General features: G+C 40.4%; 54 protein-coding genes (2 of these 54 only partly in view). 28 read left to right on the top strand and 26 right to left on the bottom strand.

All coding sequences use genetic code 11. The features are described from left to right. Positions 1 to 1,534 carry the 5' portion of an acyl-CoA carboxylase subunit beta gene (locus tag GGR21_RS10380; RefSeq protein ID WP_183307148.1) on the bottom strand. It extends 17 nt beyond the left edge of the window, so only the first 1,534 of its 1,551 coding nucleotides appear in the window; its start codon is at positions 1,532 to 1,534; the stop codon falls past the left edge of the window. A 96-nt stretch (positions 1,535 to 1,630) separates the two neighbouring features. Then, a complete protein-coding gene (gene mce, locus GGR21_RS10375) occupies positions 1,631 to 2,044 on the bottom strand; it encodes a methylmalonyl-CoA epimerase (RefSeq protein ID WP_183307147.1) in 414 nt (137 codons plus the stop codon). Between the two features lie 356 nt (positions 2,045 to 2,400). On the opposite strand from mce, the gene GGR21_RS10370 reads away from it, so the two are divergent. Further along, on the top strand, positions 2,401 to 2,667 hold the full coding sequence (locus tag GGR21_RS10370) for a hypothetical protein (protein WP_183307146.1): 267 nt from the start codon (positions 2,401 to 2,403) through the stop codon (positions 2,665 to 2,667). A gap of 100 nt (positions 2,668 to 2,767) precedes the next feature. On the opposite strand, the gene GGR21_RS10365 is transcribed toward GGR21_RS10370, so the two are convergent. The 6 genes from GGR21_RS10365 to GGR21_RS10340 form a co-directional block, all read right to left on the bottom strand. Further along, positions 2,768 to 3,490: a head GIN domain-containing protein gene (locus GGR21_RS10365; protein ID WP_183307145.1), complete on the bottom strand. Its 723-nt coding sequence runs from the start codon at positions 3,488 to 3,490 to the stop codon at positions 2,768 to 2,770. A gap of 81 nt (positions 3,491 to 3,571) precedes the next feature. Next, positions 3,572 to 3,961 (bottom strand): DUF423 domain-containing protein, encoded by a 390-nt coding sequence (locus tag GGR21_RS10360; protein WP_183307144.1) that lies wholly within the window; start codon positions 3,959 to 3,961, stop codon positions 3,572 to 3,574. After that, complete coding sequence (locus GGR21_RS10355; RefSeq protein WP_183307143.1) at positions 3,958 to 5,319, bottom strand: citrate synthase; 1,362 nt, start codon at positions 5,317 to 5,319, stop codon at positions 3,958 to 3,960. The genes GGR21_RS10360 and GGR21_RS10355 overlap by 4 nt, the downstream gene beginning before the upstream one ends. 7 nt (positions 5,320 to 5,326) lie before the next feature. Then, a complete protein-coding gene (locus tag GGR21_RS10350) occupies positions 5,327 to 5,779 on the bottom strand; it encodes a GNAT family N-acetyltransferase (RefSeq protein ID WP_183307142.1) in 453 nt (150 codons plus the stop codon). A gap of 5 nt (positions 5,780 to 5,784) precedes the next feature. Continuing rightward, positions 5,785 to 6,354, bottom strand: coding sequence for a DJ-1/PfpI family protein (locus tag GGR21_RS10345; protein ID WP_183307141.1), 570 nt, complete (start codon positions 6,352 to 6,354; stop codon positions 5,785 to 5,787). A 9-nt stretch (positions 6,355 to 6,363) separates the two neighbouring features. Continuing rightward, on the bottom strand, positions 6,364 to 8,631 hold the full coding sequence (locus GGR21_RS10340) for an aconitate hydratase (protein WP_183307140.1): 2,268 nt from the start codon (positions 8,629 to 8,631) through the stop codon (positions 6,364 to 6,366). Positions 8,632 to 8,879: 248 nt separating this feature from the next. Here GGR21_RS10340 and GGR21_RS20970 point away from each other — a divergent pair, with 248 nt between their 5' ends. The 24 genes from GGR21_RS20970 to porN all read left to right on the top strand — a co-directional run bounded on the left by GGR21_RS20970 (position 8,880) and on the right by porN (position 36,115). After that, positions 8,880 to 9,002: a hypothetical protein gene (locus GGR21_RS20970; protein ID WP_262890053.1), complete on the top strand. Its 123-nt coding sequence runs from the start codon at positions 8,880 to 8,882 to the stop codon at positions 9,000 to 9,002. 212 nt (positions 9,003 to 9,214) lie between these two features. Further along, complete coding sequence (locus tag GGR21_RS10335) at positions 9,215 to 10,678, top strand: hypothetical protein (protein ID WP_183307139.1); 1,464 nt, start codon at positions 9,215 to 9,217, stop codon at positions 10,676 to 10,678. A 193-nt stretch (positions 10,679 to 10,871) separates the two neighbouring features. Next, positions 10,872 to 11,903 carry a tetratricopeptide repeat protein gene (locus GGR21_RS10330; protein ID WP_183307138.1) on the top strand — a complete coding sequence of 344 codons (1,032 nt, stop codon included), beginning with the start codon at positions 10,872 to 10,874 and terminating at the stop codon, positions 11,901 to 11,903. Between the two features lie 31 nt (positions 11,904 to 11,934). Then, the gene (locus GGR21_RS10325; RefSeq protein WP_183307137.1) at positions 11,935 to 12,486 is read left to right on the top strand and encodes an RNA polymerase sigma factor; all 552 of its coding nucleotides are present in this window, start codon (positions 11,935 to 11,937) and stop codon (positions 12,484 to 12,486) included. 54 nt (positions 12,487 to 12,540) lie between these two features. Further along, positions 12,541 to 12,897, top strand: a complete 357-nt coding sequence (locus GGR21_RS10320; protein WP_183307136.1) for a hypothetical protein — start codon at positions 12,541 to 12,543, stop codon at positions 12,895 to 12,897. Positions 12,898 to 12,990: 93 nt separating this feature from the next. After that, the gene (locus GGR21_RS10315; RefSeq protein ID WP_183307135.1) at positions 12,991 to 13,467 is read left to right on the top strand and encodes a hypothetical protein; all 477 of its coding nucleotides are present in this window, start codon (positions 12,991 to 12,993) and stop codon (positions 13,465 to 13,467) included. Between the two features lie 695 nt (positions 13,468 to 14,162). After that, positions 14,163 to 15,017, top strand: coding sequence for an ATP phosphoribosyltransferase (gene hisG, locus GGR21_RS10310; RefSeq protein WP_183307134.1), 855 nt, complete (start codon positions 14,163 to 14,165; stop codon positions 15,015 to 15,017). Further along, a complete protein-coding gene (locus GGR21_RS10305) occupies positions 15,014 to 15,541 on the top strand; it encodes a GNAT family N-acetyltransferase (RefSeq protein ID WP_183307133.1) in 528 nt (175 codons plus the stop codon). Before hisG ends, GGR21_RS10305 begins: the two co-directional genes overlap by 4 nt. A 4-nt stretch (positions 15,542 to 15,545) precedes the next feature. After that, a complete protein-coding gene (gene hisD / locus GGR21_RS10300; protein WP_183307132.1) occupies positions 15,546 to 16,820 on the top strand; it encodes a histidinol dehydrogenase in 1,275 nt (424 codons plus the stop codon). Further along, positions 16,820 to 17,254 (top strand): GNAT family N-acetyltransferase, encoded by a 435-nt coding sequence (locus GGR21_RS10295; protein WP_183307131.1) that lies wholly within the window; start codon positions 16,820 to 16,822, stop codon positions 17,252 to 17,254. Before hisD ends, GGR21_RS10295 begins: the two co-directional genes overlap by 1 nt. 12 nt (positions 17,255 to 17,266) lie before the next feature. Next, positions 17,267 to 18,010, top strand: a complete 744-nt coding sequence (locus tag GGR21_RS10290) for a hypothetical protein (protein WP_183307130.1) — start codon at positions 17,267 to 17,269, stop codon at positions 18,008 to 18,010. A gap of 9 nt (positions 18,011 to 18,019) precedes the next feature. After that, positions 18,020 to 18,466, top strand: a complete 447-nt coding sequence (locus tag GGR21_RS10285; RefSeq protein WP_183307129.1) for a cupin domain-containing protein — start codon at positions 18,020 to 18,022, stop codon at positions 18,464 to 18,466. Between the two features lie 106 nt (positions 18,467 to 18,572). Next, positions 18,573 to 19,157: a DJ-1/PfpI family protein gene (locus GGR21_RS10280; protein ID WP_183307128.1), complete on the top strand. Its 585-nt coding sequence runs from the start codon at positions 18,573 to 18,575 to the stop codon at positions 19,155 to 19,157. A gap of 142 nt (positions 19,158 to 19,299) precedes the next feature. After that, positions 19,300 to 20,328 (top strand): histidinol-phosphate transaminase, encoded by a 1,029-nt coding sequence (gene hisC / locus GGR21_RS10275; RefSeq protein ID WP_183307127.1) that lies wholly within the window; start codon positions 19,300 to 19,302, stop codon positions 20,326 to 20,328. Next, positions 20,329 to 21,060, top strand: coding sequence for a hypothetical protein (locus GGR21_RS10270; protein ID WP_183307126.1), 732 nt, complete (start codon positions 20,329 to 20,331; stop codon positions 21,058 to 21,060). Positions 21,061 to 21,063: 3 nt separating this feature from the next. Continuing rightward, on the top strand, positions 21,064 to 22,179 hold the full coding sequence (gene hisB, locus GGR21_RS10265) for a bifunctional histidinol-phosphatase/imidazoleglycerol-phosphate dehydratase HisB (RefSeq protein WP_183307125.1): 1,116 nt from the start codon (positions 21,064 to 21,066) through the stop codon (positions 22,177 to 22,179). Between the two features lie 95 nt (positions 22,180 to 22,274). Further along, positions 22,275 to 24,380, top strand: a complete 2,106-nt coding sequence (locus GGR21_RS10260) for a putative porin (RefSeq protein ID WP_183307124.1) — start codon at positions 22,275 to 22,277, stop codon at positions 24,378 to 24,380. Between the two features lie 6 nt (positions 24,381 to 24,386). Continuing rightward, a complete protein-coding gene (locus tag GGR21_RS10255) occupies positions 24,387 to 25,199 on the top strand; it encodes a transporter substrate-binding domain-containing protein (protein ID WP_183307123.1) in 813 nt (270 codons plus the stop codon). A 186-nt stretch (positions 25,200 to 25,385) separates the two neighbouring features. Beyond that, the gene (locus GGR21_RS10250; protein WP_183307122.1) at positions 25,386 to 26,576 is read left to right on the top strand and encodes an AAA family ATPase; all 1,191 of its coding nucleotides are present in this window, start codon (positions 25,386 to 25,388) and stop codon (positions 26,574 to 26,576) included. 82 nt (positions 26,577 to 26,658) lie between these two features. Then, positions 26,659 to 30,231, top strand: a complete 3,573-nt coding sequence (gene nifJ, locus GGR21_RS10245) for a pyruvate:ferredoxin (flavodoxin) oxidoreductase (RefSeq protein WP_183307121.1) — start codon at positions 26,659 to 26,661, stop codon at positions 30,229 to 30,231. Positions 30,232 to 30,436: 205 nt separating this feature from the next. Continuing rightward, complete coding sequence (gene porK / locus GGR21_RS10240; protein ID WP_183307120.1) at positions 30,437 to 32,602, top strand: T9SS ring complex lipoprotein PorK/GldK; 2,166 nt, start codon at positions 30,437 to 30,439, stop codon at positions 32,600 to 32,602. Positions 32,603 to 32,663: 61 nt separating this feature from the next. Continuing rightward, positions 32,664 to 33,617: a type IX secretion system motor protein PorL/GldL gene (porL, locus tag GGR21_RS10235; protein WP_183307119.1), complete on the top strand. Its 954-nt coding sequence runs from the start codon at positions 32,664 to 32,666 to the stop codon at positions 33,615 to 33,617. Between the two features lie 39 nt (positions 33,618 to 33,656). Beyond that, positions 33,657 to 35,225 (top strand): type IX secretion system motor protein PorM/GldM, encoded by a 1,569-nt coding sequence (gene porM / locus GGR21_RS10230; RefSeq protein WP_183307118.1) that lies wholly within the window; start codon positions 33,657 to 33,659, stop codon positions 35,223 to 35,225. A 23-nt stretch (positions 35,226 to 35,248) separates the two neighbouring features. Further along, positions 35,249 to 36,115, top strand: a complete 867-nt coding sequence (gene porN, locus GGR21_RS10225) for a type IX secretion system ring subunit PorN/GldN (protein WP_183307117.1) — start codon at positions 35,249 to 35,251, stop codon at positions 36,113 to 36,115. Positions 36,116 to 36,196: 81 nt separating this feature from the next. Here the strand turns inward: porN and GGR21_RS10220 are convergent, their stop codons facing one another. The 5 genes from GGR21_RS10220 to ybaK all read right to left on the bottom strand — a co-directional run bounded on the left by GGR21_RS10220 (position 36,197) and on the right by ybaK (position 39,621). Further along, a complete protein-coding gene (locus tag GGR21_RS10220; RefSeq protein WP_183307116.1) occupies positions 36,197 to 36,751 on the bottom strand; it encodes a 2-oxoacid:acceptor oxidoreductase family protein in 555 nt (184 codons plus the stop codon). 30 nt (positions 36,752 to 36,781) lie between these two features. Next, a complete protein-coding gene (locus GGR21_RS10215) occupies positions 36,782 to 37,540 on the bottom strand; it encodes a thiamine pyrophosphate-dependent enzyme (RefSeq protein ID WP_183307115.1) in 759 nt (252 codons plus the stop codon). A 36-nt stretch (positions 37,541 to 37,576) separates the two neighbouring features. Beyond that, a complete protein-coding gene (locus tag GGR21_RS10210) occupies positions 37,577 to 38,659 on the bottom strand; it encodes a 3-methyl-2-oxobutanoate dehydrogenase subunit VorB (protein WP_183307114.1) in 1,083 nt (360 codons plus the stop codon). A gap of 62 nt (positions 38,660 to 38,721) precedes the next feature. Next, a complete protein-coding gene (locus GGR21_RS10205) occupies positions 38,722 to 38,952 on the bottom strand; it encodes a 4Fe-4S binding protein (protein ID WP_183307113.1) in 231 nt (76 codons plus the stop codon). Between the two features lie 189 nt (positions 38,953 to 39,141). After that, positions 39,142 to 39,621, bottom strand: coding sequence for a Cys-tRNA(Pro) deacylase (gene ybaK, locus GGR21_RS10200; RefSeq protein ID WP_183307112.1), 480 nt, complete (start codon positions 39,619 to 39,621; stop codon positions 39,142 to 39,144). A gap of 106 nt (positions 39,622 to 39,727) precedes the next feature. Here ybaK and GGR21_RS10195 point away from each other — a divergent pair, with 106 nt between their 5' ends. Next, a complete protein-coding gene (locus tag GGR21_RS10195; RefSeq protein ID WP_183307111.1) occupies positions 39,728 to 40,747 on the top strand; it encodes a DUF4349 domain-containing protein in 1,020 nt (339 codons plus the stop codon). Positions 40,748 to 40,812: 65 nt separating this feature from the next. Here the strand turns inward: GGR21_RS10195 and GGR21_RS10190 are convergent, their stop codons facing one another. From GGR21_RS10190 to rfbB, 5 genes are all read right to left on the bottom strand, one after another. Further along, complete coding sequence (locus tag GGR21_RS10190) at positions 40,813 to 41,454, bottom strand: DUF6891 domain-containing protein (RefSeq protein WP_183307110.1); 642 nt, start codon at positions 41,452 to 41,454, stop codon at positions 40,813 to 40,815. A 48-nt stretch (positions 41,455 to 41,502) separates the two neighbouring features. Continuing rightward, positions 41,503 to 42,807, bottom strand: a complete 1,305-nt coding sequence (murA, locus tag GGR21_RS10185) for a UDP-N-acetylglucosamine 1-carboxyvinyltransferase (RefSeq protein ID WP_183307109.1) — start codon at positions 42,805 to 42,807, stop codon at positions 41,503 to 41,505. Positions 42,808 to 42,897: 90 nt separating this feature from the next. After that, positions 42,898 to 43,905, bottom strand: a complete 1,008-nt coding sequence (gene murB, locus GGR21_RS10180; protein ID WP_183307108.1) for a UDP-N-acetylmuramate dehydrogenase — start codon at positions 43,903 to 43,905, stop codon at positions 42,898 to 42,900. A 33-nt stretch (positions 43,906 to 43,938) separates the two neighbouring features. Further along, positions 43,939 to 44,769 carry a phage holin family protein gene (locus GGR21_RS10175; protein WP_183307107.1) on the bottom strand — a complete coding sequence of 277 codons (831 nt, stop codon included), beginning with the start codon at positions 44,767 to 44,769 and terminating at the stop codon, positions 43,939 to 43,941. A gap of 20 nt (positions 44,770 to 44,789) precedes the next feature. Beyond that, the gene (rfbB, locus tag GGR21_RS10170) at positions 44,790 to 45,926 is read right to left on the bottom strand and encodes a dTDP-glucose 4,6-dehydratase (RefSeq protein WP_183307106.1); all 1,137 of its coding nucleotides are present in this window, start codon (positions 45,924 to 45,926) and stop codon (positions 44,790 to 44,792) included. A 207-nt stretch (positions 45,927 to 46,133) separates the two neighbouring features. Here rfbB and GGR21_RS10165 point away from each other — a divergent pair, with 207 nt between their 5' ends. Both GGR21_RS10165 and GGR21_RS10160 read left to right on the top strand, forming a co-directional pair. Further along, positions 46,134 to 47,468 carry an NADP-specific glutamate dehydrogenase gene (locus GGR21_RS10165; protein ID WP_183307105.1) on the top strand — a complete coding sequence of 445 codons (1,335 nt, stop codon included), beginning with the start codon at positions 46,134 to 46,136 and terminating at the stop codon, positions 47,466 to 47,468. 157 nt (positions 47,469 to 47,625) lie between these two features. Beyond that, positions 47,626 to 48,198, top strand: coding sequence for a hypothetical protein (locus tag GGR21_RS10160; protein WP_183307104.1), 573 nt, complete (start codon positions 47,626 to 47,628; stop codon positions 48,196 to 48,198). Between the two features lie 50 nt (positions 48,199 to 48,248). Here GGR21_RS10160 and GGR21_RS10155 read toward each other — a convergent pair whose 3' ends face one another. The 8 genes from GGR21_RS10155 to GGR21_RS10125 form a co-directional block, all read right to left on the bottom strand. Beyond that, the gene (locus GGR21_RS10155) at positions 48,249 to 48,845 is read right to left on the bottom strand and encodes an IMPACT family protein (protein WP_183307166.1); all 597 of its coding nucleotides are present in this window, start codon (positions 48,843 to 48,845) and stop codon (positions 48,249 to 48,251) included. Between the two features lie 101 nt (positions 48,846 to 48,946). Next, a complete protein-coding gene (locus tag GGR21_RS10150; RefSeq protein ID WP_183307165.1) occupies positions 48,947 to 50,905 on the bottom strand; it encodes an NAD(P)(+) transhydrogenase (Re/Si-specific) subunit beta in 1,959 nt (652 codons plus the stop codon). Further along, complete coding sequence (locus GGR21_RS10145; RefSeq protein ID WP_183307103.1) at positions 50,905 to 51,213, bottom strand: NAD(P) transhydrogenase subunit alpha; 309 nt, start codon at positions 51,211 to 51,213, stop codon at positions 50,905 to 50,907. Before GGR21_RS10145 ends, GGR21_RS10150 begins: the two co-directional genes overlap by 1 nt. Positions 51,214 to 51,225: 12 nt before the next feature. Continuing rightward, positions 51,226 to 52,383, bottom strand: a complete 1,158-nt coding sequence (locus GGR21_RS10140) for an NAD(P) transhydrogenase subunit alpha (protein ID WP_183307102.1) — start codon at positions 52,381 to 52,383, stop codon at positions 51,226 to 51,228. Between the two features lie 364 nt (positions 52,384 to 52,747). Continuing rightward, on the bottom strand, positions 52,748 to 53,809 hold the full coding sequence (locus tag GGR21_RS10135; protein WP_183307101.1) for a winged helix DNA-binding domain-containing protein: 1,062 nt from the start codon (positions 53,807 to 53,809) through the stop codon (positions 52,748 to 52,750). Positions 53,810 to 53,945: 136 nt separating this feature from the next. Then, positions 53,946 to 54,332: a hypothetical protein gene (locus GGR21_RS20910; RefSeq protein ID WP_246348050.1), complete on the bottom strand. Its 387-nt coding sequence runs from the start codon at positions 54,330 to 54,332 to the stop codon at positions 53,946 to 53,948. A gap of 39 nt (positions 54,333 to 54,371) precedes the next feature. Continuing rightward, positions 54,372 to 56,597: a SusC/RagA family TonB-linked outer membrane protein gene (locus tag GGR21_RS10130; protein ID WP_246348049.1), complete on the bottom strand. Its 2,226-nt coding sequence runs from the start codon at positions 56,595 to 56,597 to the stop codon at positions 54,372 to 54,374. Positions 56,598 to 56,785: 188 nt separating this feature from the next. Further along, positions 56,786 to 57,671, bottom strand: partial view of a FecR family protein gene (locus GGR21_RS10125; RefSeq protein WP_183307100.1) — the 3' portion only. It continues 131 nt past the right edge of the window; only the last 886 of its 1,017 coding nucleotides appear in the window; its start codon lies beyond the right edge, outside the window; its stop codon occupies positions 56,786 to 56,788.

The raw sequence follows: 57,671 nt of genomic DNA, 5'->3' as shown, positions 1-57,671 counted from the left end.
CGTGCTTCTTAGCCGGATTGGCTTGCCTTTTTGTCCTTAATTGTTCCAAAGCACGGATCACACGGAAGCGTGTGTTACGCGGTTCGATAACATCATCGATATAACCATAGCGCGCGGCATTGAAAGGATTACAGAATAACTTGTTATATTCTTCTTTCTTAGCGGCAAGAGCTTCAGCAGGGTTTGCAGCGTCTTTGATTTCTTTAGCATAAAGAACTTCAGCAGCGCCATCGGCACCCATTACTGCGATTTCGGCAGTTGGCCATGCATAGTTGATGTCTCCGCGAAGTTGTTTACAGCTCATCACAATGTGAGAACCTCCGTAAGATTTACGAAGTGTAACTGTTACTTTAGGCACAGTAGCTTCTCCATAAGCATAAAGAAGTTTTGCTCCGTGAGTGATCACACCGCCGTATTCCTGTCCTGTTCCCGGAAGGAATCCAGGTACGTCGACCAGTGTTACCAACGGAATATTGAACGCATCGCAGAAACGTACGAAACGTGCGGCTTTGCGTGATGCATTGATGTCGAGTACTCCTGCCAGGTATTTAGGCTGGTTAGCTACAACACCAACTGACTGTCCGTTCATGCGGGCAAAACCGATGATGATGTTCTTTGCATAGTTGGCATGTACTTCAAGGAATTCACCGTTATCAATAACAGCTCCGATCACTTCATACATATCGTATGGCTTGTTCGGATTGTCAGGGATGATTTCGTTAAGAGAATCTTCCATTCTTGCGATAGGGTCGGTGCATTCTCTGCGAGGTGCTTCTTCCATATTGTTTTGAGGAAGGAAGCTGTATAATTGGCGGATCAGTGAGATACCGTCGTCTTCATTTGATACGGAAAAGTGAGCTACACCCGATTTTGTAGTGTGTACGCTTGCTCCACCCAGTTCTTCCTGTGTTACGTCTTCACCTGTTACAGTTTTTACAACTTTAGGACCTGTAAGGAACATGTAAGAAGTACCTTCGGTCATTAGTGTGAAGTCAGTCAGTGCAGGAGAATAAACGGCACCACCGGCGCAAGGTCCGAAGATACCTGAAATTTGAGGAATAACCCCGGATGCAAGGATATTACGTTGGAAAATCTCAGCATACCCTGCCAAAGCATTAACACCTTCCTGGATACGTGCACCACCCGAGTCGTTGATTCCGATCACCGGAGCACCTACTTTCATAGCTGTATCCATTACTTTACAAATCTTCAACGCCATAGTTTCGGAAAGTGATCCTCCGATAACGGTGAAGTCTTGTGCGAAAACGTAAACCAGACGTCCTTCGATGGTTCCACATCCGGTGACAACACCGTCACCAAGGAATTTTTGTTTGTCCATACCGAAGTTTGTGCTGCGGTGTTCAACAAACATGTCGAATTCTTCGAAACTACCTTCGTCAAGTAACAATGCTATACGTTCGCGTGCAGTGTATTTGCCTTTTGCATGCTGAGCTTCTATTCTCTTCTCACCTCCACCAAGACGGGCTTTGGCGCGAAGTTCCATTAGCTCTCTTACTTTTTCAAGTTGGCCCATGTTTTTATATTTTAAATTCTGATTAAAATTATGCTGTTTGTAACATGAAAAATGACTTTACAGCGTTTTTTAATCGGGGAAAGTCATTTTCGTATTTTATTTGTTAGGTTTTTCACAAAGTTCTGTGAGAACGCTTCCTGTTGATTTCGGATGAAGGAAAGCGATACTCAGGCCTTCTGCTCCTCCGCGAGGTGCTTTGTCTATCAGCTGTACACCTTTCGATTCCATTTCGGCAAGGGCGTTAGCTACTCCGTCAGCCACGCTGAACGCAATGTGGTGAATGCCTTCTCCTTTTTTCTCAATAAATTTAGCGATTGTGCTGTCAGGGCTTGTCGGTTCGAGAAGCTCGATTTTTGTTTGACCTACTTTGAAGAATGCGGTTTTTACTTTTTGGTCTTCCACAACTTCGATGTTGTAACATTTTAAACCTAAAACTCCTTCGTAATAAGGTAGTTGTTCTTCAATGCTTTTTACAGCAATACCCAGATGTTCAATGTGAGAAATATCCATGATTTAATTGAATAAAAAGTTATTATTTAGTTCCGCGCAAAGGTAGTATTAAATTATAAGACAAAGAAATTATAATTATAAAAAAACTTCACAAATGCACAGATTTGCGAAAAGTGTGCATTTGTGTGATTTTGTTATTTTATGATAAAGACGGAAACAAAAAATATATATCGCGTGTTTAATTTATGACTAATTGTCCCATATAGATAAATCTCTGTGACTCACCTGTATGAATATACCAGATTATTAACTTTTATTTGTAATAATGTAAATGTTTTTTGCCGGAAGAGTCAAATGAAAGTATTATCTTTATTGTGGAAGTTTAGCAGATGTATTAACTTTTAAAGTAAAATGTTATGGGAAGAGCTTGTACTTTAAAAGCAGGGGATGTCATCTATAGGGTAGACCCCCGGTCGTTGTCCATAAAAGTTTTCAAGATTAGTGCGCCGGATGAAGTTTATAATTTTACTGCTACTACATACGAGAACTTTTCGATGGTTTGTGAAAAAAAACGTTTTCAGTTACCGAAAAACCTGCTGTTTCCTTTAGAGTTTAAAGGACGTTTGTATTTTCTGACTGAACAAGAAGCCAATAGTTTTATAAAAAGCCAGGTTGGCTTATAAATGTTTTTTTGTTGATAAAGGCAGATTATCCTGCCTGCCACAAATAAAGAAAGAGACTGCTGAGTAATCAACAGTCTCTTTCCTTTTTATAATAATTGTATTAATTCATTTTTATTACCTTCCCCGAACCGGATATGGACTTGTCTATTTCCGGGTCGCCCTTATACTGTACGTTCCCACTGCCCGAAACACTTACCTTAAGGTATTTTTCGGCATGTACAAAGAAATTTCCGCTACCCGAAACGCTACAATAAACTGTATCGGCAACCATTTCTGCGGCTTTTACTTTACCGCTGCCCGAAATAGCGCAGTCTACAGTTCCAGCCTTGCCGGTAAGATTAATATCTCCTGAGCCCGATACCCTTGAGGTAACCGATCTGGCAACCAGGCTGTCGCATGTAATATTGCCACTGCCCGATACTTTGAACTTAAACTCGTCGGTAACCAGTTTTCCTTTTATCTGGGCTTTGATAGACCCGCTCGCGCTGATTCGGCCCAACTCTTTCGAGTTTGTATAGATCTCGTATTTTGTAGGGCTTATGCTTGTTTTATTTTGCTGCTTGATAGTCAATGTGCCATTTTCTGATTTCACTTCCAGCAGCGGATACAGATTCTCGTCTATTTCGATGCGGAGATAAGGAGTTGTGTCGTTTTTCTGTTCATATACCAGAGTTGCCCCTCCGCTAAATTCGATGGCGTCGTAGTCAGATATGCTTATCTCATTACTGACAATGTTACCGTCCCCTCTGATCGACCTGAAATTACATGCCTGAAAAGAAATGGATAATAAAATGATTGCTAATGTGTAAATAGTTACTTTCATAATTTTAAGTTCTAAATGGTTGTTATTTTCTGATATGACGCAGCTTTGTTGGTTTCGGTTACAAAAAAAAGGAATCTTTTTTCAAATAAATTTTGTTTTGATGAAATATATGATCAAAAACAACCATCCTGCGATCAAAAATAAACCACCGATAGGAGTAACCGGACCTAAAAATCTGAGGTTTATATTCCAGTGTTCGGAGAATGACAGAAAATAGATACTGAAAGAAAACAGGAATACTCCCGCCATCATACATATCGCCGACCATTTTTCGAGCGAAGAAGTAAAAGACAGGAACAGGCCGATTACCAGCAGTACAATAGCGTGATACATCTGGTAGCGGACTCCTGTTTCAAAGCTGACCAGCTTTTCTGCCGGTAATATATCCTTAAAGGCATGAGCGCCGAAAGCTCCCAGTATGACCGAGAGCATTCCGTATATCCCTGCTATGATTAAAACGAGTTGTTTCATTGTCTATTGTTAATGGGGGTATAATCGCGAATATCTGCCGCATTCTTGTATGCCGGACGGATAATACGCTTCTGTTTGAAATTCAGCTCTTCGATGCGATGGGCGGCCCATCCCACGATACGCGCCATTGCGAAAAGCGGGGTGAATATTTCCTGGGGCAATCCGATCATATCATATACAAAACCCGAATAAAAATCGACATTGGCGCACACCTGCTTATTCACATTTTTGCCTTTCTTTTCCATGAAATTGTAAATGGCTCTTTCTTCGAGCAGGCTCATAAAATTGAATTCGGCCTCCCTGCCTTTTTCTCTGGCCAGATCACGTGCCATTTCTTTCAGTAATACGGTGCGGGGATCGGATATTGTGTAGATAGCATGTCCCATACCATAGAAAAGCCCTGTTTTATCATAAGCTTCCTTGTTGAGTATTTTCAGGATGTATTCATCCACTTCTTCCACACTCGTCCAGTCTTTTACATTTTTCTTAATATTCCTGAGCATATCCACAACTTTGAGGTTTGCTCCACCATGTAGCCGTCCTTTCAGGGAACCGATTCCCGCGGCAATAGCAGAATATGTATCTGTACCGGTAGAACTGGTTACGCGCACTGTAAATGTGGAATTATTACCTCCCCCGTGATCGGCATGTACCATTAACGCAAGGTCGAGTATTTTTACGTCGAGTGGCGTATAGTGATGTCCTTTCATCATATACAGAAAGTTTTCGGCTAGCGACAGGTTTGGTTGCGGATGCCTGATATGTAGCGACAGTCCTTTGCTATGCCTCAACGCGTTATGGGCATAGGCTACAATGGTGGGGAATGTGGCCACGAGGTTGAGCGACTGTTTAATCAGGTTTTCTGCAGCCGTGTCATCAGGGTTTTCATCGAAAGTATATAATTCCAGTACACATCGCGACAGGTAGTTCATTATATCGTTACCTACCAGATCGAGTATATGCATCACAATTTTAGGATTCAGATCCATTGTTTTACTCAATAGTGACGAAAAATCAGATAATTCCTGTTTGTTTGGCAAATTCCCCGAAAGGATAAGATATACCACTTCTTCAAATCCGAGCCTGTTTTCTTTCTGTGCACCACGCACAATGTCTTCCAGGCTTATTCCCCTGTACATCAGCCGGCCGGGGATAGGATAGGTGCTTCCGTCCTCGTTTCGTTCATATCCTACTACGTCGCCTACTTTGGTAAGTCCCACCACAACTCCTGTGTGGTCTTCATTACGTAGTCCGCGCTTTACATTGTGCTTTTGAAACAATTCATTTTCTATACTGCACGAATTGGTAACCGTACCGGCTATCCGGTTTACTATAGGGTTGTTATTTAATCTTTCCATAGTATATTTATCTTTCTTTGTTAAATACTAAATCACAGTTCATTTCCACTTTGTTAATCTCAGCTCCCAGGCTTTCATAAAATTTTATGGCCGGATGATTCCAATTTGATACTTGCCAGCGTAGCCTGTTGCAATTTTCCAATTTGGCCAGTTCCGTAATTTTATTGATAAGCATAGTGCCGATACCTTGCCCACGGTATTTTTCTTTGACATACAAGTCATCCATATATAAGGATTTGCCAACCCATGTATAGTAAGCATAAAAATAAGTGACATAACCAGCTAAGCTGCCTGCTTCATCACGCGCAACGAAGCCGTTCAGGTACTCCTTCTCATTTTTCATCTTCTCAACAGAATTGATCATGCTGCCAGGTAATCTTTCGAAAGTGGCAAATTCCTTGAATAGAAATACCAGTTCTTCAAAATCATTTTCTGCAATGGGTTGTAATATTATGTTCATTAATCTTAATTTTCAGTTTGCCAGTTATATTCCATTCTGAGAGATATTTTTTCGGCTTCATCAAAGCCAAACAAATCTTTTACAAATGAAAGAGCCATGTCTATTCCTGCGCTGATCCCTGAAGAAGTATAATATTTATCGTCTTTTATCCATCTTGCGTCATCATCCCATAGCACTTTGTCCGAACTTGTTTTTACCCAGTCCATGGCACGTTTGTTTGAAGTAGCCTTATGGGTATCCAATAGGCCTGTTTTGGCAAGTAATGCACTCCCTGTACATACTGTGAGTACATACTTGCTGTTTTCTGCAATTTTTTTTATCGCATTCAGAAGTTCCGGATTATTTATTTCTATTCTTGTCCCCGTTCCACCTGGTATAAAAAGTACGGATGCTGCAGTATTTTTAATGTCTTCAATTTTTTTTGTTGCAATCCTGATATTATCGTTGTTAGTGATAATGCCTCCATTCAAAGAAAAATAATCCAAACGAAATTTTTCTACTTTTCCAAACACTTCGGCAGGCCCGAAAACATCCAGGGTTTCGAAGTTGGGGAAAAGTATAATATTTATTTCCATATACTTAAATTATTTTCTCTTCATATAATTCAGTGCGCTTCCGGCTCTGAACCATTCTATCTGCACTTCATTGTAAGTATGTGCTACTTCAAATAAATTCTTTGAACTGTCTTTATGGATCAGTTCAACTATAAGGTTCTTACCGGGTTTGAAATCATTTAGTCCGAGAATACTTATCTTGTCGTCTTCCTTTATTCTGTTGTAATCATCCTTATCGACAAAGGTAAGAGCCAGCATTCCCTGTTTTTTCAAATTTGTTTCGTGAATACGGGCGAATGATTTTACAATGATTGCTTTCACATTCAGAAAGCGGGGTTCCATGGCCGCATGCTCACGCGATGAGCCTTCCCCGTAATTTTCTTCTGCTACCACGATCGAGCCGAGTCCTTCTGCTTTAAATTTACGGGCTAATTTAGGAACTGCCGTATATTCTCCGGTTTCAGGATCGAGAACAGCGTTTGTTTTTTCATTAAAAGCATTTACGGCACCTATCAGCATATTATTTGAGATATTATCGAGATGTCCGCGAAAACGCAGCCACGGGCCGGCCATCGATATATGGTCGGTTGTACATTTCCCTTCTGCTTTTATCAATAAAGGCTGGGCGATGATGTCTTTTCCATTCCATGCAGGAAAAGGTTTCAGTTCTTGCAGGCGTTGCGAATCAGGAGCTATTGTGATTTCAATTTCCGATCCATCAGCGGCAGGAGCCATGTATCCCGATTCTTTATATTCAAAGCCATTGACAGGCAATTCATATCCTTCCGGCTCCTGTAATTTTACGTTTTGGCCATTTTCATTTACCAGTGTATCAGTCATTGGATTAAAGCACAAGTCTCCTGCGATACTCAGGGCTGCTACTATCTCGGGTGATGTTACAAACGCATGTGTATTCGGATTGCCATCGTTGCGTTTAGCGAAGTTCCTGTTGAACGACGTCACGATAGAATTAGGACGGTCTGGATTATCTGTTTCACGCTTCCATTGACCGATGCAAGGCCCGCAGGCATTCGCCATAATGGTTGCTCCGGCTTCTTCAAACACGGGAAGTATCCCGTCACGTTCGGCGGTATAACGTACCTGTTCCGATCCCGGATTGATAATGAATTGTGCTTTTACCTTTATATGTTTGTTTTTCGCATCCTGAACAATTGATACAGCACGCGAAAGGTCTTCATAAGATGAGTTAGTGCATGATCCGATCAGTCCTACTTCCATTTTTTGAGGATAACCTTTTTCTTTTACTACTTTGGCAAATTCGGATATAGGGTGAGCCGCATCGGGTGTGAACGGGCCGTTTACATATGGTTCCAGTTCCGACAGGTTTATTTCGATCAGTTCATCAAAATATTTATCAGGATTGTTTACAACTTCAGCATCTGGTTGTAAATATTCCAAAATGTTATCCGCTATTTCTGCTACATCGGCCCTGCCTGTTATTTCCAGGTATTCCGACGATTTTTTGTCGTAGGGGAAGATCGACGTTGTGGCACCTACCTCAGCACCCATATTACAGATCGTACCTTTCCCTGTTGCAGAAAGAGAAGCAGTACCTTCACCGAAATATTCTATAATGGCATTCGTTCCGCCTTTTACAGTCAGTATTCCTGCCAATTTAAGGATAACATCCTTAGGTGATGCCCATCCCGATAGTTTTCCTGTGAGTTTTACCCCGATCAGTTTCGGCATTTTCAATTCCCATGGCATGCCGGCCATCACATCTACAGCATCGGCTCCGCCCACACCGATGGCAACCATGCCGAGTCCTCCTGCATTTGGGGTGTGGGAGTCAGTGCCTATCATCATTCCTCCGGGGAAAGCATAATTTTCTAGTACTACCTGATGGATAATTCCTGATCCGGGCCTCCAGAATCCGATTCCGAACTTATTAGATACGGCGCTTAGAAAGTCATATACTTCTTTATTTGTAATTTCGGCTGTATTCAGATCTTCCTTTGCCGATTTATATGCTTGTATCAGATGGTCGCAATGAACGGTCGATGGTACAGCTACTTTTGTCCTGCCCGAGTTCATTAACTGGAGCAATGCCATCTGAGCAGTAGCATCCTGCATGGCCACCCTGTCAGGCGAGAAATTAACATAATCTACCACCCTCTTGTAATCTTTCAGTGGTTCGTTTTCCGACAGGTGGGCATATAGTATTTTTTCGCTTAATGTCAACGGACGGTTAAGCTTTTTTTGGGCTTTCTCTACTTTTGCTGGGAAAGTATCATAAAACTTACGGATCATTTCTATGTCAAAAGTATTACTCTTCATTCTTTTAATATGTTTTTAGTTAATTCCAAATTTCAAAATGTAACAAAAATAATAAAAATATTTTGAGATTTGCTGTGATATATATCACAATCCCGATTGTTGTGTAAGATAAAGCGAAGAAATGGTGTTAATTGGATAGTCTGAAAATACCCTGTGCTTTGCTCTGGTAAATAAATTTCTATACTTTAGTCCTATATTATTATAACTCATATCTAAAAGATTATGTTTATGAGTGATAAAAAAATAAGATGAAAATTCTCAGAAATAATCCTGAAACTGTGAAGAAAAAAGAACTCGGGAAATTATTGAATAAGCGCTTTTGTGAAATTATGGGAATAGAAGAAAAAGAATTATACAAAATACGCCTTTAGCCTAAACCCTCAATTCTTAAGAAGTTATATAAAATGATATAAATAGAATGTGCTCATTTTATATGTTTTATATTGTTGATTTATATTGCATATTTAATTCGCTGAATATCTTTCTCTTAGAATAAATTTAATTTGTTCTGCTGAACAATAATTTATGCCTATTGTTTAGTTAAAAAAATAAACAAACTCACAGTTGTATAAATATTTTGGAAATGAGAAGATATTCAGAAAGGATAGTTTTGGTATTGTGTATAAGTTTTTTGTCTTTACCTATATTATCCCAGGTTACTATAGGTATGGGAGAAGCACCTGCCAAGACAGCATTATTACAGATAAAAGACCAGACGGCCGATGGAGAAAATATAACGAGTAAGACCGGAGGCCTTTTGTTACCGCGTGTTTCTCTGGTAAATCTGAAGACTTTACAACCATTTATGGAAACAACAGATCCCGGATATGTTGATGAGAAGAAAAATAGTGTAGGGCTTTTTGTTTTCAATATTGCAAGATTAGAAAGTGATAGTATATATCCCGGCCTCTATTACTGGGATGGTGAACAATGGGATATGGTTCAGGTGCGGACAGGAGGCAGTGGTGGTGATAATGAGATTCCGTCGGTAGAACCTCCGGTGGATGACGTGGAAGATCCTGCTGCTTTAAAGTTATCAAATTGTTATATTGTTAATCCGGGAAAAACCGTAGATATACCTGTGTCAAAAGCTTATGCCGTATGGAGACAAAAGTTGAATACCGATTTGGGTAATATAGGCACCGGCCTTTCGGTTGAGTTACTATGGCAGGATCGTAAAGACCTGATCTCGGAGGTAAAGCTTGCAGACGGGGATCAGGGCTTAAAATCTGAAATCCGTTTAACGACCAACTCTTCCAATTTTATGGGAAATGCAGTAATCGCGCTAAAAGTGGGGAGTTACATCGCCTGGAGTTGGCATATTTGGGTGGCAAATTATGATCCGACAGATACTGACAGCCAGGTTGTATCTAATGGCTATACATTTATGGACCGTAATCTGGGGGCATCTTATGTAGACAAAGGTGTCGTTGGTTCTAAAGGTTTGCTTTATCAATGGGGAAGAAAAGATCCGTTCCCAAATTCATCGACAACTACAGGTGAAGAAGAAAAAGAAATTTATGATATTGATAATAACCCCGTAGCAATATCCAAGGTAGATGTGTCTACACTGGCATTAGTGGCTAATAACCATATACAAAGTTCTATATATAATCCGAATGTATTCTATTATACATCAGCAACTAACGGAGACTGGTATACCGACGATAGGGCATATAAAAATGATAACCTTTGGGACGATGAGAATAACCTTAAGGCTCCGTACGATCCTTGTCCTCCGGGTTGGAGAATGCCCAGGACTAGCGATCCGGTTTCAAGTTCACCATGGCAAGGCTTAGCCGGGCAGAATTTTGTTCTGGGAACGGGAGCAGATTTTCCTGATGCCGGATATTATCCTGCTGCCGGATACAGGTCTTCCACGAGCGGAGAATTGACCAATGTGGGTGATGGCGGATATGTGTGGATGGGAACCACTAAGCTTGAAGAAACATCTTCTTATTTACTATTATTTGAACCATATACATTGCTTCCTGCTCAATTGGCTCCCAGAGCAAGAGGAGCATCGGTAAGGTGTGTTAAAGAATAAGACACTATTTTAAGAATGTAAAGGGTACGGATTTTTTCTGTACCTTTTTTATTCTATAAACTATTACTGTTTTTTAGGGAACAGGACTGGTGTTTTGTTAAACCCTCAATCCTTAAAAAAGTCAAAGAGATAAAAGAAAATACGCAATTCTGGAGTATTTTCTTACTTTTGTATTTCTTAAAACTATTATTGCATGAGAAATTGCTTAATTATATTTTTCTTATTATTCACAACTTTAACGACTTATGCACAACCATCCTCTGAAAAACTGATACGGCAGGGTGTGGCGTTACATGATAAGGGGCGCTATAAAGAAGCTATAGCCTGCTATGAGGAGGCGTTGAAGGTAAATCCTTCCTCGATGTCGGCTGTATATGAAATGTCGTTGTCATATCTGCATCTGAAAGATTATGATAAAGCGCTTCGTTACAGCACGCGGGTCATTACCGCCAATTTTCAACCATTGCTAGTGGATGCTTATATTGTAAAAGGAACGGTACTTGCCAACCAGAATAAGATTGCCGATGCTATTAATCTGCTGAATGAGGCAGTAGAAAAATGCGGAGATGAATACCTTTTGCATTTCAATCTGGGTTTGTGTTATTTTAATGGAAAAAATAATAAAATGGCAGCCCAGCATCTTCGCAAGGCTATTGAGATAGATGCTACACATGCCAGTGCTTTCCTCTTATATGCTTATGCCCTGAATGATTTGGGCCAATGGTTGCAAAGTTTCTACTCTTTCCATTTCTTCCTGTTGCTCGAGCCCAATACAGAGCGATCGAAAGATGCCTTTGGCGAGATGCTCGACCTGCTGAATGCAAATTATGACAGCCAGCCGGCTAAACTGGAACCGGAAAGTGGTGTGGACAGGCACAAAATATACGAAGCAATTAAAAGAATACGTACAAGTTCGACTGAGCCTGCTGCACAGTATAAATTTTATGAAGAAGCATCAAAAACTATATTTTTCCAGTTGGGACAATTGCAGGACGATACTCAAACCGGGCTGATGTGGTTTTTCTTTGTGCCGACTTATGATGAAATACTGGGTTCGGGACACTTCGAAACCTATTGCCGCTATGTGAGTGTTTCATATTTTCCCGAGTCGCTGGAATGGTGGGATAAAAATAAAACCCAGGTCGATAATTTTATAGAATGGTTCGAAAGCGGACAGAGTAGTGCGGACGAGGACGCTGATTTCGGAGACGATTCCGACTTGTAGCGACCCGGTAAACCGATAACGATAGAAGTAAATGTTACAGGAAGCAGAGAATAAACTGGTAGAAAGGTTACACAACGAAAAAACACAACAGGCAGCATTTGCCGAACTGGTAAAAGAGTTCAGCGAACCTTTGTATTGGCAGATACGTAAAATCGTTTTAAGCCATGATGATGCCAATGATGTTTTGCAAAATACTTTTATTAAGATATGGACAAGCATTGATAATTTCAGGGGAGACTCAAAATTATCCACATGGCTGTACCGGATTGCTATAAATGAATCGATTACTTTCCTTAATAAACAACGTTCGGCTAATAATGTATCAATGGACGATGTTGATTCGTTTCTTGTATCCAAACTCGAAGGAGATGAATATTTTGACGGCGACGAAGCACAACTTAAACTCCAGAAAGCAATATTGACACTTCCCGAGAAGCAGAGGATCGTGTTCAATCTGAAATATTTCGATGAAATGAAATATGAAGAGATGTCCGAAATATTGGAAACCTCTGTAGGTGCGCTTAAAGCATCATATCATCATGCTGTAAAAAAAATTGAAGAATTTTTATCAACAGATAATTAAACCTTTTTTAGTAACTTTAGTCTATATATCAGACAGAGTTTAATAAGTAATATTATGTTGGATAATTTAAACAAGAGCAAAAACCCATTTAAAGTACCTGAAAACTATTTTCAGAACTTTAATGCTGAAATGATGGATAAGCTTCCGGCCAAAGAAAATGTTGCTGTGAAGAAAGTTCCATTGTGGAAAATGGTTATTCCGTGGACAGCGGTTGCCGCAGCCTTTATCGGGGTACTGTTTCTGACTGGTGTCTTTAACCGCAATACAACATCCGATCCAACAATCGTTATCGCTGAAACAGATAACACAAATGATCCATCCATTGTTTTATCTGAAGAGGAAGATATTTTTTATGCATTTTTGGAGGATGAAGTTCTAAAGGCTCAGTACAAAGAAATGATGTACAATTGATAGGAAAGGAATAATATTATTTAAAAACAGCATGTTATTGGGGTATCTTCAGCATGCTGGCTTTGTGTGTTTGGCAAATAAATTTTTTAGTATATGAAATCGAAAAATATTCTGATATTAACATTGTTGATCAGTTTTGTTTTTTCTGTAACAGTCGGTGCTCAGGATAAGCCTAAAAGAAGCTTTGATGTAGAGGCCCTGAAAAAAGAGAAAGCGGAATTCCTCAAAAAAGAATTGAATCTGACAGATGCAGAGGCGAAAGCTTTTCTTCCTTTAGAATCTGAACTGACAGAAAAAAAATTCGAAATCTACAGGGATGCACGTATTAAAACCCGTGAGCTGAGAAGGAAAAAGGATAAAACGGATGCCGATTTTCAGAAAATAACACAGGCCAATCTCGAAGCTGAACGGAAGGAACTGGATCTGCAGGTGGAATATTATAAAAAGTTCAATAATGTACTCCCTGCCGAGAAAGTTGAAAAATACAGGGCTGCCGATATCAAATTTAAAGAAGCGGCATTGAAGCGCCACAGAGAACAACATCGTCATGGAGAAAACAGAAATAAATAAGAGTCTGATTTAAATATTTATCAAAAAGTTTGTTTTCTATCCGAAAATATATACTTTTGTTTTCTGTAAAGAAATAGTTATGAAAAATAATATGCATCATCATCATTTTAATTACTCGCCAGATGGTAAGTAATATATATTGATGTGCATAAACAGGATATATAACAAGAGCTTACCTTGCAGAGGTAAGCTCTTGTTTTTTTAACTAAGATATATAAGAAAGAGTGTTCTTTGATAATTTATATGGTCGTTTTCTTTGTTCATTTTGGCATTGCCCAAAACGAACCAAAAGGCTAGTGCTGGTTTACCGCCGACCTGACATTGGCTTTGCCGGCTAAACGGGCTGAACTCGCCTCCGGCTCAGACAGCACCCCGTTTTACGCCGTCTTCAGCCGTCAGGTGCCCGGCTTGCAAACCTATGCACGGGAAGCTGACGCACTCGTGGCTTTGCCCGGTGGCATTAGACCGTAGTGCTGGGCACCCATCAGGAGAAAGGGGCGTGAAATTAAAAGCGTCCGGCAGGACAATCTTTTAATTTAGCCCGTGAGCCTGTAACGGGTAGCACGAAGGACGAGCCACCAAAGCGTTTTTGCATTCTTTTGGGGCTTTGGCCAAAAGAATGGCAAACAATCTGTGATTGTGCGCAGTAAAAACGACCTGTTAAAATATATAATTTAAAACTAAAACATATAATTATGGTATTAAGAATTGCAGTACAATCGAAAGGCAGACTTTTTGAAGAAACAATGGAGCTTCTGAAAGAAGCCGGAATAAAACTGAATAATATCAGACGGACCTTACTGATTCCGGCAAAAGATTTTCCGGTAGAAATTCTTTTTCTAAGGGACGATGATATTCCCCAGGCTGTGGCTACAGGTGTGGCTGATATAGGTGTGGTCGGAGAAAATGAATATGTGGAAAAGAATGAAGCAGCTGATATAGTAAAACGCTTAGGTTTTAGTAAATGCCGTCTTTCATTAGCTATTCCTAAAGATGAAGAATACAGCGGGGTTAAATGGCTCGAAGGGAAGCGGATCGCTACTTCATACCCTCACATACTGACCCAATACCTGAAAAAACAACAAGTAAATTCCGAGATACATATAATTACCGGATCGGTGGAGATTTCACCCAGTATCGGTCTGTCTGACGCAATATTCGATATTGTAAGTTCAGGAGGAACTCTGGTTAGTAACCGGTTGAAAGAAGTCGAGGTTGTGATGCAATCCGAAGCATTATTAATAGCGACAAAGCAGCTTTCTCAGGAAAAAAAAGCTATCTTAGACGAATTGATATTCAGAATAGAAGCCGTACAAAGTGCAGAAGGGAAAAAATATGTACTATTGAATGCCCCGGAAGATAAACTGGATGAAATTTTCGATATTCTGCCCGGAATGCGTAGTCCTACGGTGACTCCACTGGCAACTAAAGGGTGGTGTTCGGTTCAGTCGGTTGTCGAGGACAAACGTTTTTGGGAAGTAGTCAGTAAACTTAAAGCTTGCGGGGCTGAAGGAATTATTGTATTACCAATTGAAAAAATGATTTTATGATAGAAGTTACAGATGATATTACACTATATCCTCTTTCGGTAGATGATATTTTTAAGATTTTCAATACGTTGAATGAGGAACGGGAATATATGCGCGAATGGTTACCATTTGTCGATACCACCCAGGACGCAGAAGATACGGGAAATTATGTGCGCTATGTGTTGCAAACCGGGGAACAGCAGTTTACCATATATTACAAGGATAAATTTGTCGGTTTGGCAGGTTTCAAGGATGTGGACAAAGATAATCATAAGACTGAGATTGGCTATTGGTTATCCCAGCATGCTCAGGGTAAAGGTATCATGACACAGACTGTGCGGAGACTACTGGAATATGCTTTTGATGAAATGGAAATGAATCGTGTGCAGATAAAAGTTGCCATCAACAATAAGAAAAGCCGGAACATACCCGAAAAATTGGGGTTTGAAGTCGAAGGTATCGAGCGGGACGGCGAGTTGCTGGTTGATAATGAATATACAGATATTGCAGTGTATAGCCTATTAAAAAGAGAATATAAGAAGTAGACCTATGCAGATTATAAAATATCCGGAAAGAAATCAATGGGAAAGTATCCTCGAACGTCCGACTTTCGATTTACAGGCTCTTTACGACAAAGTAAATAAGATACTTGCCGATATAAAGAACAGAGGCGAAGCTGCTGTTTTCGAATACAGTGAAATGTTCGACAAAGTCCGGTTGCAGGATTTGTCGATCTCGGAGCAGGAGATAAGAGCTGCGGAAAGCTTAGTGGCAAACGACCTGAAAGACGCTATCCGTAAGGCGAAAGCAAATATTGAACTCTTTCATAAAAGCCAGAAGTTCGAATCAAAGAAGATCGAAACTACACCCGGCGTCACCTGTTGGCAAAAAGCAGTGGCTATAGAGAAAGTAGGACTTTATATTCCGGGAGGTACAGCTCCTTTGTTCTCGACGGTTTTGATGCTTGCCCTTCCCGCTAAAATAGCAGGTTGCAAAGAAATAATACTTTGCTCACCTCCAAATAAGGAAGGAAAAATTCATCCGGCTATACTTTTCGCAGCAAAAGAAGCCGGAGTGAGCAAAATATTTAAACTGGGAGGAGTGCAGGCTATCGGAGCAATGGCTTATGGCGTAGTTAGTCCTAAGGTATATAAGATCTTCGGGCCGGGTAATCAATATGTAATGGCAGCCAAACAATTGGTTAGCATCAGCGATGTCGCTATAGATATGCCGGCCGGGCCTTCGGAAGTACAGGTAATAGCCGACGATACGGCAAATCCTGCGTTTGTCGCAGCCGATCTGCTTTCTCAGGCCGAACATGGTGCCGACAGTCAGGTAATACTTACTACTACAAGCGAATCTTTTATTTTACAGGTACAGGATGAGGTGGACAGACAACTTGCAGAACTACCCCGTAAAGAAATTGCAGAAAAAGCATTGAGAAACAGTAAACTGATTTTGCTGAAAGATAATCGGGATATTATTGATATGACAAATCAATACGCACCCGAGCATCTGATTATCGAGGCTTCCGGTTATATGGAGATTGCCGATAAGATTGTAAATGCCGGTTCGGTATTCTTAGGAAATTATACACCTGAAAGCGCGGGTGACTATGCTTCGGGAACAAACCATACACTACCGACAAATGGTTATGCTAAGGCGTATAGCGGTGTAAATCTCGATAGTTTTATTAAAAAAATCACTTTTCAGGAGATATCTAAAGAAGGAATAAATAACTTAGGGCCTGCTATTGAAATAATGGCGGAGAATGAAGAATTATTCGCTCATAAAAATGCTGTAACATTAAGATTGAAAGACTAATGGATTTTAAAGTAATAGGTTACAAAACACCGGAGTACGAACAGATGGTTTCTCTTCGCACAAAGATTCTAAGGAAACCTCTTGGTATAAGTTTTTCTGAAGACGATCTGGAAAGGGACAGAAACGATCTGTTGTTGGCCGCTTATTTTCCTGGATCGGATCAGATGGTAGGGTGTTGCATTTTAACGCCATTATCTGATATTACGATCCAGTTGCGCCAAATGGCAATCGATGACTTTTACCAGGGAAAAGGCTTAGGAAGTGAATTGTTACAGTTTGCGGAGCAGGTAGCTGCCGACCGTAATTTTGAATATCTTTACCTCCATGCCCGTAAAGTCGCAGCCGATTTTTACAAAAAACATGGCTATACAATAGAAAGCGACCAGTTTACGGAAGTGGGGATTCCTCATTATGAGATGATAAAAAAGCTATAAAACAAACACACTATGAAAACTACATTTAAAACTGCCATTGCATTAGCAATGGTGTGTATTTTGACCTCATGCGGAGGCAAACAGACTTCTGGAAATAACAGAGAGGTGGAAAACGATAGAGCCTTAGCCGAAAGTAAAAGGATATCGGATAGTCTGGCGCTTGTCTATGCCGAAAAAGAAAAAGAAAGACTGGCTGCCGAAGAAAAGAAAAAACTGGGACATAATATCGGTGATACAATTCCTTTTGGCAGCCTGCAAATCGTTGTGCATGAAGTCGAGAAAAGGAAAGTAGATGCAGGGTCGAACGCCCGTTATAATTCGGTTGTAGGAAAAGGTAAGCCTTTCGGTGTCATGATGAAAGTATCCATAACCAATACCGGAAATGCGGCGAAAGAGTTACCATTTACATATTTTCAGGAAGAAAAGCGACGGAATAATAATTCTTATTATCAGGAACAACAAATGCCGATCTGGGCTGCCAGTCGTTTTTGTTATACGGAAAATAAAAAATCATTGGTAAAGGATTTCTTTATAAAACCGGGCAAAACAATGACGATATGGTGTCAGGCTACAGGATATGGTGCTTCTACAACTCTTTGTTTTGTCGAAAAAGATACGGCAGAAGTAGATAAACAGTTGGAAAAAATGGCCAGTAGGCATGGCGGAGAATTTATGGCTATAATAACAGAAGATTACAATGGCTTATTAGCTAAAGTAAACCTGAAAGAAGCCTTACAAAAGAAAACAGAAGAATAATATAAAAATATGGGAAACGAAAAACAAGAGGTATTAGATATAATATCTGGATACATTGATATTACGCTTACCCCTTTTGGCAAACCACAGAGAGGTGTGATCGATGTTGAGAAACGGGATCCGATGTATGACGGCAATGGAGTGGTCTACATGCTTTCTATATTCGAAAAGGGCGAACTTGTAAACAACCGTATCGGCACATATATGGTGTTACTGAATAAGGGTGACCAGGCAGGATTTCATGAGCATGGAAGCAAAAAAGAACAGGAGCTTTATGTTTTGGTGCATGGCGAGGGTGAATATATTGAACGTGAAGGGCTGGACAAGGTAACCCGCCGCTTTAACCTGAAAAAAGGTAACGTAACATCTATACAGGGTGATGGTAATTACCATTCGATAATCAATACGGGCAACGAGCCGCTGATAATCTTTGTGGTCACTACTTACGAAAAATAATCTTTAACAGAGTTCAATATTTTTTATTACTGATAAAGACTGATTTTTAACAATTATCGTTACTTTTAAGGAATTAACTGATTGTCAAACTAAAATCTGTTTTATCATGAGTAAGAGAATATTGATGCTGGCAGGCGATTTCGTAGAAGATTATGAAGTAATGGTGCCATTTCAGGCATTGCTGAGTGTAGGGTTTCATGTGGATGTGGTATGTCCAGGAAAGAAATCGGGAGAACAGATTGCAACGGCAATCCATGATTTTGTAGGTTTCCAGACTTATGCGGAACTGAGAGGGCATAATTTTACGCTCAATAAAAGTTTCGATGCGGTGAAACCGGAAGATTATGCAGGGCTTTATATTACAGGTGGACGTGCGCCTGAATATATTCGTCTCGATCCGAAAGTGATAGGATATACACGCTATTTCTTTGAAAAGAATCTGCCTGTGGCGGCCGTTTGTCATGGTATACAGGTACTTACTGCTGCAAATGTGGTGAAAGGCCGTACATTGACATGCTATGTGGCTGTAGGGCCGGAAGTAACCCTTGCCGGAGGAAATTACAAAGATGTACCTGCCACCGAGGCTGTAACAGACGGAAACCTGACAACATCGCCTGCATGGCCGGGGCATCCGGCTGTACTGAGGGAGTTCTATAAATTACTGGGAGTAAAAATTGAATGTTTTAAGTAGCGAGAGCAGAATTAAAGCTTGCTTTGAATTATGCCGAGTCTCGCAAAACAACAAATATATTTGATATATAAAGTATAAGGTATAGTAAATGGGCAGCTGCAATACCTTATAGAGAATTGCAGCTGCTTTTTTATTGAATAAAATGAGCTTACAACAATTAGTCCGCAGAAACGTATGGAATATGAAGCCTTATTCATCCGCCCGCGATGAATTTAAGGGAGAGGCTTCGGTTTTTCTCGATGCTAACGAGAATCCACTGAACGATAAGTATAACCGCTATCCCGATCCGTTGCAATGGAAATTGAAGGAAAAGATAGGAGAAGTAAAAAATATCCATCCTGAAAAGATATTCCTGGGTAATGGTAGTGACGAACCTATCGATCTTGTTATCCGTATTTTTTGTGAGCCTCGTGTTGATAATATTGTCGCCATCGATCCTACCTATGGGATGTATCAGGTGTGTGCCGATGTAAATGATGTGGAATATCGTAAAGTTTTGCTGGATGAAAATTTCGAACTTGATGCCCAGAAGCTACTGGATAGAACTGATGATAAGACTAAGCTGATATTTCTTTGTTCTCCCAACAATCCTACAGGTAACCTTTTGAAAAGAGATGAAATTAAAAAAGTGCTGGATTCTTTTCAGGGAATTGTTATTGTAGATGAAGCATATATAGACTTCGCATCTGAAGAAACATGGATCAGCAGTTTGGATAAATATCCGAATCTGATTGTGTTACAAACATTTTCTAAAGCTTGGGGGCTTGCTGCTGTTCGTTTAGGAATGGCTTTCGCTTCACCGGAAATAATTAAATTATTCAATAAAGTTAAATATCCGTATAATGTGAATATCCTTACTCAAAACTTTGTAAGCGAAGAGCTGGATAAACTGGAATTGAGGAAAGAGTGGATAAAAATCTTGCTTAATGGGCGGGATTATCTGAATAAAGAACTGGCTACCTTACCTTTTGTGGAAAAGATCTACCCGACTGATTCTAATTTTATACTGGTAAAAGTGGGGGACGCCAATGGTATGTATAAGCAACTGGCAGATAAAGGCGTAATTGTACGTAACCGTAATTCTGTTTCCCTCTGTGCAGGTTGCCTGCGTATAACGGTGGGGACGGATGAAGAAAACAGAGTATTGATAGAAACACTCAAACGGCTATAAATGAGGTGTGTTTGTTTTTTATTAATCCTTGTTGTATTGTCTTCCTGCCAGGAAAAAAGAAAGCAAGAAAGAGAGGCTGTAGGGAGAACTGTTGCTCCCGATTCTATTTCAACAACAGAACCAGATGTAAAAAAACTGGTAATAAATCATTGTGATAGCATATCTTTTCCGGAAGATATTTCTGTTGATATTGCACAAAAGATAGCTCCAATAACCAGAGGATGGTTTAAATATTACGGGTTGAAAATGACTGATTTTAAATATACCGGTTGCAATAATTTTGAACTGTATGATCGTTATTCTCATCCAATGGATTCTCTGGATACCAATTTGAAGACAGATGTCAAACGCAATATATATTCCTATTCCCCTGACAAAAAGAAATATATTGATATTTATTTTTATACCCATTATGATGAAAGGCGTAAAACTATTGTATTTGACGGAGAAGTAGACCAGCTGGTCTGGCTTTACGACCTGGAAAACAGGATGGGATATGTGATTCAGAGCTGGGGGCCATCGGGCGCTTGTGAAGATGTAGCATGGATTGATAATGACCGGTTCGTTCTTCTAGAAAATACATCTGATGGTTTGTTTATCATCGATATATTTGATATCCGAAAGAAAGTGATAGCAAGTTATACTTCAGAGTTGGAAGGAAAAGAATTTTATGGAGGCTATTATCTTTATAATGCAAAAAAGAAAGGTATTTTAGAACCAATATATGATTGAGAAATGAAAAAAAGAGCGTTATTTATCGACCGTGACGGAACACTCGTTATAGAACCCCCTATCGATTACCAGTTAGATAGTTTCGAAAAACTGGAGTTTTATCCTAAAGTTATTCGTAACTTATACTTTATCCGGAAAAATCTGGATTTCGAATTTGTAATGGTTACTAATCAGGACGGTTTGGGGACATCTTCCTTTCCCGAAGATACATTCTGGCCTGTTCATAACCTGATGATGAAGACATTCGAAACAGAAAGTGTGACGTTCGATGATGTACTTATCGATCGCAGTTTTCCCGAAGATAATGCTCCTACCCGCAAGCCCCGTACAGGCATGCTGGATAAATATATGACGGGAGAATATGATCTTGCAAATTCATTTGTTATAGGCGATCGTCTGACTGATGTGGAGTTGGCTAAAAATCTTGGAACAAAAGCAATATTTTTACAGGAAGATATTGAAGTACCTGAAGATTTGAAAACTGTCTGCATCCTGCAAACTACCGACTGGGATCAGATAAGTGAATTCCTCTTTGCAGGAGAACGCAAAGCGGAGGTGAAGCGTACAACGAAAGAAACAGATATTTATATCGCCCTTAATCTCGATGGAAAAGGTAAATGTGATATATCCACAGGATTGGGCTTTTTCGATCACATGCTCGATCAGATAGGAAAGCATGCGGGTATCGATCTGACGATAAAAGTAAAAGGTGACCTGAATGTCGACGAACATCACACCATAGAAGATACGGCTATTGCTTTGGGTGATGCTTTACATATAGCTTTCGGTGACAAACGGGGGATTGAGCGTTACGGGTTCTGTCTGCCGATGGACGATTGTTTGTGCTCTGTCGCCCTCGATTTTGGCGGACGTCCGTGGCTGGTATGGGATGCTGGGTTTCATCGCGAACGGGTAGGGGATATGCCTACCGAAATGTTCCTGCACTTTTTCAAGTCATTGAGTGATGCTGCCAAAATGAATCTGAATATAAAAGCTGAAGGTACAAACGAGCATCACAAAATAGAGGGTATCTTCAAAGCCTTTGCCCGTGCACTGAAAATGGCTAAAAAACGGGATATTTTCAATTATGAATTGCCTTCTACAAAGGGGGTAATCTGATCATAGGCATGCTTTATACAATAAATAAGGGCTTTACCGTGTTTTTATAGAAACATTAACAACTCATATTTTAATTTTTGTGTAAGTTTGCACCGATGAAAAGAAAAGTGTTAATTATATTTTTGTTTTTAGTATTTATCCTAGGCATAAAGGCGCAGGACAAGTACTACGAAGCACATACGAACAGGAATCCTAATACCGGGCAGATAATAGATCCGACAAAAGGAGATAGCCTGGGGTTTCCTACAGGAAAAAATATAATTGATACAGCCCAGACTATAGTACCCAGCATTTATGCATGGAAGATAACTCCCCGTTTGGGAGAACGGATCTTTGTCCCCCGGGATACACTTACCCAGAACTTTCACAATAGTATGCTGGTAGACGGCAAAAGTGTGGCCATGGGGTATCTGGGTAATATAGGTTCGCCGGCGCAATCCAAGATTTTCTTCGAAAGGCCGGAAAATTCCCGTTTTATGTTTCTTGATGCTATGTATCTCTGGCGGAAAAATCCGGAAGATCAGTATTTTCTGAACACAAAGGTGCCGTATACAAATATATTTTATCAGAGTGGAGGTGGTGGAGAGAGCCAGGAGCAGCGTTTTCAGGCAGAGATGTCTATGAATGCCGGAAAGAAACTGAATGTAGGTTTTGATTTTGACTACATCTATTCGCGTGGATTTTATAACTCTCTAGCTAACAAAGGAGTAAGCTATGATTTTTATGCAAGCTACATCGGTGACAAGTATAAAATGCATGCCTTTTTTCATAATAACAATTTTGTCATTCTCGAAAATGGTGGAGTCAGCGATACAACATACATCTCAAATCCCAATCATCCAAGCCTTGAAAGTATTTACACCGGAAAATCCCGTGATATTCCTACCCGTATGGAAGATACCCGCAACAAGATGCGGGGACGTCACCTGTATGTAACCAACCGTTACGACCTGGGGAACGATATGGAGCAATATCAGGTGAATGACAGTACTACCTCCTGGCGCAAGAAAAAAGATTATGTGCCGTTGGCCAGTGTTATCCTTACCACCCATTATACCGACCAGCGTCGGCGTATAACATCTAATTATGCGGGATTAAATAACGTTTACAGCCCCTCTATTGATATTGGGGATGAGGGTGTTGTAGAAAGTGCTACGGTGAAGTACATGGGTAATATCGACGACTATATGTCCTATTATTCTTTCAAAAACACATTGGCGTTAGCTATGAATGAAGGATTTCGTCCATGGGTAAAATTCGGATTGACTGCATTTATTGAATATGATAAGAGGCAATTTTCCATACCGGGGGCGCTGCCGGGGATATATGAGCGTAAAGAAGATGATGCAATGTATGTCGGTGGTGTACTGACAAAGGAAAAAGGAAGATATCTTAAATACAGGGCATCAGGACAATTTGATCTTAAAAACACAGGAAAAGACTTTAAACTGGAAGGTGAAATTTCTACACGTTTCTCTCTTTTTGGGAAAAATGTAGAAGCAAAAGCCGATGCCTATATAAAGAAAGTAAGGCCAAGTATTTTTCAGGAAAATTTTTCTTCTAAATACTGGAACTGGAATAAAAGCTTTTCTAGTACAGATCGTTGGTATGCTGGAGGAGAGATCGTCTTCCCTGAAACATCATTCTCCAGGACAAAGATCAGTGGAGGGGTGGAAAATATAAAGAATTATATTTATTACGGTGATGCGACATTGCAGAACAAATATAATGCTGTTCCTGTACAATATAATGACAATGTGCAGATTATCTCTTTACGGTTGGATCAGGACTTTACAGCAGGTATTTTTCATTGGGATAATCAGGTTGTATTCCAAAATTCCACAAAAGAAGAAGTTATTCCTTTGCCTCAATTGAGCGTCTATTCCAATATCTACCTGATGACAAAGATCGCTAAAGTACTCACTTTGCAGCTTGGCGCCGATGTACACTATCATTCCGAATATTATATGCCGGGTTACGATCCGTTGACCATGCAATTCTTCAATCAGCGGGAAATGAAGCTGGGCAATTATCCTCAGGTGAATGCATACATAAACCTGCATCTGAAATATACCCGCTTCTTCCTGATGATGTATAACGCGACAAAAGGCCTTATCAGTGATGATTCATTCTCTCTGTATCGTTATCCTCACAATCCTCGTGTATTGAAACTGGGTATCTCATGGCAATTTAATAATTGATCCACCATGTTGAAAAATAAGGCGCTCCTTACACTTATTCCTGTCTTTATCTGTGTTGTGGCAGCTATTTACCTGTTGTTCTCCGGCGATAATGAATCCCCGAAGGATTATATACAGATACAGAAAGCAGGTACATTGCGGATTGTCACCGACTATAATTCGGCGGGATACTATGTTTCGGGAGACACCATCGCAGGATTTAACCATGACCTGATACAGTTATTAGGTTCACAAATGCCTTTTAAAATAGAGATATTGCTTGAATCCAACCTCGATAAATGTATCGAAGGATTGGAGACAGGTAAATATAATGTAATGGCACGCAATATTCCAGTTACATCCGAACTAAGGAATGTATTACGTTTTACCGAGCCTGTCGCCCAGAACAGACAAGTGCTGATCCAACGTAAAAAAGAGTATAACAATGATATAGAGCCGGTAAGAAGCCACTTGGCTCTGGCAAAGAAAACATTGTACGTTCCGTTAAATTCGCCCGCCATACTAAGAATAAGGAACCTGTCGCACGAAATAGGTGATACTATCTATATTAAAGAAGATGAAACTTACGGTGCCGAACAACTGGCTTTGATGGTGGCTGCCAAAGAAATAGACTATGCCGTATGTGACGAAATGGTGGCAATGAAGGTCGCCAAATCGGTGCCGGAGATCGATTACTCCACGCTGATCGGTTTTACACATCTCGAAGCATGGGCAGTCAGTGATAAATCGCCAGTCCTGCTCGATTCACTCAATGCCTGGATCAATAGAGTAAAGAAAACTAAAGAATATAATATTATCTATAAAAAGTATTATAAATAGAAAAGAAGCAGTCGAGACGGCGACTGTCCAAAACTTTCAGAATCGCCCGATATTTAATTCCTGATTAAAATCTTTTTCTGAAAATTTTCATTGGTTTTTGACAAATTTTGCTTAAAATTGCAAACCAGACTTTGCAATGAAGCAAAAAATGTGTATCTTCGTCGGGTCTTAATTAAGGTATATTCCGTGGAATCATTTTTTCGTACACACAAGTATTTGGTAGAGCACCTCGAAGGTGTTATTCCCAGATTGCTGATGAGCCAGATTGACTGGTCGCAGCGATTGATAGGGATAAAAGGTACAAGGGGTGTTGGTAAGACTACCTTTCTGCTCCAGTATGCAAAACAGTTTTTCGATGTGAATAAGAGGGATTGCCTCTATATAAACATGAATCAGTTCTATTTCACGGTAAGAACGATCACTAGTTTTGCAGAAGAATTTGTCAGAAACGGAGGAAAGACACTTCTACTCGATCAGGTATTCAAATATCCCAACTGGTCCAGGGAATTGAGAGAGTGCCATGAACTGTTCCCTCAACTGAAAATTGTATTTACGGGTTCTACTGTAATGAAGCTGGGTGAAGACGAAGAAATATCATCCATAGTTTCGGTTTATAATATCAGGGGGTTCTCTTTCAGGGAATTTCTGAATATTATTTTAGAAAAAGATTTCAGGCCTTATACTATAGATGAGATTATAAATAATCATGAAGAAATAGCAAAAGAGATATGTTCCGAAGCAGAGCCACTGAAACATTTCTGGCCTTACAAACATCACGGCTATTACCCTTTCTTTCTTGAGAAAAGGAATTTTTCCGAAAATCTGCTTAAAACCGTGAATATGATGCTCGAAGTTGACGTGCTTTCTATAAAGCAGATCGAGATGTCATATTTGCCAAAGCTGCGGAAGTTATTATATCTATTATCACTGTCATCTCCCGGAAAACCGAATATCAGTCAACTGAGCGTCGATTGTGAGATTTCAAGAGCTACAGTGACCAATTATATGGAATATCTACGTAGCGCACGTCTGATAAATATGCTTTACAAAGAAGGGGAAGAATTTCCTAAAAAGCCGGATATGGTTTACATGCACAATACTAATCTGATGTTTCCGCTGAAGATGTCGGAAGTAAGGGAACAGGATTTGCGCGAAACATTTTTCTACAACCAGATTCACCACAGCGATTGCAAACTGAAAAAGGGAACTAAAGCAGGAATGTTTATTGTGGAAACCGAAAACAATAAATATAAATTTAAAATAGAAGGGAAGAAAAGCAGGGGTAAGAATAAGCCAGAATTGATGTATGCGGTAGCTAATCTCGAAACAGGTGAAAAGAATGTGATTCCTTTGTGGCTTTTTGGTTTTTTATATTAAAAAAGAAATCAACAGACGTAATATCTGTGTTATATACAGAGTAAATAAGTTCAATACAAGATAATCAACTATTACTAAAAGTATGGCTAAACAAAAAAAATTCCTAACATGTGACGGTAATCAGGCCGCAGCTCATATATCATATATGTTCAGCGAGGTGGCCTCGATCTATCCTATCACACCATCGTCTACTATGGCAGAATATGTAGATGAATGGGCTGCCGCCGGACGCAAAAATATATTCGGCGAGATACTTAAAGTTCAGGAAATGCAATCGGAAGCAGGAGCTGCCGGTGCAGTTCACGGTTCATTGCAGGCAGGCGCTCTGACAACAACTTATACAGCATCGCAAGGTTTGTTGTTGATGATTCCTAATATGTACAAAATCGCAGGAGAGCTTCTTCCCAGCGTATTCCATATTTCGGCACGTGCTCTAGCTGCTCAGGCTTTATCAATATTCGGAGACCATCAGGACGTGATGGCTGCCCGTCAGACAGGTTTTGCTATGTTCTTCTCCGGTTCGGTTCAGGAAGTGATGGACTTGTCGGCGGTACCTCATCTGGCAACTCTCGAAGCTCGTATTCCGTTCATGAATATTTTCGACGGATTCCGTACATCTCACGAGATACAGAAAGTAGAGGAGATGCAGCAGGAAGACCTTATACCATTGGTAAACTGGGACGCAGTAAAAGCATTTCGCGAAAGAGCATTGAATCCTGAAAACCCTGTGACACGTGGTACAGCTCAGAACGATGATATTTATTTCCAGTCTCGTGAAGCTTCAAATAAATTCTACGAAGCAGTACCCGAAATAGTAGAAAAGTATCTTGCTAAGATATCTGAAATAACAGGACGCAAATATAACCTGTTCGATTACTACGGAGCAGAAGATGCAGACCGTGTGATCATCGCTATGGGTTCTGTAACAGAGGCTATCAAAGAAACAGTGGACTACCTGAACGCTAAAGGCGAAAAAGTAGGTCTGGTAGCTGTTCACCTTTATCGGCCGTTCAAAGTGGAAGCATTCTTAGGTGCGATACCTAAAACGGCGAAGAGAATAGCCGTTCTCGACCGTACCAAAGAACCGGGAGCTCCTGGCCAGCCATTGTACATGGATACGAAAGATTCTTTCTATGGAAAAGAAGATGCTCCGCTTATTGTTGGTGGTATCTATGGACTTTCTTCTAAAGATACTACTCCGGCACAGATAATGTCAGTATACGAAAATCTGGCAATGGCTATGCCTAAGAACGATTTCACAATCGGTATAGTAGACGACGTTACTTTCAAATCTCTTCCGTTAAAAGAAGAAGTTGCAGTAGACGAGTCTGCATACGAAGCTAAATTCTACGGATTAGGTTCGGATGGTACTGTAGGTGCTAACAAGAACACTGTTAAGATTATTGGAGATAATACCAATAAATATTGTCAGGCATACTTTGCTTACGACTCGAAGAAATCGGGTGGATTTACAGCGTCTCACCTTCGTTTCGGTGACAATCCTATCCGTTCTACTTATTTGGTTAATACACCAAACTTTGTAGCATGCCATGTGCCTGCTTACCTTCATCTTTATGATGTAACTAAGGGGTTGAAGAAAAATGGTACATTCCTGTTGAACTCGGTATGGAGTGCGGATGAAGTAGGTAACTACCTTCCCGACCATGTGAAGAAATATCTGGCAGTAAACAATATCAATTTCTATATTATCAACGCAACTAAGATTGCGACTGAAATTGGTCTTGGTGGCCGTACAAATACTATCCTTCAATCAGCTTTCTTTAAAATCTCGAATGTGATACCTTACGATCTGGCTGTAGAGCAGATGAAGAAATTCATCGTTAAGTCTTACGGACGTAAAGGAGAGGATGTAATAAATAAGAATTATGCTGCCGTTGACCGTGGTATTGAAATCGAGAAAGTTCCGGTTCCTGCAGAATGGGCTAATATCGTGGTTGGCAAACCGGAAGAAGACGATGCTCCTGAATTTATCAAAAGAGTGGTTCGTCCGGTAAATGCTCAGCGTGGATACGATCTTCCTGTATCGGTATTCGTAGGCCGTGAAGATGGTACATGGGATCATGGTACGACTGAATACGAAAAACGTGGGGTTGCAGCGTTCGTTCCTGTTTGGGAAGCTGAAAACTGTATTCAATGTAACCAATGTGCTTATGTTTGTCCTCACGCTACTATCCGTCCATTTGTGCTGGATGCTACAGAACAGTCAAAAGCTCCTCAGGATGTAGAATTGCTGAAAGCGCAAGGAAAACAGTTTGATGGTATGGCATTCCGCATTCAGGTGGATGTGCTCGATTGTCTTGGTTGTGGTAATTGTGCCGATATATGTCCGGGTAAGAAAGGGAATTCAGCCCTTAAAATGGTTGAGATCGGAACACAATTCCCTGAGCAAAACAATTGGGATTTCATGGTCAAAAATGTAACAAGCAAGGCTCATCTTGTGGATACTAAACTGAATGTGAAAAATTCACAGTTTGCTACTCCGTTGTTTGAGTTCTCGGGTGCTTGTTCCGGTTGTGGAGAAACTCCATATATCAAACTTGTGACTCAGTTATTCGGAGACCGCATGTTGATTGCCAATGCTACAGGTTGTACATCTATATATGGTGGTTCTGCACCTTCGACTCCTTATCGTAAGAATGAGGAAGGTAAAGGCCCGGCTTGGGCAAACTCATTATTCGAAGATAATGCTGAATTTGGTCTTGGTTATGCTTTGGCTAACATTACAATGCGTGACAGGCTGGTAAAACTGATGACTCAGGCTCAGGATTGCGATAAATGTTCTCCTGAACTGAAAGCATTATACAAAGAGTGGATTGAAAACAAAGATGAGTCTGAAAAAACAAAAGAACTTCATGCTCAGATCATGCCATTGCTTGAAAAAGAGAAAGAAAATTGCGATTACTGCAAAGAGATCTATTCATTGAAACAATATATCATCAAGCGTTCTATCTGGATATTTGGTGGTGACGGTTGGGCATACGATATAGGTTTCGGTGGTCTCGACCATGTGATCGCTTCGGGTGAAGATATAAATATTCTTGTGCTTGATACAGAAGTTTATTCCAATACAGGAGGTCAGTCATCCAAATCTACTCCGGTAGCTGCCGTTGCTAAATTTGCCGCTGCAGGTAAGAAGATTCGTAAGAAAGATCTTGGTATGATCGCTGCAACTTATGGTTATGTTTATGTAGCACAGGTTGCTATGGGAGCAAATCAGGGACAGTGCCTCAAAGCTATTAAAGAAGCAGAAGAGTACAAAGGCCCGTCATTGGTGATTGCATACTCTCCATGTATCAGCCATGGATTGCGTAAAGGTATGGGACATGCACAGGATGAAGAAAAAGCAGCGGTTGCATGCGGATACTGGCACTTGTGGCGTTACAACCCAATGTTGGAAGAAGAGGGTAAGAATCCGTTTACAATGGATAGCAAAGAGCCGGATTGGAGTAAATTCCAGGATTACCTGAAAGGGGAGGTTCGTTACACATCCCTTCAAAAATCAAATCCATCCGAATCTGAAGAATTGTACCAGGCCGCTCAGAATAATGCTATGTGGCGTTATAGAAGCTATCAGCGGTTGGCGGCTGAAACATCATTCGATAAATTTGACGAAAGTTCAGAACTGCAAAATTAATTATTTGTTTAATAGTTAATTTTCTATAAATACCAGAAAGGTAAAACTAACAAGTTTTACCTTTCTTTTTTTGTTAAAAAACAATTTTTAAGAACATTATTGAGACTGAAATAGTTATATTTAGTGTGTAAATTCATTAATAATTAAAAAAATATATATTATCTTTGCCACACCTGATATATAGTTATTATAACTGATAGAACATATGAACAAAAAGACTTTACTAACTTCACTGCTATTGCTCTGTGTATCAATAGCCTCATTTGCTCAGGTAGATAGACGAACTGAGCAGTATTCAATTCCTTCACGAAACGAATACCTGTTAAAAGATCCACTATGGTTTATATCCGTTGGTGGAGGTCTACAATTATATGTGGGAGAAGATGATAACGGGGTTCCCGGTAACAGGACTTCGTTTTCTGACAGGCTGACATTTGCTCCTACATTGAGTATCGGACGTCGGGTAAGTAATATTTTCTCGATACGTATGCAACTTTCCGGAGGTAGCTTACATGGCTTCAATGATGGATGGAGCGGTCTTTATTCCCGTTGGTGGAAGCAAGGCACAGGTTCGAATGAAGTTGGCCTAATGACAAAAGATCCTGCATGGGATTATATGGGCTGGCAAGAAGGTGTCGACTATGCCTATAGCGATGTTGATGCCGGAGGCACAAAAATATGGCATCCGACAAAGTGGGGGCCAAATGAGAATTATTATATGCAGCATATGCGTTATATAAGTATAACAGGTGATGTGATGTTAAGTCTCATTAACCTGGTTTCTGGTTATCAGCCAAACCGTAAATTTGAGGTAAATCCTTTTGTCGGTCTTGGTATGTACCAGCGATTTGCGCATAGAGGAACCCTTACAGGTACATTCTTTGGCGGTAGTGCCGGTTTGAACCTGGGTTTCAATTTTACAAGAAATTGGCAGTTATACGGCGAAGGCCGTGTTGCTTTTGTCGGTGATGAATTTGATGGACAAAGAGGAGATATGAACAGTAACGGTATCGCTCAGGCAACATTGGGTGTAACTTATAAATTCGGCGATCCAAAATATATAGATCCGGCCATAGAGACTCGTTTGCTATTACCATATAATATTGCACGTGCCTGCGATAATATGGTATTGGTGCCCGGAGGTAATATCGAAATGGGAACAGGTATCGATCCGTTATGGGGAGATTCAGTACCTCGCAAATTAGTTGCTGTAAGCCCGTTCTGGATGGATGAAACAGAGGTGACTAATAAGCAATATCGTGAATTTGTATACTGGGTACGTGACTCTATAGTGAGAGAAAGGCTTGCAGATCCTGCTTATGGTGGTGATCCTACCTTTAAAATGCCTGTCCGTCCGGAAAGTCCGGATGCCCCTGTGACACAGCGTTTGAACTGGCATAAGTCAATCCCATGGAAAAATCCGACAGATCGTCAGGCTGCAGCTATAAATAGCGTAGTGGGAGGTAATCCTTATGGAGCAGATAAAGGTGGCTATGCAAAATCTTCACTGAATTATAAATATGAATGGTTCGATACGAAGAGCTATTATGCATTTTTGGGAAAAATGCGTGAAGGTGAAGCCAAGTCTATCGTAATAACGAAAGATACAGCTTATGTAAATATGAGAGGTGATATTGTGCGCGAAACATTATCCAGAACATCTCATGGGGATAAAGTAGATTTCACCAATACATATATTATAAATGTTTACCCTGATGTGCTGAGTTGGATGACTGACTTTGCTAATGCTAAGAGCGAACAATACGCCGAGCATTATTTTACATCAAAGGCTTATGATAACTTCCCTGTAGTAGGCGTATCCTGGGAAGCTGCCGATGCTTATTGTGCATGGCGTACCGATCGTTATATCAATGATGGCAAATGCCCTAATGACGGGTTTGAGGGTTATAGATTACCTACAGAAGCCGAATGGGAATTCGCTGCAAGAAATGGACGTACAGAACTTGAGTACCCTTGGTTCTCAAATGCGACACATACAACAGATGGTTTAGCTCATGCAAATTTCCGTGCATCTCAGGATCTTAAGGATCTGGTTTCACCGGTAGCTACGTTCTTGCCAAACCGTTTTGGACTGTATGATATGGCAGGTAATGTGGCAGAGTGGACTACAACTACATTTACCGAATCTGTAGACCGTATGGCTGATGAAGCTAACCCTGATTTCAGTTACAGAGCAGTTCTTGCCGATCCTGCTATTTTGAAACGTAAGATCATTAAAGGTGGATCATGGAAGGATGCTACGGTAAAATCCGGAGACAGATCGGTAGAATTCCAGGATAAAGGACGCTCATTCATCGGATTCAGATGTGTGAGATCATGGGGAGTAGACCAAAAAGGAAAACTCAGATAATACTAAAAACGGATATCCACCGTTATATTAGTATTGTGGATTTGTAATATTTATTGAGTGTATGGGAAAATTGCATAATTTTAAACAGTTTTTAGCCAGCCGCAGAGGGCAAATAGTGTTCAACCTTATATATAGCTGGGGTGCTGCCGTAGTTATATTCGGCGCGATGTGCAAGATTATGCATTTTGGAGGAATCTGGGATTATTTCCTTATGGTTGGATTGATCGTTGAGGTTATAGTCTTTGTCGCAGCGGGGTTGGACTATTCGTCTACCAGCGCTACTGCAACAGGAGTTCAGGATGCAGGTGTTGCCGGAGGAGGTATTCTGATTGGTGGAACTTCAGGTATAGTTGGTGATGCACCAGCAGATCCGAAAAATATAGCAGCAACGGCAAATACAGGAAAAAGTAAAGTTGGAAGTTCGGGTTCAGTTGTTGTTATAGGAGGCGGAGTTAGCTCTGGTTCTGTTGCGAGTGCTGGCACGTCATCGGGAGGTGGTACAATTGTTTCCGGATCAGTGGCTACAGGTAGCTCTTCATCAGGTGCAGGTTCTTATACAGGTGGAGGAAATACCGGCGTTTCGGGTGGTTCTATAACTCCTGAGTATGCGCAAAGCCTATCCAATACAGCGCAAAACCTGGAAGATTTTTCAAATACAATACACTCATTGAATGAAGCATCACAAAAGATGCTGGATGCTTATAAGAATGTTACAGAGACTCAGGGTTTTGTAGACAATCTGACAACCTTAAATCAGAATGTATCGGGCTTGAACGAAGTATTCAATGCCCAGATGCAAACGATTTCCGAACAAATGTCGGCCATCAAATACATAAACGATAGTCTTCAACGGATGAAAAATCTGTATGATGGAGCCATTGGAGACAGTTATATGTTCAGGGAAGAGTCTGCAAAAATGACAAGGCATATAGAAGCATTGAACAATGTATATGCCCGTTTATTACAGGCAATGACAACTAATAATAACAACAATATGAACCAAAATAATTTCTAACGGAGGTATCTCTGTCAGAAATTAAAATCAAGATAACCGATGGCATTAAGTAAAGGGCAAATAACGCGGCAGAAGATGATCAATCTGATGTATCTTGTGTTTATCGCGATGCTTGCGTTGAATATATCAGCCGAAGTTCTTGACGGGTTTGTATTGATTAACGATAATATTCAGGAGAATATAAAAGTTACGGCAGAACGTAACAATCAAATATATTCCGTTATAGAAGAGTCTAAAAACGATAATAAAGAAAAAGCTGGAGAATGGTTTGATAAGGCTCAGGATGTAAAGCAAAAGACAAATTCTCTGTTCGATTTTATACAATCCCTGAAACTTGAGATAGCCAAAGAAACAGACGGTAAAGATGCTGATGTGGACAATCTTAAGAAGATGGATAATACCAGTGCTACAACAGAAGTTATGCTTGCCATAGGAAAAGGAAAGGGTAATGAACTGAAAAGCGCATTGGATAATTATCGGGAGAATATCCTTGGTTATATCGATGATAATGGAAAGAAAGAAATAATCCGGAAAACATTATCTACCGAACCATCTGAAAGAGCCAGAAAAGCAAATAAATCGTGGCTTATCGCTTCGTTCGAGAATATGCCGAGTATTTCATCCGTAACCTTCCTGTCTGAATTACAACTTAAAATTAAACAGGCAGAAGGTGAAGTCTTGAATACTTTGGCTCAGAATATTGATTTGAAAGATATGAGGGTGAATGAGCTTAGAGCCTTTGTTGTACCTCAGTCCAATATGGTAATGCGGGGGACGACATACCGTGCCAATATCATAATGGCAGCAGTAGACTCGACGCAAAGCCCTAAAATAGAGGTCAACGGTAAGGAGTTACCGGATGGACGAAAAGGATTATTTGAATTTACTGCTACAGGTTCGGGTACACAGCGTTTCAGTGGCTTTATTGAAATGCAGGATCGTTTGGGAAATCCTTTGCGTCGCGATTTCACTCAGGAATACATTGTAATGGAACCGATGGCTACCATAGCACCGACATTGATGGATGTGGTATATGTGGGCATCAATAATCCTATCAGCATCTCTGTACCGGGAGTCGCCTCGGGCAATGTCGCGGCCAGAGCTACTACAGGAGGAACACTGACACCTGATGCTAGAGGTGGATGGATTGCAAAACCATCAGCTTCGAGTATAGGACAGAAGTTCACTATAGCAGTATCTGCCACAGTGAATGGTGCTACTCAACAGGTTGCATCAAAGGAATTCCGGATAAGGGCTTTGCCTGATCCGTTGCCGTTTATTCAGTACACAGATCAGAACGGGCAACCGAGGAAGTATAGGAAAGGACCTATTGCGAGATCTGTTTTGTTGAATACCAAAACTTTGAGCGCATCGATAGATGACGGTATTTTGGATATTCCATATACAGTTCTTAGTTTCAGGACATTAACTATTGATGCAATGGGGAATATGAGTTCTGAAGCTTCGAATGGAGCGAATTTTTCGGATCGCCAGTTAGACCAGATAAGAAGGATGACGCGTGGAGCGCAAATTATTATAACAAGTATTAAAGCCAGGGGGCCTGATGGAGATAAAGATCTCTATGCTATGGATGTAAGAATAAATTAATTAACACAAAAATACACACAGTTATGAAATATTTGATTTCATTGATGTTTAGCGGGTTACTTTTTTCAAGTACACTTTTCGCACAAAACACAGCAAATAACGGACCAAGGATATTGGATCAGGTTGATGTCGTAACTAACACGGCAGAGGATAATGTTACCAATATCTCGAGCCGGGAGCTTTTTGTTATGGAAAATTCGATGAATGATTATTCATCTACCATCTGGTCGAGAGAGATTTACAGGCAGATTGCCGATGATGAAGGTAATGAAACATTCTTCTATCCTGTAGAATCTACAGAAAGCAGGGTGAACTTGTTCTCTCTGATCGTGAATTTGCTCAGTACTAATACGATCCATGCATATAAATATGAGGCACAGCCTGATATGTCGGAGAGTAAGAAACTTGATGGCAGGGCTGCTTTGGAAGAGGCTGTGATACCTTTCACTGCGGGAGATAACAATACCGTAATAGTAAAGAAAGAAGATATTCCATCAGGTAAGATCTTACATTATCTGGTTAAGGAAAGATGGTACTTTGATATCAAGACTTTCAAAGGCGATGTGCGTGTAACACACATCTGTCCGGTTCTGTTTGATAAAGGCAAACATTATCCATTGTTCTGGATACCGTTTGACGATGTAAGTGTTTATTTTGCAAGAGCAAAATCGCCTGTTGCCGTAGCAAATATAACCCCGGTACTGAGTAATGCATCTATTTTTGATATTATCCGTAACCGTTGGTACAGAGGTTGTATCTATCAGGTGGGTGTAAGGCAACTCTCTTATTACTACCCTAAGATGGAAGACCTTATCAAAGAACGTATGCGCGTGGAAAACGAACTGGATTATATCCAATCTAAATTCTATGCAGCTCAAAACAGAAGATAAAAGGTTATTTTATTAGATAATAAAAAATAGCCTCAATTATAATTGAGGCTATTTTTATGACTTTATTTCAGTAAAATCTGATCAACCAGGTTTCTGTACCTCTTCAATTACTTCCATGCCTTTTAGTATCGCCTGTTCATTCATCGGTAACAGGTGATGATGGCGTTCAGGTAATGATTTCTTCAATCCGAGCATTACATTTTCCAGTTTAACCATAGGGCTTACTTTCAATAATCCACCCATTACGATCATGTTGAAAGCCTTACTGTTTTTCATTTGTGTAGCTGTATCCACAGCCTCTATTTTATATACATGGATATCTTTTCTTTTTGGAGGATGCTGAAATCCATTCGGATCATATATAAGAACTCCACCCGGCTTTACATGTGGTTCAAACTTCTCCAGTGATGGCTGGTTAAGGATAATGGCGATATCGTACTCATTCACAATGGGCGAACTGATGGGATCGTCGCTCAATATCACAGTAACATTCGCCGTACCACCACGTTGTTCGGGTCCGTATGATGGGAACCACGATACTTCCTTGTTTTCCATTAGACCCGAATAAGCCAGAATCTTACCCATCGACAGTACTCCCTGTCCTCCAAAACCTGCTATTATTATTTCTTGTGTCATATTTCTCTGTCTTTAATAATATTAGGAACTTTAGATATTCTTTAAATCTCCCAGTGGATATGCAGGGAACATATTTTCTACCATCCAGTCGTTGGCCTGAGCTGGCGTCATTTTCCATCCCGAACTACATGTGGAGACGATCTCAACAATAGAAGTCCCCTTATTTTCCATAGAGTTTTCGAATGCTAACCGGATCATTCTTTTAGCCTTCTTTACCGATGCCGCTGTATGTACACTCTGGCGTGTAGCAAGACATACGCCCTGTAATTGTGACAGCAGATCGAGAATCTTTAATGGATAACCATTTTCATGCACATCACGCCCGTTAGGTGTTGTAGCAGTTTTCATATTCAATAGGGTAGTAGGGGCCATTTGTCCTCCTGTCATACCATAGATACCATTATTGATGAAAATAATAGCAATATTCTCACCTCTGTTAGCTGCATGTATAGTCTCTGCTGTACCAATAGCGGCAAGGTCTCCATCCCCCTGATAAGTAAATACCATCCTGTCGGGAAGCAGGCGTTTAACTGCTGTGGCTACCGCAGGGGCGCGTCCGTGGGCGGCTTCCTGCCAGTCTATATCAAGATAGCTGTATGCAAATACGGCACAGCCAACAGGTGCTACACCTACTGTCTTTTCTCTCAGTCCCATTTCATCGATAACCTCGGCTATCAGTTTGTGAACAACACCGTGTGAACAACCCGGGCAATAATGCATCTCCGTGTCGTTCATCAGTTCGGGTTTTGCATATACCAGGTTTGCTGGGTCTATTATATTTATACTCATACTATTTATTACTTATAAATTATACATTGGCCGGTATCACAGGCCGAATTTATTTTCAAGAGCATCCACCACTTCGCCCGGTGTCGGAACTATTCCTCCCAAGCGTCCGAAATGCTCGACTTTTACTTTTCCATTAGCTGCGAGACGTACATCTTCTACCATTTGTCCGGCGTTCATTTCCACTGTAAGCATACCTTTTACCTTTTCTGCGTATTTCGCAATTATAGCGGTAGGGAAAGGCCAGAGTGTAATAGGGCGTATAAGCCCTACTTTTATACCTTGCGCGCGAGCCAGATCCATTGCTTTCTGGCAAATACGTGCGGCCGAACCGAATGCTATAAAGATATAGTCCGCATCTTCGCAGTTTACTTCCTGATACAGACAAAGTTCCTTCTCTATCAGTTTATATTTTGCCTGTAAGCGGAGATTATTTATCTCCATTTTATATGAATCAAGTTCAAGAGTTGTAATGACGTTTGGTTTGTTGCCATTTGGTTTTCCTAAGGTAGCCCAAGGACATTGTTCCCTGATTTCGGCATCAGTCCTTCTGCGTTTTTGTGGCGGAAGAACCACTTTTTCCATCATTTGCCCGATAACACCATCGGTGAGTATCATAGCAGGAGTTTGGTATTTAAATGCAAGATCGAAGCCTAATGCGACAAAGTCTGCCATTTCCTGTACCGAACTGGGAGCCAGTGTTACTAGTTTGTAGTCACCATGGCCACCACCTTTTACGGCTTGGAAATAATCGGCCTGCGATGGTTGGATAGTCCCTAATCCCGGACCTCCGCGCATAACGTTAACTAACAGGCAAGGCAATTCGCCTGCTGCGATATATGAAACGCCCTCGAGCATAAGGCTCATTCCCGGGCTCGACGATGATGTCATCACTGCTTTACCGCAGCCTGCGCCACCATATACCATATTTATAGAGGCAGTTTCACTCTCGGCCTGAAGGACGACCATTCCGGTGGTTCTCCACGGAGCTTCGTCCATTAGTGTTTCCATAATCTCCGATTGAGGAGTAATGGGATAACCAAAGTAGCCATCGGCTCCATATCTGATAGCAGCATGAGCAATGGCTTCATTGCCTTTCATTAAAAATATTTCTTCTGACATAAGCTTTGATTGAATTAAAAAACAAATTACATCCGGGCTTATATGTGGTGTAATCCGTTATATTATGCTAATTTTTTCTTATAAATAGTGAGACATCCGTCCGGGCATACATATCCGCAGTTAGCACAACCGATGCAAGCTTCAGGGTTTTTCATGTACACATAATGATAACCTTTCTGGTTTACATTCCGGGGCTGTAGCTCCAGGACATCGCAAGGACACGATACCACGCAGAGATTGCAGCCTTTGCAGCGCTCCTCATTCACTACTACTGTTCCTTTGATTTTGGCCATTTTAGTATTATATTTTTGTTGATCATTTTTGCAGAGCGGATTTCCATCCTTACGCAAAGGTATACCTATTTATTTTTATTTTTCCCTTTTTAATTGATAAATATCCTAAAAAGATGATGTCTTTAAACATGTTTTCAGGTATATTTTAATTGTTTAATTTACTAAAATTCAGTTAGTTGTTCCGATAACTTAATTGTTTGTCAGGACTTCTGTCCTGATTTTGACAATTTGTATTAAATCTGTCGGTTTTATTTGAATTTGTAAACCTCTCTTTCCTGTACTTATATAGATGGTGGCATGTTTTTCGACCGATTTGTCAATAAAAGTAGGAAAAAGCCTCTTCATCCCGATAGGGGAACAGGCACCTCTGATATATCCGGTTATATTGAGCAGGTCTTTCATCGGTATCATATCGCAATTTTTATTTCCTGAGGCCTTAGCTGCCAGTTTCAGGTCTAATTCTTCAGCTCCTGGAATGATACATACAAAATATCCTGTTTTGTCTCCTTTCAGCACCAGCGTTTTAAATACCTGTTCTACAGGTTCGTTTAATTGTTCAGCCACATGAATCGCGCTCAAGTCCGATTCGTCTACTTCGTAAGGGATTAGTTTGTATTCAATCTTTTCCTTGTCAAGTAGCCGGACGGCATTTGTCTTGTCAATTTTCATTTATACTTACTTTTCGCAGGTAAAACAAATAAATTTTACTTCTGTTTATGGAATTAACGAATTATAGCTATCTATTAACTAAAAGGTAAAATTAAAAAATATTATCATGAAAACCACAAATAATTATTTTATCGCTCTTACGATAGGGTTATTTATAGTCTTACTGTCCTGTAGTGGCAAGGGTAATATGGGACCAATGGATGAAGCTTATACTATGATGGACATTCCAGAAGACGGAGTGAATAAAGCAGATCAGGCATTAGATGAGATGTATGAATATTCACCAAATGCCACTGATAAGCAATCGGCCGCGGTAAAGTTTGTTCCTCCTGTTATTGTTCCTAATTTCATAGCATCACAGGCGGCTATACCGGCTTACGATGACGGAGTGCATAAATTTATCCGGACGGCAGGTATGAAATTTAAAGTAAACGATGTTGTATCATCTACTCATATTATCGAAAATATTATTCTGAAGAACAACGGTTTTATCATTAAGTCAGATATAACTAATCAGAATATGATATCACAAACTATAAATATATCTAAAGATTCGGCACTGATCTGGCAGGAATATAACCTGTCCGCCAATCTGGAATTGAGAGTACCTTATCAATTATTGGATTCAACGCTCAGGCAGATAGCTCCGTTGGCTGTAGTTATTGATTATCGTACAATAGAAGCGAGTGATGTAACCACACAATTAATGGCCGAGAGACTGAAACAGCAAAGGTTGGCAAAAAAACAGCAACGTGTATCTACTGCTATAAATACACGTAGTGGGAAGCTCGATGATGTAATTGCCGCAGAAGAGTCGCTGGATTATGCAATGGAGGCAGCGGATAATGCTAAGGTAAAGGAGTTTTCGGTAAATGATAAAATTAATTACAGTGCTATTACTATAAATCTTTACCAGAATAAGATAAGCTATTCGGAGGAGGTTGTCCGTCAACAGGAATTTGTAGATGAATATACTCCCGGCTTTGGTAACAGGGCTATCGAAGGACTTAAAACGGGCTGGGATATTATTAATAGCCTGATTGTATTTCTGATTACTATATGGCCTTTACTTCTGATTACAGGGATAGGTGTGTTTATTTATATTAGATATATAAGGAAGAAATAAAGAATGAATAATAAATAAGGCAAACCCTCCTCTGGATTTGCCTTATTCATCTTATGTGTAATTATTTATTCTTCCATCAGCCGGAATACACGGTCATATCCCCATTTGTCGTCAACATCTTCATCTGTAGTGAAAACATTCTGCCAGTTAAAATTTTCGATAACTATTCTTTTTGAAGCAGAGCCATCCCAATTGATATCAAATTCTTGGTTTTTAAGTGCTTCAACAACTTTGTTGCCGATTATTATGGCTTCTTTATCGTTGTTTTCTTTTTCGCCATAGAAACCAATATTAAGTTCTCCGGTTTCGATGGCTCTCTCCAGGTCCTGCCCATGGTAGTAGCAGTAACCTATGGGTTTTATGCCTTCATCTTCCAGATCCAGCCAAACGTCCTGCACGTCAAAAATAGCATCCGATTGGGTGTAGCCAGCATTATGAAGCGCTACAATCTTATTCCTGCAAAGGGAATCGAAAGCAGCATGCAGCTTATCGGTGTCGGTAGGACGTTGCCAGCTTTTACTTTTCTGCTCGTGTTTTTCGTATGCGTTGGCGAGGGTGGTCTTTATCCAATCCTCAGAGACTTCCTTTTCCCAACCTTCGTCTTCAACCATTTCAAGTGCGTCGTTGATAATATCTTCAAACGATACAAGTCCTGATTTTATACTAATTAGGAAATGATCATAGAGATATTTTTCATTTTCTGTCATAGTGTAAAATTTTGAAAAATAGTAATAGTATTTAATCTAAATTTTAGGTTAATCTAATCGCATAATATTTGCACCTAATTGATTAAGGCGTACATCTATGTTCTGGTATCCCCGGTCGATCTGCTCAATGTTATGAATAGTGCTTTTCCCGTCAGCGCACATTGCCGCAATCAGTAGGGCTATACCTGCGCGGATGTCCGGTGAAGTCATTGTTGTAGAGCGCATCGGGCGTTTACCTGAACCAATCACAGTAGCACGGTGCGGGTCACAGAGGATGATCTGCGCTCCCATATCGATAAGCTTATCTACAAAGAACAAACGGCTTTCGAACATCTTTTGATGAATCAGCACACTTCCTCTGGCCTGAGTGGCTACAACCAATAATACACTGATAAGGTCGGGTGTTAATCCCGGCCAAGGAGCATCGGCAATCGTAAGAATGGAACCATCTATAAAAGTATCGATTGTATATTCTTTCTGATATGGGATGAATATATCATCTCCTCTTCTTTCCAGTTGTATACCCAGGCGGCGGAATGTATCGGGGATAATACCCAGATCGTCATAAGCAACATTCTTGATTGTCAGCTCCGATGAAGTCATGGCAGCCATACCGATAAAACTACCGATCTCTATCATGTCGGGAAGTATACGGTGACGTGCTCCGCCAAGTGAACTAACACCCTCTACACGGAGCAGATTAGAACCTACACCCGATATCTTCGCACCCATTTGGTTAAGCAGTTTGCTTAGTTGTTGTATATATGGTTCGCAGGCAGCGTTGTAGATGGTTGTTTCGCCTTCTGCCAGAACGGCAGCCATCAGTATGTTGGCCGTACCTGTTACCGAAGCCTCATCGAGAAGCATGTATGTACCTTTGAGTTTATCGGCGGTTATATTGTATATCTGTAGGGCATCATCATAGATAAAATCGGCACCAAGCTTTTGAATTCCGATAAAGTGCGTATCGAGGCGGCGACGACCGATCTTGTCTCCTCCCGGTTTTGGCAACATAGCTTTACCGAAACGGGCGACCAATGGGCCTATGATCATTACCGAGCCACGTAGTGAAGCGCTCTTCTTCAGGAATTCAGGTGTTTGCAGATAGTCTATATTTACATTCTCAGCCTTGAAAGACCATGTATCTTCGCTGATGCGTTTTGTTTCCACTCCCATCTCGCCCAATAAAGCAATCAGATTGTTTACATCCAATATATCAGGAATATTTTCAATGATTACTTCTTCTGCAGTGAGTAGTGTTGCACAAATTATTTGCAATGCTTCGTTTTTTGCTCCCTGAGGTGTTATTTCTCCGCTAAGGCAACAGCGTCCTTCTATTATAAATGATGCCATGTGTATTATGAATTATGAATTATGAATTATGAATTATTTGGAGTCGCTTATGTATATAAACGAATTTATAACTCATAATTCATAATTAGATTAATATATTCTTACTTCTGGTTCGAGTTCAATGTTGAATTCATCTTTTACAGCTTGTTGTATTTCCTGCATAAAGCGTACAATATCTTTTCCGTTCGCTGATCCGTAATTAACAATGATCAAAGGCTGATTTGGATATGTACCTATATTACCTATTCTTTTTCCTTTATAACCGGCTTTATCGATCAGGAATGCGGCAGATGTTTTCACCAGTCCGCCTTTCTGAGGGTAGGCCGGCAGATCAGGATATTCGGCTATTATCAGATCTGCATGATCCCGTGTAATATATGGATTTTTAAAAAAACTTCCGGTATTTGGTAATACTTTCTCGTCCGGCAGCTTGCGTTGGCGCACACGGATAACAGCGTTCCGTACATCCTGTATGGACGGTTCCTCTATATCTTCCAGTTCTTTGTTCAGGTCGAAGTATCTTGGAGTATAGACAAATGTCCGTTTCAGATGAAAGATCACCGATATAATAAAGTATTTGCAGGTACGTTTGAAAATACTATCCCTGTATCCGAACTCACACTCATTATTGGCAAAAGAGACAACTTCATTTGTTTCCAGGTCCATAGCAACTACTTCGCGGATCACATCCTTCACTTCGGCGCCATATGCTCCAATGTTTTGGATAGGTGCAGCTCCTACTGTTCCGGGTATAAGAGACAGATTCTCTAATCCGGCGAATCCTCGTTCCACACAGTAATCGACAAATTCGTCCCAATTCTCAGAAGCATTTACTTCCAGAAATATATCCTCGTCTTCTTCTTCTTCGTCAGAAATTTCGCGAAGTCCTTTTATATCCGGGCAAATGACAAGTCCGTCAAAGTCTTTGGTGAAGAAAAGATTACACCCTCCTCCTATGATCAGCTTTTTTTCGTTAGGATAATCTGCCAGGCATTTCCGGAGTTCGTCTGTCGATTTGGGTTGGCAGAATATTTTGGCCAGAGCCTCGGTTTTAAATGAATTGTAATTTTTTAATTGGTATTGCCTATAATAGTCCATTTCAGGAAAAATTAGTTACACAAAGTATGACTGTTACCGCTTTCGCTTGACAAGCCATGTTATTAGTATAGCAAGAACAAGAAGTATTCCGGCTACGATAAGGATGGTTTTCCAATGTACCATCACAAATTTAATAATAAATATAAGAGCTACGACACCAAGTATGATGCCGGCAACCTGAATTATTCTGCGTATGTTGACTTTACGTTTTATAGCAGCAAGTTCTTCTTCGTTAGGAAAGGTGTCTTCTTCTTCTGACAAAGTTTCAGGTAATTTTGTGTTCTCTTTGTTTTCCAGTATCTGTTCCGTTAAACTGTCCGGTTCAGTGTTCTCATCATTAACATTCTCAAAAGGAATGTATCCCTCCGGGTCTTCCTCCGGTGTGGGATCTATTTCTTCATAGCTGATATCTTCGGGTTCGTACACCGGCTCCTCTTCACCTTCATATATTTCCATCGGAATATCATCTGGGTTTATCGGAACTTCCTCATTGATTATTTCCTCAGCTATCTCTTTATGTATCGTTTCTATATCGTTTTCAATCGGTGTTTCTTTCTGAATATTTTGTATGGTCACAGGTTCTTCTGCCGGGAGAGCAGATCTAATTGCATGTGCTGCTTCTGCATCGGCAAGACGAATCACCGTATCTACCCGTGAAGATGCAATCTTAGTGTCAAAATCACCATCATTGACCATTTCGATGAGTTCATCTTCGATGGCCGGATATTTTACCATCAGCGATTTTAGTGCATTGGCAAAATCCCGGAATCTCTGTATTTTGTCTATTTTAGCTTTGACTTCGTCTCCGCTGTTTGCCGATAAGTCCAATATCTTATCAGCTAATATCGATTTTAGACGTTCCATAAAACTGCAAGAATATTGTGTTATCTGTTACCGTACATTTGCTCGTAATACTTCATGTAGTCGCCCGAAGTGACTTCTTCTACCCATTCCTGATTATCGAGATACCAATAAATAGTCTTTACAATTCCCTTATCAAAAGAAGTCTCGGGTAACCATCCCAGTTCTGTGGAAATTTTTGCCGGGTCTATGGCATAACGGTGGTCGTGCCCCTGACGGTCTTTTACAAAAGAAATAAGATCGTTATTGATCCAGCTGATATCGATGTTGCCATCGGCGAGAACATCTTTCTTTTTCAATATATTACGATATATTGGCTCCTTTTCCATTATGTCGTGTATTGTCTTTATAACGAGCTGTACAATTTCAATATTCTTTTTTTCATTGTGGCCACCTACATTGTATACTTCGTCCACACGTCCACGGTGCAGGACTGCATCTATTGCCTTACAATGGTCTTCCACGTAAAGCCAGTCGCGTACGTTACTGCCGTCTCCGTATACGGGCAATTTTTTTCCGGATAAAATATTCTTTATAATAAGGGGAATGAGTTTCTCTGGAAAATGAAACGGTCCGTAATTGTTTGAACAGCGCGTTATATTGACCGGCATCTTATATGTTTCGCCATATGCCTGTACGATCAGGTCACCTCCAGCTTTTCCCGCACTGTATGGCGAACGGGGCGAAAGAGGTGTGGCCTCGGTGAAGAATCCTTCATTACCCAACGATCCGTATACTTCATCGGTAGATACCTGCAGATATTTCACGCCTTCGCGCCATATAGGATAATTATTCTCATCTTTGCCAATAGTCCAGTATTTTTTTGCAGTATCCAGCAGATTCTGAGTGCCCAGTATATTAACCTGCAAGAATAACTGGGGATTTTCTATACTTCTGTCAACATGGCTTTCGGCCGCAAAGTTGACAACATAATCTATCTTATGATCGGTGAATATTTTTTCAGTAACCGTCCTGTCGCATATATCTCCTTTAATGAAGGTTACTTTCGGATTTTTTAATTCTTCGGACAATGTGCCCAGATTACCGGCATAAGTGAGAGCATCCAGAATGATAAGCTTTGCCTGAGGATGAACAGCAAGCATATGTTTCACAAAATTTGAGCCTATAAAACCTGCTCCGCCGGTGATTAAATAAGTCATTTAATGTCTATGTTTATATAAATTATTATTCGCAAAAATAAGAAAAAATAAACATTAAAAGATATCCGATGCAGAATATATATCCTAAAACAAATTAAAGAATAAATGTTTGAAATAAAAAATGACGTTTTTTGAATAATTGATTTGTCATTTTGTCGTAAAAATTGCTATATTTGTGGCATACTATAAATCAAAACCTAATATAAAATGAAATCAGAACAAGTTCTAGCGGATTTGAAGCGCAGATTTCCAAACGAGCCAGAATACCATCAGGCAGTGCAGGAAGTTTTAGAATCAATCGAAGAAGTTTACAATCAACACCCTGAATTTGAGAAAGCAAATCTTATTGAGAGACTATGTATTCCGGACAGAATTTTTTCTTTCCGTGTAACATGGGTAGACGATAAGGGAAATACACATACTAATATGGGATATCGTATACAGCACTGCAATGCGATCGGCCCATACAAAGGAGGCTTGCGCTTGCATGCATCTGTTAATCTTTCTATTCTTAAATTCCTGGCATTTGAGCAGACTTTCAAGAATTCGCTGACAACCTTGCCGATGGGAGGAGGAAAAGGTGGTTCTGATTTTAATCCGAAAGGAAAATCAAGTGCCGAGGTCATGCGTTTTTGTCAGGCATTTATGACAGAACTGTGGCGTCATATAGGACCTGATACCGATGTCCCAGCCGGAGATATAGGTGTAGGAGGGCGCGAAGTAGGTTATTTCTTCGGTATGTATCGCAAGCTGGCTCATGAGTTTACGGGTACATTCACAGGAAAAGGCCTAACATTCGGAGGTTCGTTAATTCGTCCAGAGGCTACCGGATATGGAAATGTATATTTCCTTTTGGAAATGCTGAAAACGAAGAATATCGATATTAAAGGTAAAAAATGCCTTGTGTCGGGCTCGGGTAATGTAGCTCAATATACGTGTGAAAAGCTAATTGAACTGGGTGCAATACCTGTAAGCATGTCTGATTCGAGCGGATATATATATGATCCGGAGGGTATTACTACAGAAAAACTGGAATATGTAAAAGAATTGAAGGAATTATACCGAGGACGTATTAAAGAATATGCCGATACTTACGGATGTAAATATGTTCCGAATGCCCGTCCTTGGGGAGAGAAAGGTGACATTGCACTTCCTTCGGCTACCCAGAATGAGATAAGTGGCGAAGATGCTGAAAAACTTGTGTCAAACGGGATCTTTGCGGTTTCGGAAGGAGCCAATATGCCATCTACGCCGGAGGCAATAGAGATGTTCCAAAAAGCCAAGATCCTTTATGCTCCGGGTAAAGCTGCCAATGCCGGAGGGGTTTCGGTGTCGGGATTGGAAATGACTCAAAATTCAGAACGTTTGGGCTGGTCTTCTGAACAGGTAGATGAAAAGCTGAAATGGATTATGAAGAATATCCATGAAAACTGTGTGAAATACGGAACAGAAAAAGATGGCTATGTAAACTATGTGAAAGGTGCTAATATTGCCGGATTTATGAAAGTTGCAAAGGCGGTTATGGCGCAGGGCATAGTGTAATAATAATGAAAAAAGAGACTTATAGTAAAGGGATATATCTGTTTATCAGATAAATCCTTTTACTTTTTTTAAGATGTTTATTTTGTTTTTACAGTGCATATTTATTAGATTTATAACATATTGAGTTTCGTTGTTATACTTTTAGTATCTGATTTGTATGAAAAAAATTGTAAAGAGCCTGGTTTTTCTACTGTTTTGTCTTATGATATTGCCAGTTGGCTTGTTGGCTCAGGACAAAACGAATGTAGATCTTAATGAATCGGCCCCTGTTCAGGTGAAAAATATCACTGTATATTTTAAGCCAGAGAAGTTTGAACGTTCTAAAATAGATCAAAGTCCCGAGTATCTGGAAGGTCCTTATTACTTAAGCCTTGCAGATAATGTGCTCACTGTTTGTCTTCCCCTGGATAGAAAAGGCGTATTTAATAATGATGCCCGGCAAAGGTATCAGAACTATTATAATGCTCCTACAATAGAGATGAGAGATGAACTTGTATACGAAGTTAAGCCTCAGAAGGATGGAGGGTATATTATAGACATTCAGCAAAAAAGATTTGATAAATTTAAAGTGCAATATTTTTATTCACTAAATATAGATAAGGATGGTTATGGAACTGTAACTTTATACCATAAGACATCCGAAAATCTTAGGCCAAGATTTACATATTACGGCGAATTTTCTTGTCAGATGGAGACAATAGATAAGGTTGATAAGACTAAGGAACTATAGGTAGCTTGAATAAAATAACATAGAGGGGAGGAAGAAATACTTCCTCTTTTTTATTCTATAAACCTTAGGCTTTCTATTTTTTCAAGTCTGTTTTTTAATTCGTCAAATTTAGCTTTTCGTATTTCGAGAGTCATCAGGCAATCCATTTCATAGCTCTGTTTTAGGATAGAAGGTTCCAAATCCTTTACAACTTTCATTACATCATTCATAAATGGATATTCGAATCCGAATGATATCTGCAAATCGACGGTTTTTTCTATTATATCTGCTTCTGCGATAGCTTCTGCGGCAGCTTCTCTATATGCGACGATCAGTCCGCTTGTGCCCAGTTTTATTCCACCAAAATAACGGATAACGGCTATCAGTATATTTGTCAGTTTGTTCGAATTTATTTGTCCCAGTATTGGCTTTCCGGCTGTGCCCGAAGGCTCCCCGTCATCGTTTGCCCTGAACTCCAGCCTGTCGGCACCCAACATATAAGCCCAACATACATGGCGAGCATCGTAATATTCTTTCCGGAGTTTATCTATTTCGGCTTTTGCCTCTTCTACGGTTTGTATAGGAATAGCATACGCAATAAATTTACTGCGCTTTTCAGTGTATGTAGCTTTGGATATATTCGTTATTGTTTTATAAGCATCCTCCATAGGCACAAAGATAATGTTTTTATAAAACTCAAACGGTTGTGCCCTTAATATAAAACAAAGAGACACTTAATAGTGTCTCTTTACATGAATATCAGTAAAAATTAATTTAATTCATTTTTTATCTTATTCAGCGATTCTTTGGCATCGCCCAATAACATCAATACCTTTTCCTTCATTTCATAAAGCGGATTGGGCACCCCGGCATAACCCGGTTTCAGGTCGAAATTGCAGATAATGATATGTCTTGCCTGATCCACATTGAGTATCGGCATTCCATATATCGGTGTGTCTACGGCATCTTTCGCGGCCGGATTCAGCACATCGTTTGCTCCTATGACCACGACCAGATCCGTATCCTTGAAATCGTCATTTATGGCATCCATTTCATACAGTTGGTCATAAGCGACATCAGCTTCGGCCAGCAACACATTCATGTGTCCGGGCATTCTTCCTGCCACAGGATGTATGGCATATCTAACTTCCGTGCCTTGTTTTTCCAGAGCATCGGCCAGTTGCTTTACCTGATGCTGCGCTTGTGCCAGCGCCATTCCATAGCCGGGAACAATGATCGCCCGTTTGGCGGATTTTGTAACATCCCCTATGTTTATGCCTTCAGATGCAGGTTCGGAAACAGATGTTTTACCGGTATTTATTTCACCGATTATCTTATTCAGCGATTCTTTGGCATCGCCCAATAACATCAATACCTTTTCCTTCATTTCATAAAGCGGATTGGGCACCCCGGCATAACCCGGTTTCAGGTCGAAGTTACAGATAATGATATGTCTTGCCAGATCCACATTCAGTATCGGCATTCCATATATCGGTGTGTCTACGGCATCTTTCGCGGCCGGATTCAGCACATCGTTTGCTCCTATGACCACGACCAGATCCGTATCCTTGAAATCGTCATTTATGGCATCCATTTCATACAGTTGGTCGTAAGCGACATCAGCTTCGGCCAGCAACACATTCATGTGTCCGGGCATTCTTCCTGCCACAGGATGTATGGCGTATCTAACTTCCGTGCCTTGTTTTTCCAGAGCATCGGCCAGTTGCTTTACCTGATGCTGCGCCTGTGCCAGCGCCATTCCATAGCCGGGAACAATGATCGCCCGTTTGGCGGCTCTTACAACTTCGCTAAGTGATTGTTCCTTTGAAGTGTCAGATTCTTTAGGTTTCGCTATTCCTTGTTTTGCGGCTGTTTCTTTAGTCGGAGCAACAGACGTTTTACCCATCAGTATGGTCATTAAGCTACGATTCATAGCCCTGCACATAATCTGTGTGAGTACAAGTCCCGATGAACCAACAATGCCTCCGATAGCGACTACAAGAAGGTCTCCTATTGCCATTCCGGCGATAGCGGCGGCAACTCCGGCCAAAGAAGTCAATAAAGATATTGTTATCGGCATGTCGGCGCCACCTATCCGGATCGAGAATGTTAGTCCAAACAGACAACCTGAAACAGTACTTAATATCAATATAAAGTAGATATTGGATATAATACCGTAACCATCCCCTATAAAGAATGCAAATATGACGGATGCGATCATCATTATAATCAGTATGACAGAAATCAGATGATGATTTTTCCACACAATAGGCCTTTGGGATATAAGCCTGTGCAGTTTTCCTGCGGCTACCATACTCCCGACAAATGTAACCATACCCACCACAATAGCCAAAGTGGCAGTGACATTGACAAAAAGAGGATAATTGGATGGTTTTACCCCGATATTGATAAGTGTCAGTATCCCGACAATACCTCCTGCCAATCCTCCCAGCCCGTTCAGCATCGCTACTGTCTGTGGCATCTGTATCATCTGCACTTTATAGGCCATAATGGCACCTACAATTGTGCCGGCAAGTATGAATGCGTAAATCGTTGTTACTTCGAATATCTGGTAGTATATCAGTGTTACTATTACTCCGGCCAGAAGACAAAATGAAAGGATCAGATTTCCTGCTACAGATGTGCGTACCTTACTCATCATGGATATACCGAGTAAAGATAGTAGCGAGAGTACACTGCAAACAATGTAGTATATTGTTTCTGTCATCATTCCTTGTCTTTTTTCTTAGGGTTGAACATTTGCAGCATCCGGTGTGTGACTCCAAATCCGGCAACTACATTCACCGTGGCCAGGATAACCCCTATTCCACCGAAAATCTGACCGATAACCAGGCCTGTACCTCCGTTTTGATACGAATACCCCACAGTGACAATTGTTCCCAGAAGGCAGATTCCTGCCAAGGCATTCATTCCTGTCATTAAAGGGGTGTGTAAAAGACTTGGCACATTCTTTATTATGAGATAACCGACAATCGACGTTATCCCAAATATTATTATCAGAAATATTGGATTCATTATTCGATTCTATTATTTATTCATGGCTTCCAGTGCTCCTGTGTGTACTACCTGACCATCGATGGAAACAAGGATGGAGTCTACAATCTCGTCGGCTCTGTCGAGTTCTATTTTACCATCTTTTGTCAGATATTTAACGAGATTGTACACATTGTTGGCAAACATCCAGGTAGAACTGGTCGGCAACAATCCCGGAATGTTTTTGATCCCTATCAATGTTACCCCATGTTTAACATCTTTCGTTCCTGCAGGAGTAATATCGCAGTTTCCTCCCTGATCGATAGATATGTCTACCAGTACGGAGCCGTTAGGCATCTCTTTTACCATATCCTCAGTGATGAGTATCGGTGCCATTTTGCCGGGAACTAATGCGCTACAGAAGACAATGTCCATGTCTTTTATAACCTCGCGTAATTTCTCCCGTTCCTTTATGATCCACTCTTCGGGCAGGTTTTTGGCATACCCCCCTGTTCCTACAGCCAGATCAGCAGGTATTCCCATGTCTATTATTTTGGCTCCTAAACTTTGGGCTTGTTCCATAGCCGCAGGACGAATGTCTGTCGCATAAGTGATGGCTCCTAGCCTTTTGGCTGTGGCTAAGGCCTGTAACCCACCGACACCGACGCCTATAACCAGGGCTTTGGCTGGCTGTACCGAACCTACGGCAGTAAACATCGGAGGAATAAATTTAGCCATGTCATTTGCTGCAATCAAAATGCCTTTGTATCCAGCACATGTGCTCATCGATGTCAAGGCATCCATGTTTTGGGCACGGGAAATACGGGGAACACCGTCAAGTGTCATACTGATAACGCCTTTGGCTGCCAGCATTTTCACCATTTCATGATTTACCGGGGAAGCCGGATGTATAAATGTGATCAGGTATTGACCTTCGTGCATCAGGTCTACCTCATGTTTATTGTAGTTCTTGTTGAATAATGGTTCTTTTACTTTAAGTATCAGATCGGCTTTCTGGAAAATCTCTTCTGCCGAGGCTATAATCTGTGCTCCGGCTTTTACGTATTCGTCATCATAGAAGAATGATCCCGCTCCGGCGTTCTGTTCTACTAATACGGTTGCACCGTCTGTGATAAATTTTTTCACGGTGTCAGGGGTTGCTGAAACTCGAGCTTCACCGGGCATAATTTCTTTAGGAATTCCGATAATCATAATGTTATTGGTTTTTAGATTTACAGTTAAGTTTTCTGGTCTTATAAGTCCTGTTTTGTAAAAATCAATGAAAAGGGCTTACAATTTGTCTTCAAATATAATAAAAAGAAGATATATCATAATATATTTTTGAATATTATTTTATGCGATTTTAGCAGAATGACAAGTTGACGTTTTTTTTGATTTTTAACAATGTGTTTTGTCGTTGTTCTGGTTGTTTTGGTGTGAAATTGATATGTGATTCGGGGTGTTTCTGATTATGCTATTTTTGTTTATTTAGGGAATGCGTATATTGAGGCTTATAAAAACCGAATAGAGGCGGAATCAAACTTTTGGGACAGCCTCTTATTCTAATTTTTTTGTTTTATCTGGAGGAATAAAAATTCTCCAGCCGTTTTATTTCAGGATCGAAGAGCTGTAGAATCTTTTTCTGAGTTTTTTGAAAGAAAGAAAGAGTTGTCTTTGCTGAACCTTTTTGCATGGTTTTTTTCCATGAACCGATAATCTCCCCGTTCAGCATAATCGTAGGGGAAAACAAACCATTCTTTGTCATCACTTTGCCATAGTGGGTATCTGTTATAATTTCGGAACGGTCTTTATAGCTGACTACAAATTCGTCGAAAGGAGGGAGCAGTAAAGTTGAATTTTTATCAACCGGAGGAACCTTTATATCGTTTTTCATCCAAAAATCACGTCCGTTAATAGTTTCGCAAACAAAATCGGTTTCAATTAGCCTGACAGCTAGTTTGCATTCGGTGATCGACAATCCTGACCACCAGATAAAATCGTGAATAGTAGCCGGACCGTGGCTTGTGAAATATTTCCGGGCCAAGCGCTCCAATGCTTCCTCCTTGCTGAGTGTCTTTTTGCCGGGAACCCATTCTTCCAGTAACGTAAAGGTTTGTTTGTTTCCATTTATACGGCCGTTAACCAGAATTCCTTCCATTTCAGCGTAGGAAAGTAAAGACTTCAAATGATTGTCATCTAGCACCACATCTTGTTCTAGCAAGGCATTGCCAATCTCCTGTTTGGTCAGATGTTTACCATCCATCAGCGCCTTTTCCAAAATAGGAATGGTACGATAGATAAGTGGTTCGTCGGCATTGTATGTTTTTGCATATGAGCGATAGATCGGCTTCAGTCGCGGATTGGATAAATTGAACATCCAGTGAATATCTTCAGCAGAAATAAAATGCCAGGTTGGACGCAGTATGTGGGTACGAATAATCTGGCCTGTATTTAAAGCTTCCTCAATGTCGCTAACATGCTTGTTTTCTAACCGGACACCAATTGCCCATTTAGCCATATCGAGTGCCTGGGATTGCATGGCTCCCATCCATGCCACAATTTCACCGGGCGTCTGTATATTATGAACCGAAAGTAACTGGTTGTATAGGCGAATGTTGAGTAATTCTGCTGTATCCATTATAGTATTGTTTTATCAATACCAAAGTTAAAATTTTTATTTAATATGGGAGTAAATATATTTCTTCCTGTGTTTTGCACGATACATTGATTTTAGTCATCCATTTAATTCACTTTTGTGGATATTCTTTTTGTGTTCACTTTATGCAGTTACCTGTGGAAACTGCTGCAAATTCTTTTTGTCTTATTGTCAATGTTTTATCCCAGATTTTTCTTATAAAATACAAACACTGGCCAACAGACAGAAAAACCTGAATATCCGGGTTTTCCTGCTGTATAAACCAGTTCGTAGTGTAAGTGGTGTTAAGAAGAAAGAGCGTTATTGTGCAAATTTTAATCCGTTCCCATGTTAATAATGAACTTGCCAATCCGGGTGCATATGCTGTGTTCGGTTTTGCGCCGTTTATCAGCCAGGTGCCGTTGGATGCGTTGACAGACATTGTTTGGTAAGTAGGATACCAGCTTGTTGTATTCTGATTACCCAATTCTCCATAAGAAGCCCTTACCTTCAATGTTCCTACCATATGTTCCCACGGTTGCCAGAAATTTTCGCGTGCAATATTTCAACCTAAAGAAAAAGAAGGGAACATCTTCCAACGTTTATCAGATCTGAAACGTGAAGTTCCGTCATAACGTAAATTTATTTCTGCCAGATAGCGTTGCTTATAGTCGTAATTGATACGGCCGAAGAAACCGGCTGTCGCCCAATCCGAGAAACTTCCACTAACAGTAGGTGTAACTTCTTTTCCGCTGGCGTCGATACCGGATGTAAGATCGACCGATGGAAGTGTAGATACAATTATGCCTTCGCGCTGTAGCGAAATAGTCTTATATTTCATAAGTTCGGCCTGGAAACCGACCATTCCCTTAAAATTATGGCCTGACTTTAATTGTTTACTATATTCCGAATAGATATTGGTATTCATAAAGTTACTTGTAATATGGCCTTCATATACATGTGAGCCGCTCCTGTAAACGTATGGATTACCATCTACATCGTGGTTGTATAACTTTTGATAATCCCAACTGCGCTCTATATTCTCTATCCGGTAATTAAACTCTCCAAACGTCTTCCAACCTTTAACCGGCTCAAAGACAAGTTGCGCCTGCTGGTATAGGTTATCTGTTCTTTTATTGTCGCGCCCACCGTCACGCAAGCCTAATGCCGGGGTCGGAGAACTATAAAGTTGGCCATTAGGGTCATACAACGGCAATGTCGGCCAGCCTCGGATAACCAGATAATAAAATAAATTATTAGTAAGATCGGTAGGACGACCGTAATCTTCACGTATAAAACGGCTGTTATAATTAAATTGCAACCAATCTGTCACTTTCGCACCCAGCTTTACTGTACTGCTATAACGGTTGTATTTGTCCTGGTTAAATTGCATTAGCCCATCTTGTCCCAAATAGTTGGCAGAGACAAAATAGTGCATATCTTCGGAGCCACCATTGATACTTAAATTGTGCTCCTGGGAGAAAGCCTCATCCCTGAAAATAGCTTTGAACCAGTCTACATTATCATTCCCATAAACATAGCCGTCTCCCCACTTGGACGGATTGCTCGGATTAGGAACAATAGACTCTGTTATTTTCCCGTTTTGATAATCTAATATTCTCTGTATCTTATCATCTGAGAAAAAAGGAGTAGTTCCACCGTTTATACATCCGTCATTCAAGAATAATGCAAACGTATAGGAATCGGCAGTCTTAGGCAATAACATCGGAGAAGTCCAGCGAAAACTGTTATTATAGTTTAATGTTGCTTTTCCGCTTCGTCCTTTTTTTGTCGTAACCAATATGACACCAAAAGGTGCGCGCGAGCCATAGATAGAAGATGCGGCAGCATCTTTCAATACCGATATGTTTTCTATATCTTGCGGATTGATGGCATTGATGTCGCCCTCCATGCCGTCTATCAATATCAGTGGACTCCCGCTCGAACCTTCTCCAATAGTAGCTACGCCACGGATATTTATGCTGGCTCTACTTTCCATGCTTCCGGAATTCTGTGTTATCTGCAATCCGGCAGCCGCACCTTGTAGCGCTTGTGCAGCCGTCATAACAGGTCTGTTTTCCAACATCTTCGAGTCGATTGTACTAACAGATCCCGTCAGGTTCACTTTCTTTTGAGTTCCGAATCCGACAACCACCACTTCATCCAATATATTCAGGTTTTCTCTCAACAATATATTCAACTCACTTTGATTACCTACGGCAATCTCCTGGGCTATATAACCGACAAATGATACGAGAATAATTGCATTCTCGGATACTGAAATAGTAAAACCGCCGTCAGCATCGGTCATGACCCCATTTGTCGTGCCCTTTTCTGCTATGCTGGCTCCGGTGATGGGTATACCTTGTTCGTCAACCACTGTTCCTGTAATCTTTTTCCTGGAAGGTTGTTGAGGTTGCTGAAGCTGTTTCAAATCCTTATCCAGATTTAAAATAATAGCCTTATTTTTTACCTGATAAATGATATTGGTGTTTTTCAATACAACATTTAATATTTCATAAATAGTCTTATTCTCCACGTTGATATTGACTTTTATGCTTTTATCGATCTTATCGTTGCTATAAAAGAAGTAAAAGTCGGTTTGCGCTTCTATCTTCTTAAAGAGTTTTTCAAGTTCGATACTGTTCTCATGGATTGTGAGTGACGTTTCTTGAGCATAAGTGTTTGTTGCCTGTGTTTGTAATATTCCAATAAAGAATAAAAAGTAGCTTATTCTCATAATAAGTAATAAATGTTTGGAAATTGGAATTCTAAATCTGTATTTTTTCATACATTTGATTGTTTTTAATTTATCGCCTTCAACCGGATCCGCCAAGATATGAGGTTGTTGGCAAGGTTATTAAAATTGAAAACTCTGGGAGTCGGAAAGCAATTGTTTTCCGGCTTTTCTTTTTAAAGGTTAACTATAATTTTTTCATTGGCACAAGATTTTAAGGTTAGACAAATTGAAGTCATTTTTTATTCATATATCTTTACTTTTTTATCTGTTATTTGATATTTAATAGGATAACTCTTACTAATTACTGCCAATATGCTCCTAATATCGTCATCAGAAGCTATCCTTCCCGTAAATCGCCTTGCTCTGAGAGAAGGTGATATCTGTATATCCTGACCGAGGCGTCTGGATACGAAACTGATAATTCGGTCAAGAGGTTCATCCGTAAAACGATAAGTACCATCTTTCCATACTGTATAGTAATCTGTATCGACATTTGCAATCTGAATACCTCCTGTGACTATATCAATGGTTGCTTCCTGTCCAGGTATAAGTTTTGCAAAAGTTTTCTTTCCGGTGTTGTCTGAGCAATTTACATTTACGCCACCAGACATAAGTACGACAGAGGCCTTACTGCCTGTAATGGCATCAACGAAAAACTTTGTTCCCGTGACTTCTATATCGATGTTGCCTACACGGACAATGAAGGGTGATGCTTTGTTTTTATGCACATCGAAAAATGCCTTTCCTTCCAGTAATACCAGACGCTTCCCTCCCTGAAATTCTTCGGGATATGTTAATTTGCTGTTTTCGTTGATAAAGACCTCTGAAGCATCAGGCAATATTAGCTGTTGTACTCCTTCACGGTTATACACGACATTCTGTATAAAGGGTTTCTGTTCGACCGGAATCGTATGCCTCAGACCGAACCAGACAGCCGATGTAATCAGTACTCCTATAAAAACGGCAGCTGCGTACCGCATCCATGAAATTTTTGAGTGTATTTTTTGATATAGGGGATATGTATGACTTTGATCTATACTCTTCATATCTTGACAGAGCCTGTCCCATCCTTCCTGAAGAATATTCTGATCCAATACATTACGGGAGCTCCAGACTTCTTCCAGC

The sequence above is a fragment of the Dysgonomonas hofstadii genome (assembly GCF_014196915.1).
GTDB classification, from domain to species: domain Bacteria; phylum Bacteroidota; class Bacteroidia; order Bacteroidales; family Dysgonomonadaceae; genus Dysgonomonas; species Dysgonomonas hofstadii.
Note: the sequence above shows the minus strand (reverse complement) of the source record. Positions and strands in the feature narration are given on the sequence as shown.

Excerpts from the sequence above, each read along its gene's own strand:
- mce (WP_183307147.1), bottom strand. The coding sequence starts at position 2,044 with ATGGATATTTCTCACATTGAACATCTGGGTATTGCTGTAAAAAGCATT.
- GGR21_RS10370 (WP_183307146.1), top strand. The coding sequence starts at position 2,401 with ATGGGAAGAGCTTGTACTTTAAAAGCAGGGGATGTCATCTATAGGGTA.
- GGR21_RS10365 (WP_183307145.1), bottom strand. The coding sequence starts at position 3,490 with ATGAAAGTAACTATTTACACATTAGCAATCATTTTATTATCCATTTCT.
- GGR21_RS10360 (WP_183307144.1), bottom strand. The coding sequence starts at position 3,961 with ATGAAACAACTCGTTTTAATCATAGCAGGGATATACGGAATGCTCTCG.
- GGR21_RS10355 (WP_183307143.1), bottom strand. The coding sequence starts at position 5,319 with ATGGAAAGATTAAATAACAACCCTATAGTAAACCGGATAGCCGGTACG.
- GGR21_RS10350 (WP_183307142.1), bottom strand. The coding sequence starts at position 5,779 with ATGAACATAATATTACAACCCATTGCAGAAAATGATTTTGAAGAACTG.
- GGR21_RS10345 (WP_183307141.1), bottom strand. The coding sequence starts at position 6,354 with ATGGAAATAAATATTATACTTTTCCCCAACTTCGAAACCCTGGATGTT.
- GGR21_RS10340 (WP_183307140.1), bottom strand. The coding sequence starts at position 8,631 with ATGAAGAGTAATACTTTTGACATAGAAATGATCCGTAAGTTTTATGAT.
- GGR21_RS20970 (WP_262890053.1), top strand. The coding sequence starts at position 8,880 with ATGAAAATTCTCAGAAATAATCCTGAAACTGTGAAGAAAAAAGAACTC.
- GGR21_RS10335 (WP_183307139.1), top strand. The coding sequence starts at position 9,215 with ATGAGAAGATATTCAGAAAGGATAGTTTTGGTATTGTGTATAAGTTTT.
- GGR21_RS10330 (WP_183307138.1), top strand. The coding sequence starts at position 10,872 with ATGAGAAATTGCTTAATTATATTTTTCTTATTATTCACAACTTTAACG.
- GGR21_RS10325 (WP_183307137.1), top strand. The coding sequence starts at position 11,935 with ATGTTACAGGAAGCAGAGAATAAACTGGTAGAAAGGTTACACAACGAA.
- GGR21_RS10320 (WP_183307136.1), top strand. The coding sequence starts at position 12,541 with ATGTTGGATAATTTAAACAAGAGCAAAAACCCATTTAAAGTACCTGAA.
- GGR21_RS10315 (WP_183307135.1), top strand. The coding sequence starts at position 12,991 with ATGAAATCGAAAAATATTCTGATATTAACATTGTTGATCAGTTTTGTT.
- hisG (WP_183307134.1), top strand. The coding sequence starts at position 14,163 with ATGGTATTAAGAATTGCAGTACAATCGAAAGGCAGACTTTTTGAAGAA.
- GGR21_RS10305 (WP_183307133.1), top strand. The coding sequence starts at position 15,014 with ATGATAGAAGTTACAGATGATATTACACTATATCCTCTTTCGGTAGAT.
- hisD (WP_183307132.1), top strand. The coding sequence starts at position 15,546 with ATGCAGATTATAAAATATCCGGAAAGAAATCAATGGGAAAGTATCCTC.
- GGR21_RS10295 (WP_183307131.1), top strand. The coding sequence starts at position 16,820 with ATGGATTTTAAAGTAATAGGTTACAAAACACCGGAGTACGAACAGATG.
- GGR21_RS10290 (WP_183307130.1), top strand. The coding sequence starts at position 17,267 with ATGAAAACTACATTTAAAACTGCCATTGCATTAGCAATGGTGTGTATT.
- GGR21_RS10285 (WP_183307129.1), top strand. The coding sequence starts at position 18,020 with ATGGGAAACGAAAAACAAGAGGTATTAGATATAATATCTGGATACATT.
- GGR21_RS10280 (WP_183307128.1), top strand. The coding sequence starts at position 18,573 with ATGAGTAAGAGAATATTGATGCTGGCAGGCGATTTCGTAGAAGATTAT.
- hisC (WP_183307127.1), top strand. The coding sequence starts at position 19,300 with ATGAGCTTACAACAATTAGTCCGCAGAAACGTATGGAATATGAAGCCT.
- GGR21_RS10270 (WP_183307126.1), top strand. The coding sequence starts at position 20,329 with ATGAGGTGTGTTTGTTTTTTATTAATCCTTGTTGTATTGTCTTCCTGC.
- hisB (WP_183307125.1), top strand. The coding sequence starts at position 21,064 with ATGAAAAAAAGAGCGTTATTTATCGACCGTGACGGAACACTCGTTATA.
- GGR21_RS10260 (WP_183307124.1), top strand. The coding sequence starts at position 22,275 with ATGAAAAGAAAAGTGTTAATTATATTTTTGTTTTTAGTATTTATCCTA.
- GGR21_RS10255 (WP_183307123.1), top strand. The coding sequence starts at position 24,387 with ATGTTGAAAAATAAGGCGCTCCTTACACTTATTCCTGTCTTTATCTGT.
- nifJ (WP_183307121.1), top strand. The coding sequence starts at position 26,659 with ATGGCTAAACAAAAAAAATTCCTAACATGTGACGGTAATCAGGCCGCA.
- porK (WP_183307120.1), top strand. The coding sequence starts at position 30,437 with ATGAACAAAAAGACTTTACTAACTTCACTGCTATTGCTCTGTGTATCA.
- porL (WP_183307119.1), top strand. The coding sequence starts at position 32,664 with ATGGGAAAATTGCATAATTTTAAACAGTTTTTAGCCAGCCGCAGAGGG.
- porM (WP_183307118.1), top strand. The coding sequence starts at position 33,657 with ATGGCATTAAGTAAAGGGCAAATAACGCGGCAGAAGATGATCAATCTG.
- porN (WP_183307117.1), top strand. The coding sequence starts at position 35,249 with ATGAAATATTTGATTTCATTGATGTTTAGCGGGTTACTTTTTTCAAGT.
- GGR21_RS10220 (WP_183307116.1), bottom strand. The coding sequence starts at position 36,751 with ATGACACAAGAAATAATAATAGCAGGTTTTGGAGGACAGGGAGTACTG.
- GGR21_RS10215 (WP_183307115.1), bottom strand. The coding sequence starts at position 37,540 with ATGAGTATAAATATAATAGACCCAGCAAACCTGGTATATGCAAAACCC.
- GGR21_RS10210 (WP_183307114.1), bottom strand. The coding sequence starts at position 38,659 with ATGTCAGAAGAAATATTTTTAATGAAAGGCAATGAAGCCATTGCTCAT.
- GGR21_RS10205 (WP_183307113.1), bottom strand. The coding sequence starts at position 38,952 with ATGGCCAAAATCAAAGGAACAGTAGTAGTGAATGAGGAGCGCTGCAAA.
- ybaK (WP_183307112.1), bottom strand. The coding sequence starts at position 39,621 with ATGAAAATTGACAAGACAAATGCCGTCCGGCTACTTGACAAGGAAAAG.
- GGR21_RS10195 (WP_183307111.1), top strand. The coding sequence starts at position 39,728 with ATGAAAACCACAAATAATTATTTTATCGCTCTTACGATAGGGTTATTT.
- GGR21_RS10190 (WP_183307110.1), bottom strand. The coding sequence starts at position 41,454 with ATGACAGAAAATGAAAAATATCTCTATGATCATTTCCTAATTAGTATA.
- murA (WP_183307109.1), bottom strand. The coding sequence starts at position 42,807 with ATGGCATCATTTATAATAGAAGGACGCTGTTGCCTTAGCGGAGAAATA.
- murB (WP_183307108.1), bottom strand. The coding sequence starts at position 43,905 with ATGGACTATTATAGGCAATACCAATTAAAAAATTACAATTCATTTAAA.
- GGR21_RS10175 (WP_183307107.1), bottom strand. The coding sequence starts at position 44,769 with ATGGAACGTCTAAAATCGATATTAGCTGATAAGATATTGGACTTATCG.
- rfbB (WP_183307106.1), bottom strand. The coding sequence starts at position 45,926 with ATGACTTATTTAATCACCGGCGGAGCAGGTTTTATAGGCTCAAATTTT.
- GGR21_RS10165 (WP_183307105.1), top strand. The coding sequence starts at position 46,134 with ATGAAATCAGAACAAGTTCTAGCGGATTTGAAGCGCAGATTTCCAAAC.
- GGR21_RS10160 (WP_183307104.1), top strand. The coding sequence starts at position 47,626 with ATGAAAAAAATTGTAAAGAGCCTGGTTTTTCTACTGTTTTGTCTTATG.
- GGR21_RS10155 (WP_183307166.1), bottom strand. The coding sequence starts at position 48,845 with ATGGAGGATGCTTATAAAACAATAACGAATATATCCAAAGCTACATAC.
- GGR21_RS10150 (WP_183307165.1), bottom strand. The coding sequence starts at position 50,905 with ATGACAGAAACAATATACTACATTGTTTGCAGTGTACTCTCGCTACTA.
- GGR21_RS10145 (WP_183307103.1), bottom strand. The coding sequence starts at position 51,213 with ATGAATCCAATATTTCTGATAATAATATTTGGGATAACGTCGATTGTC.
- GGR21_RS10140 (WP_183307102.1), bottom strand. The coding sequence starts at position 52,383 with ATGATTATCGGAATTCCTAAAGAAATTATGCCCGGTGAAGCTCGAGTT.
- GGR21_RS10135 (WP_183307101.1), bottom strand. The coding sequence starts at position 53,809 with ATGGATACAGCAGAATTACTCAACATTCGCCTATACAACCAGTTACTT.
- GGR21_RS20910 (WP_246348050.1), bottom strand. The coding sequence starts at position 54,332 with ATGGTAGGAACATTGAAGGTAAGGGCTTCTTATGGAGAATTGGGTAAT.
- GGR21_RS10130 (WP_246348049.1), bottom strand. The coding sequence starts at position 56,597 with ATGAAAAAATACAGATTTAGAATTCCAATTTCCAAACATTTATTACTT.